This window comes from Pantoea sp. NPDC088449 (genome assembly GCF_044753225.1).
GTDB classification, from domain to species: Bacteria; Pseudomonadota; Gammaproteobacteria; order Enterobacterales; family Enterobacteriaceae; genus Pantoea; species Pantoea floridensis.
The window spans coordinates 1-57,671 of record NZ_JBIVMT010000003.1 but is presented as its reverse complement, the minus strand read 5'-3'; the positions used below and the strand labels follow the sequence as shown (position 1 = coordinate 57,671).

Below are 57,671 nucleotides of genomic sequence, written 5' to 3'. Positions count from 1 at the left end.
AGCGGCGTAACGCGGCTGCAAACGCAGCGCATCAGCCAGGCGTCGATGACGCAGCGCGCCGGTCGCGCCGGACGTCTTGAACCCGGAATCTGCCTGCATTTACTGCCGCAGGAACAGGCACTGCGTGCCGCGGCGCAGAGCGAACCGGAGATCCTTAACAGCGATCTGACGTCGCTGCAGATCGACTTGCTGCAATGGGGCTGCCTGGAGGCAGCTCAGCTCAGCTGGCTCGACGCACCACCGCCGCGTAATTTGCGCGCAGCGTGCGAACAATTAACCCGCTTAGGCGCGCTGAAAAATCACCAGCTCAACGCGCGCGGTCGCAAAATGGCTGCGCTGGGTAGCGATCCGCGTCTGAGTGCCATTCTGGTTGCTGCCGGGCAAGACAACAACGCCATTGCCAGCGCCGCGCTGCTGGTGGCGATTCTGGAAGATCCCCCGCGCAGCGGCAGCGTCGATCTGCGCGATGCGCTCAACCATCCGCAATCGCATTGGCAACGCCGTGCGCGTCAGTGGCAAAAACGCCTTAACGCCAGCGGCGGCAACATCAATCCCGATCTGTTTCCGCAACTGCTGGCTGCTGGTTTTGCCGATCGTCTGGCGCAGCGCCGTGGCGACAGCGCGCGCTATCAGCTGGCGAACGGCATTGGCGCAATGCTCAACGAGCAGGATGGGTTGAGCCGCTATGAATGGCTGATCGCGCCGGTGCTGTTGCAGGGTGCGAGCGCGGCGGATGCGCGCATGCTGCTGGCGCTGCCGGTGAACATCGACGCGCTAAGCCGCGAGTGCCCAACGCTGATTGAGCAACGCACCGACGTGGAGTGGGATGAGGAGAAAGGCACGTTACGCGCCTGGAAACGCGAACTCATCGGTGCGCTGGTGCTAAAAGCGCAGCCGCAGGCGCGTCCGGAAGCCGAAATATTGCATCCGGCGATGCTGCGCTGGATCCGTGAAAAAGGCTTAGCGGTACTGGGCTGGCAACCGGAGTCCGAACAGCTACGCTTGCGGGTGCAGTGTGCAGCGCAGTGGCTGCCGGAAGAGGCGTGGCCGCAGCTGGACGATGACAGCTTGCTCGATACGCTGGAAAGCTGGTTATTACCAGAGATGAGCACGGTGCGCGATTTGAAAGGATTGCAGGGCATCAACCTTGTCAGCGCATTATTACATTTGCTGACATGGTCACAGCGCCAGCGGCTGGATAGTGTGCTGCCAACTCATTACACTGTGCCGACCGGAAGCCGCCTGCCGATCCGCTACGATGCTGAGAAGCCACCTGCGCTGGCGGTGCGGATGCAGGAGATGTTTGGCGAAGCGCAGAATCCGGCGGTGGCGGATGGCCGCATACCGCTGGTGTTGGAGCTGCTCTCACCTGCACACCGTCCGCTACAGATCACCCGCGATCTGGCAGCCTTCTGGCGCGGTGCCTATCTGGACGTGCAGAAAGAGATGAAAGGGCGCTATCCGAAGCATCCGTGGCCGGACGATCCGGCCAACGCCTTACCCACAAGGCGGACCAAGAAATTTTCATCGTGAAACGCTTTGGATCGAATTCAGAGGGTTCTGCCATGCGCAGCACGAGAAAGCAGTTAGAGTAACGGCCGCCGCCGTAGCAATGCCTGGAGAATAAAAGCATGTCTGGGAACGATCGCGAACCTATTGGGCGTAAAGGAAAAACGCCAAAGCCTCCGCGCAGCACTGCGCGTCGGGGTCGCCGCAGGGAGCTGGATGATGATATCGATCAGGACGATTTTGACGAAGAAGATGAGGAGAGTGGACCAGTGCCACCAAAAGGTAAAGGTAAAGGAAAACGACCGCCACGCGGCAAACGTCGTTGGTTAGGCTGGTTGATTAAACTCTTCCTGGTGTTTGTTGTGGTGATGGCCGCCTGGGGCGTCTATCTCGACTCGGAAATTCGCAGTCGCATCGACGGCAAAGTGTGGCAACTGCCCGCGGCCGTTTATGGTCGCATGGTGAGCCTTGAACCGGGCATGTCCTACGACAAAAAAGAGATGATTGCGCTGCTGGAAGGCACGCAGTATCGCGAAGTGTCGCGCATCACGCGTCCGGGTGAGTTCAGCGTTAAGGGCAACACCATTGATCTGCTGCGTCGTCCGTTTGATTTCCCGGACAGCAAAGAAGGGCAGATTAACGCCCGTCTGACGTTTAGCAAAAATGAGCTGAGCGAGATTAAAAACCTCGACACCGGCCGCGATTTTGGCTTTTTCCGCCTCGATCCGCGTCTGATCACCATGCTGCAGTCGCCAAACGGTGAACAACGTCTCTTCGTGCCGCGCGCCGGTTTCCCGGACCTGTTGGTCAGCACGTTGATCGCCACCGAAGACCGTCACTTCTACGAGCACGATGGCATTAGCCCGTACTCGATTGGTCGCGCGTTCCTCGCCAACCTGACTGCCGGTAAAGCGGTGCAGGGCGGCAGTACGCTGACGCAGCAGCTGGTGAAAAACCTGTTCCTCACCAACGAGCGTTCGCTGTGGCGTAAAGCGCGTGAAGCCTACATGGCGGTGATCATGGATGCGCGCTACAGCAAAGATCGCATCCTCGAGCTCTACCTCAACGAGGTGTATCTCGGCCAGACCGGTAACGATCAGATCCGCGGCTTCCCGCTGGCGAGTTTGTACTACTTTGGTCGTCCGGTGGATGAGCTGAGCCTCGATCAGCAGGCGATGCTGGTCGGCATGGTGAAAGGCGCGTCGCTGTATAACCCGTGGCGTAACCCGAAACTGGCACTGGAGCGACGTAATCTGGTGTTGCGTCTGCTGCAGCAGCAGAACGTCATCGATCAGGAGCTTTACGACATGCTGTCGGCGCGTCCGCTTGGCGTGCAACCGAAAGGCGGTGTCATCACGCCGCAGCCGGCATTTATGCAGATGGTGCGGAATGAGCTGCAGGCTAAGCTCGGCGACAAAATGAAAGATCTCTCTGGCGTGAAAATTTTCACCACGCTGGATGCGATTTCACAGGATGCGGCCGAGAAAGCGGTGGTGGAAGGGATTCCAACGCTGAAAAAACAGCGTGGCCTGAAGGATCTGGAAACCGCGATGGTGGTGGTTGACCGCTTTAGCGGTGAAGTGCGCGCCATGGTAGGCGGTGCCGATCCGCAGTTTGCCGGTTATAACCGTGCGCTGCAGGCGCGTCGTTCAATTGGTTCGCTGGCGAAACCGGCTACCTATTTAACCGCACTGAGCCAGCCGAATAGCTATCGCCTTAACAGCTGGATTGCTGATGAGCCGATTGCGCTGAAACAGCCGAACGGCACCATCTGGAAACCGATGAATGACGATCGTCGCTTCAGCGGCAAAGTGATGCTGGTGGATGCGTTAACCAACTCGATGAACGTACCGACGGTTAACCTTGGTATGACGTTGGGTCTGGATGCGGTCGTGGATACCTGGACCAAGCTGGGCGTGCCGAAAGATCAGCTGCATCCGGTGCCGTCCATGCTGCTGGGGGCGTTGAACCTGACGCCGATTGAAGTGGCGCAGGCGTTCCAGTCGATTGCCAGTGGAGGGAACCGCGCGGAGCTTTCGGCTGTGCGCTCGGTGATTGCTGAAGATGGTACCGTGCTGTATCAGAGCTACCCGCAGGCGCAGCGCGTGGAGCCGGCGCAGGCCGCTTATCTCACGCTCTACACCATGCAGCAGGTGGCAGATCATGGTACCGCGCGTGCGCTGGGTGCGCGTTACCCGAATGCCCATCTGGCCGGCAAAACCGGTACCACCAATGACCTGATCGACAGCTGGTTCGCCGGTGTTGATGGCAAAGAGGTGGCGATTACCTGGGTAGGCCGCGACAACAACCAGACATCGAAGCTGTACGGTGCGAGCGGGGCGATGCAACTCTATCGCCGCTATCTCGATAATCAGGCGCCGATGCCGCTGGTGCTGACGCCACCGGAAGATATCACGCAGATGAACGTCGATTCTGCCGGTAACTTTATCTGTGGTAGCGGCAGCAGCACATGGCGTTCTCTGCCGGTGTGGTCGCTGGATCCGAATGCGCTGTGTCAGCAGCAGCAAGAGCAGGTGCAGCAACAGCAGCAGCAGTTGCAGCAGCAAGAACAGCAGCAGCAACAGCAGCAGCCGCAAAACGAGCAGAAAGATTCAGACGGCGTGGCTGGCTGGATTAAGGATATGTTCGGCAGCAAATAGCATGCTGAGAAAACAGAGGGCGCTACGGCGCCCTTTTTTCATGCCTGCAACTTTGTTAATCGCGATCATGGATATGCGCGATCTGGTCGCTAACCCCGCGCAATAAGCCATTACAAGTTGCGAATATTGGCGTATTTCGCCTATTATCCGTGCGTCATAATAATCATTCTCGTTTGTATTCGCCTGCATCGACTTTTTTCGAGAGATCTCACTTATGAATACGCGAAGCACTAATCCTTGTTTTTTACGCCCGAGTTCACCCCGTCGACCGCTGGCCTGGCTTATTTCATTGACTCTGGGCACGCTCAGCGCGCAGGCGCTGGCAGAAGATACTGTCGTTGTCAGCGCGGATGGCGGCAGTGCCGTTGCGCAGGAGAGCGCGTGGGGGCCGTCACCTACCATCGCCGCCAAGCGTAGCGCTACCGGTACTAAAACCGATACTCCGATTGAGAAGACCCCGCAGTCGATCTCTGTGGTCACGCAGGAAGAGATGGCGATGAAAAACGTCACCAGCGTGAAAGGGGCTTTCAACTATACGCCTGGCGTGTTGACCGGCAACCGCGGCAGTTCCAATGTCATTGATGCCCTGTCGATTCGTGGTTTCAGCGAAACGAATACCAACCAATATCTTGATGGCCTGAAACTGCAGGGTGATAACTACTCAGAGTTTGCGATCGATCCCTATTTCCTGGAACGCGCCGAACTGCTGCGCGGTCCGGTTTCGGTGCTGTATGGCAAGAGCAATCCAGGCGGCGTTGTATCGCTGGTGAGCAAACGTCCAACGCAGGAGACGCTGCGTGAAGTGCAGTTCCAAATGGGCACTGACAACCTCTTCTCCACCGGTTTCGACTTCGGCGGCTCGATTGATGATGACGGCGTGTACAGTTATCGCCTTACCGGTCTGGCGCATAGCGCTGACGCCCAGCAAGATATGAACAAAGAGAAGCGCTATACCATTGCGCCATCATTCAGCTGGCGTCCAGATGAAAATACCCGTTTCGATCTGCTGACCTATTTCCAGAACGAACCGGAAACCGGCTATTACGGTTGGCTGCCGCGTCAGGGAACCGTTGTAGGCATTAAACGTCCTGATGGTAGCGAATACAAATTGCCGACCAACTTTGATGAAGGCGAAGACAGCAACAAGATCTCGCGTAACACCAAGATGGTGGGCTACAACTTTGAGCACAGCTTCAACGATACCTGGACGGTGCGGCAGAATCTGCGCTATGCCGATCTGCGTACCGATTATCGCAGTATTTATGGGCGTACTTTTAATCCCGCAACTCTGGAAATTAATCGTCTTTCAGCTGTTTCTAAAGAAAAACTCAATCAGTTTGCGGTCGATAACCAAGCTCAAGCAAAGTTCACAACGGGAAGCATTGATCATACTTTACTGTTGGGTGTCGATTATCAGCGTACACGTAATGATATCGACGCAGCTTTTGATAGTGCTCAGCCAATTAGTGCAGTGAATCCGCAATACGGTAATGACACCCTCGGTGGAACCCCATTCCTCTATCAATACCTGAATAAACAGGAACAAACCGGTTTATACACGCAGGACCAGATGGAATGGAATAAATGGGTTCTGACTTTGGGAGGGCGTTACGATTATGCCATGACTTCAGCATTTAATCGTAATACTGGGGTGGAAGAGAAGTCTAACGATCAGGCCTTTACCTGGCGAGGTGGCTTGAATTATGTTTTCGATAACGGTATCGCGCCTTATTTCAGTTATAGCGAATCTTTCATACCAACGGCGGGAACGACATCAAGCGGAAAAACCTTTGATCCCTCTCGTGCGAAACAGTATGAAGCGGGTGTGAAATATGTACCTAAAGATCGTCCGATTGTCGTTACTGCCGCGGTTTATCAATTAACAAAAGATAAAAACTTAACTGTCGATCCGGCCAACTCCTCATTCAGTGTTCAAAGTGGAGAAATTCGTTCCCGTGGTTTAGAACTTGAAGCAAAAGCAGCTTTGAGTGCCAATATTAATCTAACGGCTGCCTATTCCTACACTGATGCAGAGTATACAGAAGACACTCTACTTAAAGGAAAAACGCCAGTTCAGGTGCCAAAACATATGGCGTCTTTGTGGAGTGATTATACCTTCCATGAAACGGCGCTATCTGGCGTAACGATAGGCGCAGGGGTTCGTTACGTTGGAGAAAGTAAAGGGCTTTATGAAGAATCAGAGCAGAACGGCAGTAATTCAAACCAAAACTTTGACGTAGCCGGTTACACCACCGTTGATGCCGCGCTGAAATACGATCTTGCCCGCTTCGGCCTGCCGGGCTCTTCGATTGGCGTGAACGTGAATAACCTGTTCGATCGTGAATACGTTGCCAGCTGCTACCGCGAATACGCCTGCTATTGGGGCGCTGAGCGGCAGATTGTCGGAACCGCGACTTTCCGCTTCTAACGCGTTTGTAGGGTGCGCATTTATGCGCACCTGAGTTTCTGGTCGCCATTAATGGCGACCTTACAATGCCCATTAACCAGGGATTATCATGCAGCATCCGCATCACGCAGAAACCACTTTCAGGCTCGATAACGTTAGTTTTCGGGTGCCTGGCCGCACGCTCCTTCATCCGCTGTCTCTCACCTTTGCGCCCGGCAAAGTCACGGCGCTGATCGGTCACAACGGCTCCGGCAAATCTACGCTGCTGAAAATGCTCGGCCGTCACCATGCGGCGAGTGAAGGGCGTGTACTGCTGAATGAAGATGCGGTGGAAAACTGGGGCAGTAAAGATTTTGCGCGCCAGGTCGCGTATCTGCCGCAGCAGCTGCCAGCGGCAGAGGGGATGACGGTGCGTGAACTGGTGGCGATTGGTCGCTATCCGTGGCACGGCGCGCTGGGGCGTTATGGTCAGGAAGATCGCGATCGGGTGGACGAAGCGATTACGCTGGTGGGATTAAAACCCTTTGCCGGACGTCTGGTGGATAGCCTTTCCGGCGGCGAGCGGCAGCGCGCGTGGCTGGCGATGCTGGTGGCGCAAAACAGCCGCTGTCTGCTGCTGGATGAACCCACGTCAGCGCTGGATATCGCCCATCAGGTTGATGTGCTGGCGCTGATCCAACGCCTCAGCCGCGAGCGCGGGCTAACGGTGATTGCGGTACTGCACGATCTCAACATGGCGGCACGCTATTGCGATCGTTTAGTGGCGCTGCGTGGCGGTGAAGTGATTGCCGCAGGCGGCCCCGAAGTGATCATGCAGGCTGATGTGCTGGGCAACATCTACGGTATTCCGATGGGGATTTTGCCTCATCCGCAGGGCGGCGCGCCCGTCAGTTTCGTGTACTGAGGCGCACTATGTTAGACATCTCTCGCCGCCGCCTACTGATGGCGCTGGCGCTCTCACCCTTCATGTCCGCGCTACCGCTGCGAGCGGCATTGCCGGATGCACAACGCATTCTGGCGCTGGAGTGGCTGCCGGTGGAGCTGCTGATGGCGCTCGGCGTGGTGCCACTCGGCGTGGCTGATATGCACAACTACAACGTGTGGGTGGGCGATCCACCACTGCCATCCCGCGTGATTGACCTGGGGTTACGCACCGAACCTAATCTTGAGCTAATGACCCAGCTCGAACCTTCACTGATTCTGCACTCCAATGGTTACGGCCCGGCGCTGGATAAGTTGCAGCGCATTGCGCCAACCATGGGTTTTGACCTCAATAGCGGCGATGGCAAACCGTTAACCACCGCGCGCCACTCGTTACATGCGCTGGGAGCAAGGATTGGGCGAGAAGCGCAGGCAGCTGTGCATCTACAGTATGTGGATGCGCAGCTGGCGGAAGCGCGTGAGCGCCTTAAGCCGTGGGCCAATCGCCCGGTGCTCTTGATGTCGCTAATGGATAGTCGCCATGCCATCACCTTCGGTAAAAACAGTCTGTTTCTCGAAGTGATGGAGATCCTCGGGTTGCGGAATGCCTGGCAGGGCGAAACCAACTTCTGGGGCAGCGCGGTCGTCGGGCTGGAGCGGTTGGCGGAGGTCGGTGATGTACAGGTGATTTGCTTCGATCACGACAACGAGCGCGATATGCAGCAAGTCATGAAAACCGCGTTGTGGCAGGCGCTGCCGTTTGTGCGCGGCGGACGTTTCCAGCGCGTTCCGGCGGTGTGGTATTACGGTGCGACCTATTCGGCGCTAAAATTTGTTAGCGTGCTGGAACACGCGCTGGAGTCGCAATGATGCGCAATCGTCTTTTTCCCGTCGCGCTGCTGAGTACGCTATGTCTGCTGGCGCTGGCGCTAACGTTTATTAACTTACGTAACGCATTGCCGATCGAACAGTGGCCGCAGGGATTTTTTGCGCCCGATATTAACAACATCCAGCAAGTGGTCTTTCATCATAGCATGTTGTCGCGTTTGGCGCTGGCGCTGCTGGTCGGTGCGGGCTTGGGATTGGCCGGCTTGCTGTTCCAGCAGGTACTGCGCAATCCGTTGGCAGAACCCACTACGCTCGGCGTATCGTCCGGTGCGCAGCTTGGTATTACCGTGGCAACGCTGTGGCAGCTGCCGGGTGGCGAGCTGACACAGCAGTTTGCAGCGATGGGTGGCGCGGTGATGGTCGGGGTTTTGGTCTTTGGGGTTGCCTGGGGCAAACGTCTTTCGCCGGTGACGCTGATTCTTGCCGGTTTGGTGCTGAGTCTGTATGCCGGTTCGGTGAACCAGATCTTTGCTATCTTCAATCACGATCAGCTGCAGAACATGTTCCTGTGGAGTACTGGTGCGCTCAATCAGCTTGATGGGCACAACGTGGCGCAGCTATGGCCGCGTCTGCTGCTGGCGTTTATGGTGGCGCTGGCGCTGCTGCGTCCGCTGACGCTAATGGGGCTGGACGATGGTGTAGCGAAAAACCTCGGTCTGGCGCTATCGGCGGCGCGAATTGCCGCATTAGCGCTGGCAATTTTGCTTAGCGCGCAGCTGGTCAATGTCGCGGGTATTATCGGCTTTATCGGCCTGTTTGCGCCGCTGCTGGCGAAGATGCTTGGCGGACGTCGCTTACTTAGCCGCATGCTGCTGGCCCCGCTGATTGGTGCGCTGCTGCTGTGGCTGGCGGATCAAGCCGTGCTGTGGCTGACCGGCCACTGGCGTGAAGTCTCTACCGGCACGGCGACCGCGCTGATTGGCGTGCCGATTCTGCTGTGGCTGCTACCGCGACTGCGCACGGGCTCGGTGCCACCTGCGCTCAATCAGGGTGACAATGTGCCTGCCGAGCGGCAGAACGTGTTGCGCTGGTGCCTGACTGGCTTACTGATTCTGGCGCTGTTGAGCTGGATTGGCATCACTTTTGGGCGTGACGCGCAAGGCTTTAGCTGGGTGAGCGGCGATATGCTGCAACAGCTGCTGCCGTGGCGCGTTCCGCGCGTACTGGCCGCGCTGGTGGTCGGGATGATGCTTGGTGTAGCGGGCGCGCTGATTCAGCGGCTGACCGGTAACCCCATGGCAAGCCCGGAAGTGCTGGGCATCAGCTCGGGGGCCGCATGCGGCGTCGTGGTGATGATGTTCTTCGTTCCGGGCGATGCCGTGGCATGGCTGCTGCCCGCCGGCGCGCTCGGTGCGGCCCTGACGCTGCTGGTGATTATGCTGGTGGCGAGTCGCGGCGGGTTTTCGCCAGAACGCATGTTGCTGGCGGGCATGGCGCTCAACAGCGCCTTCGTGACGTTATTGATGGTGCTGTTGGCGAGTGGCGATCCGCGCATGGGCGGCTTACTGAGCTGGATTTCTGGCTCGACCTACAACATCAACATGCAGCAGGCCGTTCAAAGCGCAGTGGTTGGCATAGTGCTGATTGCCCTGGCGCCGCTGGCGAGCCGCTGGCTGACATTGCTACCACTTGGCAGCGCCACTGCGCGTTCGGCAGGCATGGCGCTGACCACATCACGCCTCTGTTTGCTGCTGCTGGCGGCAGCGCTAACCGCCACAGCAACCTTAACCATTGGGCCGCTGAGTTTTGTCGGCCTGATGGCACCCCACATTGTCAGAATGCTCGGCTTCCGCCGCGCGTTACCGCAGGTGCTGATGGCAGGTTTACTGGGTGGCGGATTGATGATCTTCGCCGACTGGTGCGGCAGGATGCTGGCGTTCCCGGATCAGATTCCAGCAGGGCTGATGGCCACCTTCTTCGGCGCACCATATTTTATCTGGCTGCTGAGAAGGGCATAGCAGAAGGGCGCCATGTGGCGCCCTTGTCATTTACAGCTGCGCGAAGCTGCGGCGCGCCGCATCGATGGTGCGCTGAATATCTTCCTTACTGTGCGCCAGCGACATAAAGCCCGCTTCGAACGCTGATGGTGCGAGGTAGACGCCTTCTTCCAGCATCAGGTGGAAGAAGCGCTTAAAGCGCTCAACATCGCATTGCGTTACGTCTTGATAGCACGTCACTTCTTGCGCATCGGTGAAGAAAATACCAAACATGCCGCCAACGTGATTGATCACCAGCGGGATGTTTTCGGCTTTCGCCGCTGCCAGCAGACCTTCTGCTAACTGCGTGGTCAGATCGGTCAGCGTGCTGTGCGTGCCCGGTTGTGCAATCTGCGTCAGGCAGGCAAAGCCCGCCGCCATCGCAATCGGGTTACCGGACAATGTACCGGCCTGATAAACCGGACCGGTGGGTGCCAGCGCATCCATGACATCACGACGACCGCCAAACGCGCCTACTGGCATACCGCCGCCGATGATTTTGCCCAGGCAGGTGAGATCGGGCGTGACGTCGTAATAAGCCTGAGCACCGCCCAATGCCACGCGGAAGCCGGTCATCACTTCGTCAATGATCAGCAGCGCACCAAATTCGTCGCATAACGCACGCAGGCCCGGCAGGAAGTCTGGCTGCGGTGGAATGCAGTTCATGTTGCCTGCCACCGGTTCCACGATGATACAGGCGATATCCTCAGGATATTGCTCGAACGCGGCACGTACGGTGCTGAGATCGTTATAGGTGCAGGTCAGCGTGTGTTTGGCGAAATCGGCCGGTACACCCGGCGAGTTTGGCTGGCCAAGGGTCAGCGCGCCAGAACCGGCTTTCACCAGCAGGCAATCGGCGTGACCGTGGTAGCAGCCTTCGAATTTGATGATTTTGTCGCGATGGGTGAAGCCGCGCGCCAGGCGAATGGCGCTCATGGTGGCTTCGGTGCCGGAGTTCACCATACGTACCATGTCCATGCTTGGCACCAGTTCGCACACCAGCTCGGCCATTTTGACTTCCATCTCGGTCGGTGCGCCGAAGCTCAAACCGCGCGCGGCTGCTTCAATCACCGCATTGCGGATGTTGGCGTTGTTATGCCCCAGCACCATCGGGCCCCAGGAACCGACATAATCGATATAGCCTTTGCCGTCGGCATCATAAAGATAGGCACCGTCAGCGCGTTCGATGAACAGCGGCACACCGCCCACACCGGTAAAGGCACGTACCGGGGAGTTCACACCGCCAGGGATCAGGCGTTGCGCTGCGGCATACAGGTTTTCTGACTTACTCATGGTTCTGCTCCTGCTGTTCGGGAAAAAATCTGGCGCCATTCTACGGGAAGAACGGCTTGCGCTAAAGTTTAGGGTATATACTTTCATGCGCATGCTGCGGCACACAGTGCCAAGCTTGAGACTTGATTGCACTGGACGGCTGGCAGATAATAGCGAAATTAAGGTCGTTTTCTGACCTGGACGTTTACCCGGAGTAAAAGATGAGTGACGACGTAGCAGCGCTGCCTTTGCAATTCACTGATGCAGCAGCTAAAAAAGTAAAAAACCTGATTGCTGATGAAGAGAATCCTGAGCTGAAATTGCGCGTTTACATCACCGGCGGCGGTTGCAGCGGTTTCCAGTACGGCTTCACCTTTGACGATCAAATGAACGACGGCGACATGACCATCGAGAAACAAGGTGTGGCGCTGGTGGTTGACCCGATGAGCCTGCAATATCTGGTTGGCGGCTCGGTGGATTACACCGAAGGCCTGGAAGGTTCACGTTTTATCGTCACTAACCCTAACGCCAAAACCACCTGCGGCTGCGGTTCTTCCTTCAGCATCTAATGCTGCTTCTGGCTGCCGTCCCGGTAGCCAGATCTTTACCACTCAATAGTGACTAAGCGTGCCGATTCACGGCGTTTGGCGTCGCGTTTTAATACGCGTTCGGTGATACGCGGCTGCGCGCTAAAGTGACGACCACAATCAATAGTCGGCAGCGTGTGTTCATTCTGGCGCGAGATGTCGCAACGCGAGAATAGCGTCAACGCGACGGCAATAGAGCCGGTGGACGTTGCTGCACTCAGTGGCGCAGCAATCATAAGCCCTATGGCCAGCAGCAGAGCTCTGGTCATGGTTAGTTCCTGGTGAAGACAAAATTGCGCTACGCGCTAAAGGGGCACAGAGCATACGTGGCTGCAGTGCCTTGTATTCTGATTTTCGACAATTTTTGCCGAATCTTTACTCTTTTTCGGTATTTTTTTTCGTCGGATGTAAAGCTGTACACAGCTGTTTTGCTGCCAGCAGCATACGTGGACCGGGGCGACTTAACCAATCATCATTGATGGCGATCACCGGCACATTGAGCTGGGGCTGCCAGAATCTGGCAATGCTGACGGCGTGTGCAGCGTCTCCCCCCATCACAATCACCTGCGGATGGCGCATCAGCACCTGTTCACGGCTCACCTGCGGCCAGCTCACGCTGCTATCGGCAAAAATGTTCTTCCCACCACACAGCTCAATGACCTGATTTTGCAGAGTATTACGTGAAGCCGTAAACAGCGGCTGCTGGCCAAACTGCAGAAACAGCGGAACTGGCGTGCTTTGCTGATACTGCTGTCGTAATTCCGCTTCCTGTTTCCGCAACGCTTGCGCCGCATCAATGGCCTGCTGCGGCCGCGGACTCCACTGCTGTAACGCCGCCAGCGCATCAATCATTTGATCGATGGTCTGCGGATCGATCCACTCAACTTTAATGCCGAAACGTTGCAGCTGTTCGATTTGCCGCTGTGGATTGCCACCGCGCCACGCCAGCACCACGTCCGGCTTGAGTTGCAGAATGCGCTCCACCTTGATGCCTTGCCAGTTCGCCACCTGCTCCAGCCCGTTGGCCTGGGCGGGATAATCAGAGTAGGTGCTGACCGCTACCGGCGTAATGCCAGCGGCGAAGGCCAACTCGGTAAGATGCGGTGAAAGGGTGACAACCCGCGGCGCAGCGGCAAGCAGGCTATTGCACAGCAGCAATAGCCCCAGCAGCACATATTTAGCCACGCGCCAGTTGAACCAGCAGGTTTTCTACCATCAGGGAGGATTGTTTCGCCGCAACGCTGAGAAACTCGTCGAAGCTCAGGTGTGATTCCTGATCGGCAACGTCAGAAATGGCTCGCACTACCACAAATGGTACCTTGAACTGATGGCAAACGTGGCCAATCGCGGTCGCTTCCATTTCCACGGCAATTGCCTGCGGGAAGGTAGTACGAATGCGCGCCAGTGGTTCAGCCCCGTTGATAAACGCATCACCGCTCACCACCAAGCCACGCACCGCGTTGAGGTCGAGTTGCTTTATTACTTGCTCAGCGGCGGTAATCAGTTTGCTATCCGCGACGAACGCTGCCGGACAGCCGGCCATCTGGCCAGGCTCGTAACCGAAGGCGGTAACATCAGCATCGTGGTAGCGCACTTCATCTGAAACCACGATATCGCCTACTTTCAGCGTTGGCGCTAATCCGCCCGCGGAACCGGTATTGATCACGACATTCGGCTTGCACAGTTCAAGCAGCAGGGTGGTACCTAGCGCGGCAGCGACTTTACCAATGCCTGATTTCAGCAGTGCCACTTCAACACCGTTCAGCGTGCCGGTGTAAATTTCGCAGCCAGCCAGCGTCAGCGTCTGACGGTTTTCAATTTTGTCACGCAGCAGGGTAACTTCCTGCTCCATCGCGCCAATAATGCCTACTTTCATAACAATCTCGCTAATTTAATGGATGTAGCCCGCAAAAGTGAGGCATAGTCTAACATGGCTGATTGAGGAAGAATTCACGAAAAAATAAGGGGTAATTATGGCGACGATCAATTTCAGGAAGAAGATCAGTTTCACCCGCCCTTATACCAGCCGCAAAGATCCCGAAGGGGAATACTTTATTACGCGCCACTTTGAAAGCGATCGCGGGCGCATTATTAACTCCGCTGCGATTCGGCGTCTGCAACAGAAAACCCAGGTTTTCCCGCTTGAAAGGAATGCCGCGGTACGTTCGCGTCTGACACACTCGTTGGAAGTGCAGCAAACCGGACGCTATATCACCAAAGAGATTCTGCAAGCGCTGAAAACGCAGGGCGGCGGGCTGGCCAATTATGGGTTGGATGAGTTTGAAGGGGCATTTGAAAGCCTGATTGAGATGGCTTGTCTGCTGCACGATGTCGGCAATCCGCCATTTGGACATTTTGGTGAAGCAGCGATCAATGACTGGTTCGACGATAATTTGTCTGCCGAGCTCGTCGACCCGCTGGTAGCGGGCGTTGCCGATGAGGCCGAACGCTCAGCGTTTGACCAATTAAATGCCATGATTCGTCAGGATTTGTGCCATTTTGAAGGCAATGCGCAAGCCATTCGTCTGGTGCATACGCTGCTGCAGCTTAATCTTAGCTATGCACAGGTCGCCTGTATTCTGAAATACACCGCGCCTGCCTGGTGGCAGGGAGATAAACCTGAGGCATTCAGCGTTCTAATGAAAAAGCCGGGTTTCTACTTATCAGAGCGGGAATATGTAGCTGAGCTGCGTGAGGCGACGAATATTAAAGAACATCACCGTTTTCCGCTGACCTGGATAATGGAAGCCGCTGATGACATCTCTTATTGTATTGCCGACCTGGATGACGCCGTAGAAAAAGATATTTTCCATGTTGAAACATTGTATAAGCATCTCATTGAGGCGTGGGGGCCGGTAAAAAATGGCGATGTATTCAGCCGCACCATTGGTGATGCCTGGAAAGAAGCTAATCAGAAAAAGCGTCGCAGCATTAGCGATCAATTCTTTATGTCGCTACGGGTTAATGTGCAAAACGTATTAGTGAGCCATGCGGTACGTCGTTTTATCGATAACCTTCCTGCGATTTATGAAGGGGATTTTAATCACGCATTGCTGGAAGATGATGGTGAAGAAGGGCGTTTGCTTAAATTATTTAAGACCGTCGCGCGCCAGCACGTATTTAATCATCCGGAAGTTGAGCAGTTAGAATTACAGGGTTATCGCGTAATTAAAGGATTGCTTGAGATATATCAATCTTTGCTGCTACTGGATTATGAACAATTCACCACCCTGATGAACGAAGATTTTCTGGCAAAGCATCCTATTGAAACGCGGTTGTTTCATAAGCTCTCTGGAAAACATCGCAAAGCGTATCAACAGCACATGCGTGCATTAATTGTTGAGCATAAATATGAGCGTTTGTTGTGGGAACGTTATTATCGTGCACGCCTGATTCAGGATTACATTAGTGGAATGACGGACAATTATGCATGGGATGAATATCGCCGTTTAATGGCGGTTGAATAAGCGGGGTTTTGTAAAGATGAAGAACAATTTTTTACCTTTCCCTAAAACTTTATTAGGAACTTCGCGCTACAAACTTAATCTCATCATCACGGCCACAGCAATGGTCTGCCCTAAATCTTAGAGAGACAGAGAAAAATGAAAAAAAGCACCTTAATGTTAAGTGCGCTGGCGCTGAGTCTTGGCATGGCATTGAGCCCTGTGAGTGCGTTCGCGGCGGAGACGGCGTCTTCCTCGAGCCAACAGTTGCCAAGCCTGGCACCGATGCTGGAAAAAGTCATGCCTTCCGTAGTGAGTATCAGCGTTGAAGGCAGCACCACGGTGAAAACGCCGCGCATGCCGCAGCAGTTCCAGCAATTCTTTGGTGATAATTCACCCTTCTGCCAGGACGGCTCACCTTTCCAGAGTTCGCCCATGTGCCAGAACGGCGGGGGTGACGGTGGCGCCGATGGCGGGGCTAACGCGCAGAAACAGCAATTCCGCGCGCTGGGTTCTGGCGTCGTGATCAACGCCGACAAAGGCTATGTGGTGACTAACAACCACGTTGTGGATAACGCCACCAAAATTCAGGTTCAGCTGAGCGATGGTCGTCGCTACGACGCCAAAGTGATCGGCAAAGATCCGCAGTCTGATATCGCACTGATTCAGCTGGAGGACGCCAAAAATCTTACGGCGATTAAGATTGCCAATTCTGACGATCTGCGTGTCGGAGATTACACCGTCGCGATTGGTAACCCTTACGGCCTCGGCGAAACCGTCACGTCGGGGATTGTTTCAGCGCTGGGCCGTAGCGGCCTGAACGTTGAGAATTATGAGAACTTTATCCAGACCGATGCGGCCATTAACCGCGGCAACTCCGGTGGCGCACTGGTTAACCTTAATGGTGAACTGATCGGTATTAACACTGCGATTCTGGCGCCGGACGGTGGCAACATCGGCATCGGCTTTGCTATCCCAAGCTCAATGGTGAAAAACCTGACGGCGCAGATGGTGGAATATGGCCAGGTGAAACGTGGCGAGCTGGGCATTATGGGTACCGAGCTGAATTCCGAACTGGCGAAAGCGATGAAAGTCGACGCACAGCGCGGTGCCTTCGTTAGTCAGGTGCTGCCAAACTCAGCCGCCGCTAAAGCGGGTGTGAAAGCCGGCGACGTCGTGGTGTCAATGAATGGCAAAGCATTGACCAGCTTCGCCGCGCTGCGTGCGGAAGTTGGTTCGCTGCCGGTAGGCACCAAGTTGCAATTGGGCCTGCTGCGTGAGGGGAAACCTGTGAGCGTTACGGTTGAACTGCAGCAGAGCTCGCAGGACAAAGTACAGTCCGCCACCATTTACACCGGCATTGAAGGTGCCGATCTCAGCAACATCGACAGCAACGGCCAGAAAGGCGTGCGCGTTGATAACGTGAAGGCGGGAAGTGCAGCGGCGCGTATTGGTCTGAAAAAAGGTGACGTGATTTTAGGCGTGAACCAGCAAGCGGTGGCCAATCTTGGCGAGCTGCGCAAAGTTCTCGACACTAAACCTTCCGTACTGGCACTGAATGTACAGCGTGGTGATAGTAGCCTGTATCTGCTGATGCAGTAAGTTTCAGGCAGTAAATGAGAGGCGAGCTTAGGCTCGCCTTTTTAATGCCTGTGCAAATGCCCGGTACTGAATGTGACGGCCGCCGCATATTCGGCATTCTCCCTTCGGCTATGGGCAGTTGCACAATGTCAGCGCGATTACGGATGCGTATTCTGTCCGTTCGTCCTTATCTTCGGAGTGATTGATGGCCACCTATCATCTCGATGCGCGACTGGCTCAGGATATTGTTGCGCGCACGATGCAAATTATTGATAGCAACGTCAACGTGATGGATGCGCGTGGTCGTATTATCGGCAGTGGCGATCGTGAGCGTATTGGCGAATTGCACGAAGGGGCACTGCTGGTGCTGTCACAAGGCCGCGTGGTGGACATCGACGAAGCCGTAGCAAAACACCTGCACGGGGTACGTCCCGGTATTAATTTACCGCTGCGGATTGATGGCGAAATCGTTGGCGTTATCGGTTTAACCGGGCAGCCAGCAACGCTGCGTCACTACGGTGAATTGGTGTGCATGACCGCTGAAATGATGCTCGAGCAGGCTCGCTTACTGCATATGCTGGCGCAAGACAGTCGACTACGTGAAGAGCTGGTCCTGAATCTGGTGCGCAGTGAAACCCTTTCACCGGCACTGAGTGAATGGGCACAGCGGCTTGGCATCGATCTCAATCAGCCGCGTGTGGTGGCGGTGGTTGAGGTTGATAGCGGCCAGCTTGGCGTAGATAGCGCCATGTCAGAATTGCAGCAACTGCAAACCTTGCTGACGACGCCTGAGCGCGACAATCTGATTGCCATTGTCTCACTCACCGAAATGGTGGTGCTGAAACCGGCGCTCAATGCGCATGGTCGCTACGATCAGGACGACCATCGACGTCGCGTTGATCAACTGCTGCAACGTATGAAAGAGAGTGGCCAGGTGCGCATGCGTATTGCGCTCGGTAACTATTTCACCGGTCCTGGCAGTATTGCGCGTTCGTATCGCACGGCGCGTACCACCATGATGGTGGGGAAGCAGCGTATGCCGGAGCAGCGCAGTTATTTTTATCAGGATCTGGTGCTGCCGGTACTGCTCGACAGTTTGCGCGGCGGCTGGCAAGCCAACGAACTGGCGCGCCCGCTGGCTAAACTAAAAAGCATGGATAACAATGGTTTGCTGCGACGTACGCTGGTGGCATGGTTCAGTCATAATGTACAGCCCAGCGCGACGGCGCGCGCGCTATTTATTCACCGCAATACGCTGGAGTATCGCCTCAATCGTATCTCTGAACTGACCGGACTCGATCTGGGCAACTTTGACGATCGTTTGCTGCTGTACGTGGCGTTACAACTGGATGAGCAAAGTTGATGAAGAACGCCTGGGTTCTGCTGTTGTGGGTTTGTAGTGCACTAAGTTTTGCCAACGATCCGGCTTTCCTCTCCTTATCCGATCTTCAGCGGGTGAAGCAGCAGCTCGCACAACACCAGGCTGCGCCGCCCACGCTCGATAGCTGGCAGCAACTGCAACAGCAGGCGGATAAGGCGCTGAAGCACCCTAATCCCAGCGTCACCGATAAGGGCATGCTGCCACCCAGCGGTTCAAAGCAGGATTATTTAAGTTTAAGCGCCTACTGGTGGCCAGACGCCAGCAAGGCGGATGGCCTACCTTGGCAGCGCCGCGATGGTGAAGTCAATCCCGCCAGTAAAAACGCGCAAAGCGATGGCGTGCGCCTGGCGCGTTTTACCGCTGACTTTCAGGCGTTGACGCTGGCCTGGTACTTCTCCGGCGAGCGACGCTATGCAGATAAAGCGCTGGCGATGATGCGCCACTGGTTTATCGAGCCCGCTAGCCGGATGAATCCCAATCTTAATTTTGCGCAAGGCATACCAGGCCGGTCCGCTGGTCGTCATGATGGCGTACTGGATGGGCGCTATTTTGCCACGCGTGTGGTGGATGCATTGACGCTGTTGCGCGCCGCGCCGGGCTGGCAGCCAGCAGATGAAAAGGTGATGCGGCAGTGGTTTACTGATTATCTGCATTGGCTACAGCGCAGCCCGCTGGCGCTTGAGGAAGCGGCGGCGGAAAATAACCATGGCAGCTGGTATTGCGCTCAGGTGGCTGGGATCGCATGGTATCTGGACGATCGTGCAACGGTAACCGCGATGGTACAGCTGGCGCGCAGCAAAATGGCCATGCAAATTCGTGCTGATGGTAGCCAGCCAGCCGAGCTGGCACGTACGCGATCGTTCCATTACAGCTATTTTAATCTGCAGGCGTTGACCGCAATGGCGCAGTTGGCCAGCAAAGCGGGGCTGGGTGATTTATGGCATAGCCGCCAGCAAAGCGGATCGTTGCTGGATGCGCTGGATGCTATAGCGCCGTATAGCGATGAGCAAAAAGCCTGGCCGTGGAAAAACCGCGATCGGGTGAGCCAGCGGCTGATCCCATTACTGTCTATCGCCGACAACAGTTTGCAGCAGCCCCGTTATCAGCAGTGGATCGCGCAGGCGCACTGGTCGACAGATAAAAAGAGCAGGGGAGCGGTGATGCAGGCGCAGCGCGATACCTGGCTGCTTTCGCTGCCTTTTCAGCAGCCATAAAAAAGGCCAGCATCGGCTGGCCTCTTATCAAACACGCTAAAATCAACGACCGTTGCGAGTCAGCTGGTCGAGGTCAGATTCGATCTCCGCGATCTTATTTGACACGACGCTTTCCAGATGACGCAGATCCGCCAGAATTTTACGTTTCAGATCCACTTCAACCTGATCGCGCTGGCAAATCTGGTCCAGCTCATCAATCACATAACGCAGGTTCGGGCTGATTTCCTGCACTTCTTTGTAACCCTGGCTGGTGTGATCGGCGACGACGGTTTTGCGCTGACGCGGATATTTGAATTTCACGCTTTTCGCGAAGAATTCACCTTTGTCTTTGCGGAAGTAGATTTTAAGAATGTCGTTGTTAGCTTCCTGACGCAGGCTGTAACGGTCGATGTCGTCAGGGTTGCTGATACCTAAGCTTTTCAGGTTGTCGTACATAGCGTTTATATTCCATCTAAGAGTGGGTGAGCGCGCAGGACTATCATCATCATTCGGGATGCTGCAGAAACGCGGCAACCGGAACGCTTACGGCATACTTAATCAACTGTAGACACAAAAACCGGGATGAACAGTGCGCGACCGGAGTTAACTTGGCGCGGATTATGAACTGTTTGAAAAATAAACGCACGGGTTAATTCGCGGCGCGAAACAGGTAATTCAGGTGGAAGTGTAAACAAATGATTACGGGCCTGAATACAGGCCCGTTAGGAAGATTTTAAGGCAGGATAAACTTAATCGATGCTGCGCAGCAGTTCGTTAATGCCTGTTTTGCTGAGGGTTTTAGCATCCACTTTCTTCACAATGACTGCGCAGTACAGGCTATAGCTACCATCTTTCGATGGCAGATTGCCGGAAACCACCACCGAACCCGCCGGTACGCGGCCGTAATGCACTTCGCCGGTTTCGCGGTCAAAGATTTTGGTACTCTGGCCGATGTAAACACCCATTGAAATCACTGAACCTTCTTCAACGATCACGCCTTCAACGATTTCTGAGCGTGCGCCAATGAAGCAGTTATCTTCGATGATGGTTGGATTTGCCTGCAACGGCTCCAGTACGCCACCGATGCCTACGCCGCCAGACAGGTGGACGTTTTTACCGATCTGCGCACATGAACCCACGGTTGCCCAGGTATCTACCATGGTGCCTTCATCGACGTACGCACCGATGTTGACGTAAGACGGCATCAGCACGGTGTTACGTGCGATGAATGCGCCCTGACGCACGGCAGCCGGTGGCACAACGCGGAAACCGGCGTTTTTGAAGCGCGCTTCGTCCCAGCCGGCAAATTTCATCGGCACTTTGTCGTAGAAACGGGTTTCAGAACCTTCCATCACCTGGTTATCGTTAATGCGGAACGACAACAGCACTGCTTTCTTCAGCCACTGATGCGTTACCCACTCACCGTTGATCTTTTCAGACACGCGCAGTTCACCGCTATCCAGCAGGCCGATAACCTGGTTGATAGCATCACGGGTTGCACCGTCTACGCTAGATGGCGTGATGTCGGCGCGGCGCTCAAAGGCAGATTCGATAACGCTCTGTAACTGTTGCATATTTATTTCCTGATTCTGTCATAGCGGATGTCCGTAAATGCGGACATGATTAAAATATCTACCCTAAATCATTCAAGCTGCAGGTCAAGCGAGGAAAGCCAACGCACCTGCAACGTGAATGATATTTGCCAGGTCAGAGTTTATCGTTTGGATTAAGGGCTTCTGTCAACCTCTGTTGCAACACATCGCGCATTTCGACCCCCAGCGCACGCCGCTCGCTATCGGCCAGGATGAAAAGATCCTCAACCCGCTCACCAATTGTACTGATGCGCGCACCGTGCAGCGATACACCCAAATCGGCGAACACTTCTCCCACGCGCGCCAGCAAGCCAGGCTGATCGAGTGCGACTAACTCCAGATAGCTGCGGCGATCGGTATGCGTCGGCAGAAAATTCACCTCGGTATCCACGCTGAAATGCTTGAGACGCGCTGACTGACGGCGCGTACGCGGCGGCACCCACTCAGTTTGCGTAATGGCTTGCTCCAGCGCGTGAATGATCATTGGATGACGGTCAGCGGCCAGCGGGCTGCCATCGGGCTCCAGCACGATAAAGGTATCCATCGCCATGCCGTCGCGGCTGGTAAAGATTTGCGCATCATGCACGCTGAGGTTGCGACGATCTAATTCGCCAGCCACCGCCGCAAACAGGTGCGGGCGATCCGGGCTCCAGATAAAGATTTCGGTGCCGCCGCGCGTGGCCTGCGGACTCACCAACACCAGCGGTTTGTTGAGATCGTGATGAATTAAATGACGCGCGTGCCAGGCGAGCTGATTCGGCGTGTGGCGCAGGAAATAGTCGGCGCGGCAGCGGCTCCAGATATGGTGCAGGCGCTCTTCGTCGAGGTTTTCCATGCGCAGTAGCGCCAGCGCTTGCAGCCGATGGTGACGTACCCGCTCGCGCAGATCCGGGCTATTTTCCATACCGCGACGCAGCTGTTTTTCGGTGGCAAAGAACAGCTCGCGCAACAGGCTCTGTTTCCAGCTGTTCCACAAGCTTTCATTGGTGGCGCAGATATCAGACACCGTCAGGCACGCCAGATAACGCAGACGGTTTTCGTTTTGCATCACTTCGGCGAACTGCTGAATTACGGTCGGATCCTGAATGTCGCGACGCTGCGCGGTGACCGACATCAACAGATGATGGCGTACCAGCCAGGCAACCAGCTGCGTTTCACGGGAGTTCAGGCCATGTAATTCGGCGAAATCCAGCGCATCCTGCGCGCCGAGAATCGAGTGATCGCCATTGCGGCCTTTGGCAATATCATGCAGCAGCGCGGCCATCAGCAGCAGTTCCGGCTGTGGCAGACGCGGCCAGAGTTCTACGCACAGCGGATGCATCGGTCGCGTGGCTTCATCGGCAAAGCTCTCCAGCTTCTGCAGCACGCGAATGGTGTGTTCATCAACGGTGTAAGCGTGGAACAGATCGAACTGCATCTGGCCGACGATATTGCCCCACAGCGGCGTATAGGCCCACAGTACGCTATGACGATGCATCGGCACCAGGGCGCGCTTGACTGCGCCGGGATGACGCAGTATCGCCATAAAGGTTTCACGCGCTTCAGGAATATGGCACAGCGGCTGTTTCAGATGGCGACGCGCATAGCGCAGCTGGCGCAGGGTGGTGGAGTAAATGCCTTTGATGTTTTCGTTACGCACCATCACGTAAAACATGCGCAGGATGGCTTGCGGTTCGCGCTCAAACAGCGAGGGATCGCGCAGATCGATTAAGTCACCGCGAATCTGGAAGTCATCATCAAGGTTGCGTGGTTTCTCGGTGGTCGATAGCGCCAAAATGGCCTCATCAAACAGCTGCAGCAGCATTTGATTGAGTTCGCCAATGCGGCGCGTAACGCGGTAAAAGTCCTTCATCATGCGCTCAACCGGCTCGTTGACTTCGCCCAGGTAGTTGAGACGTTGAGCTACGGTTAGCTGACGATCGAACAGCAGGCGATTGTCATAGCGCGGCAGCGTTAAGTGCAGCGCAAAACGAATGCGCCACAGGAACTCCTGACACTCATTGATTTCATTGCGTTCCGCTTCGGTGATAAAGCCGAAACCAACCATCTCATCCATGGTGGTGGCACCAAAGTGACGACGCGCCACCCATTGCAGCGTGTGAATGTCGCGCAGGCCGCCCGGGCTGCTTTTGATGTCGGGTTCGAGGTTATAGCTGGTGCCGTGATAGCGCTGGTGGCGTTCCTGCTGCTCTTCAATTTTGGCAGCGAAAAAGCGCGACGATGGCCAGAAACCATCGCTAAAGATATTCTTTTGCAGCTCGAGAAACAGCGCCACGTCGCCCGTCAGCATGCGCGATTCGATCAGATTAGTGGCGACGGTGAGATCGGATAATCCTTCCAGCAAGCACTCTTCTAACGTGCGCACACTGTGGCCGACTTCCAGCTTCAGATCCCACATCAGCGTTAACAGTTCACTGGTGCGCTGTGCCGCAGCGTCGTCCAGCGGTTGACGACTGAGGATCAGCACATCAATGTCAGAGAGCGGATGCAGTTCACCGCGGCCATAACCGCCTACGGCAACCAGCGCGATCTCTTTCAGCCGATCAAAACCAAAGAAGCGCCATAGGCGACGGAGTAAGCGGTCAATAAACAGGGTGCGCGCATCGATCAGGGATTCGATATCGGTGCCCGCATCAAACGCGCTACCGAGATGCTGGTGGAATTGCTCAAGATACTGTTTGAGCTTGTCGCGCGTCAGGGCTTCATCGGGCCAGCTGGCGGGGGAATCGGTCAGGCCTTTGTGTACTGCTTCGGTCACGCTACCACTCATCAACATGCCTCTTCATTACGCGTCAAACATAAAAAAGGCCGGCTATGAGCCGGCCTGGTACTGTCAGGGAGATGATTACGCGACGTTTTCGAGCACCGCTGGAATGGTGTCGTCTTCACGCAGCGTCAGAATCTCACAGCCGTTTTCTGTGACCACAATAGTATGCTCATACTGCGCGGACAAGCTGCGATCTTTGGTTTTCACGGTCCAGCCATCCTTCATGGTGCGGATGCGGTAATCACCGGCATTGACCATCGGTTCGATGGTGAAGGTCATACCTGCTTGCAGCACCACGCCGCTGTCGTCCGCATCGTAATGCAGCACCTGCGGTTCTTCATGGAAGCCTTTGCCGATACCGTGACCGCAATATTCGCGCACCACCGAGAAATCCTGCGCTTCCACATACTGCTGAATGGCACGACCGAGCTCGCGCAGGCGAATCCCCGGTTTTACCAAACGCAGCGCGATATACAGACTTTCCTGCGTGACGCGACACAGGCGCTCGCCCTGAATGGTCGGTTTACCGACGATAAACATCTTTGAGGTGTCGCCGTGATATTCATCTTTGATCACCGTGACATCGACGTTCACGACATCGCCATCTTTCAGCACGCGATCGTCACTCGGAATACCGTGACAGACCACTTCATTCACGGAGATACAGACTGATTTCGGGAAGCCGTGATAACCCAGGCAAGCGGAAATGGCCTGTTGCTTCTGCGTGATATGTTCGTGACAGAGGCGGTCAAGTTCACCGGTGGTAACACCAGGCACCACGTGCGGCGCAATCATCTCAAGCACTTCAGCGGCAAGACGGCCCGCGACGCGCATTTTTTCGATTTCTTCAGGGGTTTTAATTGAAATAGCCATTAAATTAATCCGCAATCGTCGAAATTTTCGACAATAATGAGTTCTGTGGCAAACATGTTAGCAGCCAGCAAATGGGCTGCCAAATGGGGATTGTCTGCGCCTCTCGCCGCTAACTACTATTGGCGTATTACTGCGCATTGTGGTATAAAGCGCGCCGACGATTCTCTGTCGCCAGGTTATTGGCTGGCAGGAAACGCATAAAACTCATTATGTGTACTAAAACACACATGTATCGACACATACGCCGGGGTGCCTTGAAAGAGGTCGGTCGTATGGGATACATGGAGGCCCAACCCCAAATCAAACTTTAGAGGTAATCATGGCAACTGTTTCAATGCGCGACATGCTCAAGGCTGGTGTTCACTTTGGTCACCAGACCCGTTACTGGAACCCGAAAATGAAGCCATTCATCTTCGGCGCACGTAACAAGGTTCACATCATCAACCTCGAGCAGACTGTGCCAATGTTCAACGACGCTCTGGCTGAGTTGAAAAAGATCTCTTCCCGTAAAGGTAAGATCCTGATCGTTGGTACTAAGCGCGCTGCTGCCGAAGCGGTAAAAGAGTCAGCTCTGAGCTGCGACCAGTTCTTCGTAAACCATCGCTGGTTGGGTGGTATGCTGACTAACTGGAAAACCGTTCGTCAGTCAATCAAACGCCTGAAAGATCTTGAGTCTCAGTCTCAGGACGGTACTTTCGACAAACTGACCAAGAAAGAAGCGCTGATGCGCACTCGCGAACTGGCCAAGCTGGAAAACAGCCTGGGCGGTATCAAAGACATGGGCGGTCTGCCGGATGCACTGTTCGTTGTTGACGCTGATCACGAGCATATCGCTATCAAAGAAGCAAACAACCTGGGTATCCCAGTATTTGCTATCGTTGATACCAACTCTGATCCAGACGGCGTTGACTTCGTTATCCCAGGTAACGACGATGCGATCCGTGCTGTAAGCCTGTACCTGACTGCCGTTGCCACTACCGTGCGCGAAGGCCGTTCACAGGATCTGGCTGAGCAGGCTGAAGAAGCTGCTGAAGCTTAATAAGGTTCGCTCTTTCTAAGAGCCCTTAGACATCAGATGTTATCTGTTAAGGGGGCCGTTCAGGCCCCTTTATTTTATCTAAGTCTGTCACGCTCACATTTGAGAGCGGGGCAGAGTAAATTTCCGCAACAAGTTTCTGACAGTGTGTGAACACACAGAGACGAATCGAGGATTCTGGAATGGCTGATATTACCGCTGCATTGGTAAAAGAACTGCGTGAGCGTACTGGCGCAGGCATGATGGACTGCAAAAAAGCGCTGACTGAAGCGAACGGCGACATCGAGCTGGCAATTGAGAACATGCGCAAATCTGGCGCAATCAAAGCTGCTAAGAAAGCAGGCAACGTAGCTGCTGATGGCGTGATCAAAACTAAAATCGCTGACGGCTACGCGGTAATTCTGGAAGTAAACTGCCAGACTGACTTCGTTGCTAAAGATGGCGGTTTCCAGGCATTTGCTGACAAAGTTCTGGATGCAGCAACTGCTGGCAAAGTTACCGATGTGGAAGCTCTGAAAGCGCAGTTCGAAGAAGAACGCGTAGCGCTGGTTGCGAAAATCGGTGAGAACATCAACATCCGTCGTGTTGCTATCCTTGAAGGTGCTGAGCTGAACAGCTATCAGCACGGCGCACGCATCGGTGTCGTTGTTTCTACTACCGGCGCTAACGAAGAGTTGAGCAAGCAAGTCGCAATGCACATCGCTGCAAGTAAGCCAGAATTCGTTAAGCCAGAAGACGTGTCTGCTGATGTGGTTGAGAAAGAGTACCAGGTTCAGCTGGACATCGCCATGCAGTCTGGCAAGCCAAAAGAGATCGCAGAGAAAATGGTTGAAGGCCGCATGAAGAAATTCACCGGCGAAGTTTCTCTGACCGGTCAGGCTTTCGTTATCGACCCAAGCAAAACTGTTGGCCAGGCGTTGAAAGAGAAAAACGCTGACGTCATCAACTTCATCCGCTTCGAAGTGGGCGAAGGCATTGAGAAAGTTGAATCTGACTTCGCAGCAGAAGTTGCTGCAATGTCCAAACAGTCTTAATGGTCTGAAAGAACCGCCAAAAGGCGGTTCTTTTTTGCCTGCAATTTAGTACAGCACTTTCAGTCTCATCCCAATAGCTTTTCTCGCGTGCTTTACGGATGATCGACCAGATTTTATTTCTCCTTTTCATCATATCTTCCAGGAAGAATCGACCATGGCGACCAACGCAAAACCTGTATATCAACGTATCCTGCTAAAACTGAGTGGCGAAGCACTGCAAGGTGCCGAAGGTTTTGGTATCGACGCGAGCGTGCTTGACCGCATGGCGCAAGAGGTGAAAGAGCTGGTTGAACTGGGCATCCAGGTGGGTGTGGTTATTGGTGGCGGTAACCTGTTCCGTGGCGCAGGTCTGGCACAGGCCGGAATGAACCGTGTGGTCGGCGACCATATGGGCATGCTGGCAACGGTAATGAATGGCCTGGCAATGCGTGATGCGCTGCACCGTGCGTATGTCAATGCGCGTTTGATGTCGGCGATTCCACTGAATGGCGTGTGCGACAACTACAGCTGGGCAGAAGCGATCAGCCTGCTGCGTAATAACCGCGTCGTTATCTTTGCGGCCGGTACCGGCAACCCGTTCTTTACCACTGACTCTGCAGCCTGCCTGCGCGGTATCGAAATCGAAGCCGACGTGGTACTGAAAGCCACCAAAGTAGACGGCGTCTACTCTGAAGATCCGGTAAAAAATCCGGATGCAACGCTGTACGATCAGCTGAGCTATGCAGAAGTGTTGGATAAAGAGCTTAAAGTGATGGATCTCGCGGCGTTTACGCTGGCGCGTGACCATAAACTGCCTATCCGCGTCTTCAACATGAACAAGCCTGGTGCGCTGCGCCGCGTAGTGATGGGTGAAAAAGAAGGCACCCTGATTACGCATTAATACCCGACGCAGGTTAAAATAAGGTATATTCTTTTGCCGCGATGCTCTGTCATCGCGCAGCAATTAGGATGATCGATGTTTATCGATACCGCTTCCGGTTAGCCCGGAAATGGCCAGGTCAAACCGAATCCAAGGGTTTCAACGTGATTAACGACATTAAAAAAGATGCAGACACGCGCATGGAAAAGTGTGTGGATGCATTCAAAAACACCATCAGCAAAGTGCGCACCGGTCGTGCTTCGCCTTCACTGCTCGACGGCATTATGGTGCCTTACTACGGTACACCTACGCCGCTGCGTCAGGTGGCTAGCGTCACGGTAGAGGATTCACGTACGTTGAAAATCAACGTATTTGATCGCTCGCTGAGCGCCGCGGTAGAGAAAGCCATCATGTCTTCTGATCTGGGCCTGAATCCAAGCTCGGCCGGTAGCGACATTCGTGTGCCGCTGCCAGCGCTGACGGAAGAGCGTCGTAAAGATATGATCAAGATCGTCCGTGGCGAAGCTGAGCAGGGTCGTGTATCTGTCCGTAACGTCCGCCGCGACGCGAACGATAAGATCAAAGCGCTGCTGAAAGACAAAGAGATCAGCGAAGACGACGAACGTCGTTCGCAGGACGAGATCCAGAAAATGACCGATGCGCACATCAAAAGTGTGGATGCGGCATTGGCCGAAAAAGAAAAGGAACTGATGGATTTCTAACGCCATCATCTTCTTTTTAAAAACGCCGTTCAGAGACGAGATGTATTCGACTCTGGCGGCGTTTTACATTGTGTCCGGCGCTGTTGCGGTCACAGTCCACGACTTCACAGGGATAGCATGATGAAGCGATTAACTTTGCTGGGATCGACCGGCTCAATTGGCACCAGCACGCTGGCAGTGGTTGCCGCGAATCCTGAGCTGTATCAGGTGACTGCGCTGGTAGCCGGCCAAAATGTGGCATTGATGGCTGAACAGTGCCAGCAATTCCAGCCACGCTATGCCGCGATGTCTGATGAGGCGTCCGCACAGGCGCTGCGTGAGCGACTGAAAGCACTCAACGTGAATACCGAAGTGCTCTCCGGCGTTCAGGCCGCGTGCGAACTGGCTGCGCTAGATGAGGTGGATCAGGTGATGGCAGCGATTGTTGGCGCCTCGGGTCTGCAACCTACCCTGGCGGCGATTCGCGCCGGTAAAACCGTGCTGCTCGCCAATAAAGAATCGCTTGTCACATGCGGCCGCCTGTTTATGGAGGCAGTGCGCCAACATCAGGCACAATTGCTGCCGGTGGATAGCGAGCACAATGCCATTTTTCAGAGTTTACCCGCTTCCATACAGCATCAGTTGGGGTACGCTGATCTGCGGGGGAATGGCATCGAGTCGATTCTCCTTACGGGATCGGGTGGTCCTTTTCGTGACACGCCATTAGCGGATTTAGCCGCGATGTCGCCAGATCAGGCATGTGCGCATCCGAACTGGTCAATGGGACGAAAAATCTCCGTTGATTCGGCCACCATGATGAATAAAGGTCTTGAATACATTGAAGCCCGCTGGCTATTTAATGCAACTGACGCGCAGATGGAGGTCATCCTGCATCCGCAGTCCGTTATCCATTCGATGGTGCGTTATTGCGACGGCAGTGTACTGGCGCAACTCGGTTCACCGGATATGCGAACGCCAATAGCGCACAGCATGGCTTGGCCAGCACGTATCTCTGCGGGCGTAACGCCGCTCGACTTCACTCGAATGAAGTCGCTGACGTTTGCCGAACCGGACTACGAGCGCTATCCCTGCCTGAAGCTCGCGATTGATGCCTGTGCCACAGGTCAGGCCGCTACGACGACGCTGAATGCAGCGAATGAAGTGGCGGTTGCGGCTTTTCTGCAGCACCAGATTCGCTTTACCGACATTGCCGCCATCAACAGCGAAGTGCTGGCATCTCTGACGTGTCAGGAGCCTGGCAGCATTGACGAGGTGATGGAGATTGATCGGTTAGCGCGCGCGCGTGCCAATGAATTGTTACCGCGCTTTCGTTTAGCAGGTTGATAGTTCCCGCTATTTGTTCGCTCTGGGTGAAAATGGTATAGTCGCTCGCTCGCGTTTCACAGCCCGACATTGTTTCGATGTCATCCGGTGTGTTTACCGGAGTTTGCTGCAGGCGCAATGTATTCAGAAACCACAGCATTTCTGATGAAAGGAATTATTACGCGTTATGTCGTCCAACAATCACAATACAATCGATGACGAGTCGTACTGCACGCCACGTCACGTGGCCATCATTATGGATGGTAATGGTCGCTGGGCAAAAAATCAGGGCAAACTGCGTATTTCAGGCCATAAAGCCGGGGTAAAATCAGTACGTCGGGCTGTTAGCTTCGCGGTCAGTCATAAACTGGAAGCGCTTACGCTGTATGCGTTCAGCAGTGAAAACTGGAGCCGTCCGGTTCAGGAAGTGACAGCGTTAATGGAGCTGTTTGTTTGGGCGCTCGACAGCGAAGTCAAAAGCCTGCACAAACACAATGTGCGTCTACGCATTATTGGTGATATCAGCCGTTTCAATAACCGTATTCAGGAACGCATTCGCCGCGCCGAGGAACTGACTCAGCAAAATAATGGACTAACTCTTAACATTGCTGCCAATTATGGCGGCCGTTGGGATATTATCCAAGGTGCCAGAAAACTGGCTGAACAGGTGCAGGAAGGTTTGCTGCGGCCTGACCAGATTACCGAAGAAAGCCTGGCTCCGTATCTATGCATGCAGGAGCTGGCGCCAGTGGATTTAGTGATAAGGACCGGGGGAGAGCATCGGATTAGCAACTTCCTGCTGTGGCAAATCGCCTATGCTGAGTTTTGGTTTACCGATGTTCTTTGGCCTGATTTTGATGAACACGTTTTTGAAGGTGCACTGAATGCATTCTCTACGCGGGAGCGACGCTATGGCGGTACTGCACCAGGCGGCGCCTAAGCAATTTGGGGGTAACCTTTGCTGAAGTCTCGTCTGATCACCGCGTTAATTTTGATTCCGCTGGTGATCGCTGCACTGTTCTGGTTACCGCTGTACGGTTTTGCGATCACCACCATCATCATCTGTATGCTTGCTGCCTGGGAATGGGGGCAGCTGGCGGGTATGAAGACGCGCCAGCAGCGTATCTGGCTGGCCGTGCTATGCGGCCTGTTGTTGTCCGCAATGCTCTTTAGCCTGCAACCCTATCAACGCAATCTGCACCAATTCCAGTTGGAAGGCTCGCTTTGGGCCGCGCTGGGATGGTGGATTGTCGCGCTATTTTTAGTGCTGTTCTATCCCGCCTCTGCGGCGCTGTGGCGCTCATCGCGTCCGCTGCGTCTGCTATTTGGTCTCCTCACCGTGATCCCCTTCTTCTGGGGAATGATGGCGCTGCGTCAGTATCATTACGATACCGATCACTTCGCCGGTGCATGGTGGCTGCTGTTCGTTATGTTCATTGTCTGGGGCGCCGACTCCGGTGCTTATATGTTCGGTCGTTTGTTTGGCAAACATAAACTGGCACCTAAAGTCTCACCGGGTAAAACCTGGGAAGGTTTCTTTGGTGGCCTCCTGTCGTCTGCCCTTATTGCCTGGCTGTTTGCGCTATTAGCGCCACTGTCGATCGCGCCAGGCACGCTGATTATCTGCGCCGTGATTGCCACGCTGGCTTCGGTACTGGGCGACCTTACGGAAAGCATGTTCAAACGTGAAGCGGGCATTAAAGACAGCGGTAACTTGATCCCGGGGCACGGTGGTATCCTCGATCGTATTGATAGCCTGACTGCTGCGGTGCCGGTATTTGCCTGCCTGCTGCTGTTGGTGTTTCGCACCCTCTGAGGATAACAGGCGATGTTGAGTATACTTTGGAGTTTTGCCGCCTTTATCGTGGCGCTGGGCGTGCTAATTACGGTGCACGAATTTGGCCATTTTTGGGTCGCGCGCCGTTGCGGCGTCAAGGTTGAACGTTTCTCGATTGGCTTTGGTAAGGCGCTGTGGCGTCGCACCGATCGTCAGGGCACTGAATATGTTATCGCGCTGATCCCCCTTGGCGGCTACGTCAAAATGCTGGATGAACGCGTTGAGAGCGTCCCCGCTGAACTTCGTCATCAAGCCTTCAACAACAAAACGGTGCTGCAGCGCGCTTCTATCATCGCAGCCGGTCCTATCGCTAACTTCATTTTTGCCATTTTCGCTTATTGGGTCGTTTTCATCCACGGCGTGCCGGGTGTACGCCCAGTGGTAGGTGAAATTCTGAACGGTTCCGTTGCCGCTGAAGCGCAAATTACCTCTGGCATGGAACTTAAAGCGGTAGATGGTATCGAAACGCCTGATTGGGATGCTGTGCGTATGGCGCTGATCGGCAAAATCGGTGACAGCGACGCCACGCTTACGGTCTCGCAATTTGGTGAAGAAGCTACGCAGCAAAAGCAATTAGATTTACGCGAATGGCAGTTTGAACCAGATAAACAGGATCCGGTGGTTGCTTTAGGTATTCGTCCACGTGGGCCGCAGATCGAAACGACCTTAGCTGAAGTTCAGGCAAACTCACCGGCAAGCAACGCTGGTTTGCAAGCGGGCGATAGGATCGTTAAAGTCGATGGTCAGCCATTGTCACAGTGGCAGGCTTTTGCGGCACAGGTGCGGGATAACCCGGGCAAAAACATGGCGCTAGATATTGAGCGCAACGGTGAACCTGTGGCGTTGACGCTGACGCCGGAAGCGAAACCGGGCAAAGAAGCGGAAGGATTTGCGGGAGTTATACCGCGCGTGATTCCGCTGCCCGATGAGTACAAAACGGTAAGGCAGTATGGACCTTTTGCGGCGATCGGCGAAGCCAGTGTAAAAACCTGGCAGCTGATGAAGCTGACAGTTTCCATGCTGGGCAAGTTGATAATCGGGGATGTGAAGCTGAATAATCTGAGCGGGCCAATTTCGATTGCGCAAGGTGCCGGGTTATCAGCAGAGTACGGGGTGATTTATTACCTGATGTTCCTGGCGCTCATCAGCGTCAATCTGGGCATCATTAACCTGTTCCCTCTGCCGGTTTTAGATGGTGGTCATCTGCTCTTTCTGGCGATCGAAAAGATCAAAGGTGGACCGGTGTCCGAGCGAGTTCAGGACTTTAGTTATCGCATTGGCTCAATTTTGCTGGTGCTGTTAATGGGGCTTGCACTTTTCAATGATTTCTCTCGTTTGTAATAGCTGGAACGCATACAGGCGCGGGATGTGTTAGGAAAACGCATAACAACGATGGCGATGAAAAAGTTGCTCATAGCGTCGCTGCTGTTTAGCAGCGCCACCGTTTACGGTGCAGACGATTTCGTAGTGAAGGACATTCATTTCGAAGGTCTACAACGAGTCGCCGTCGGCGCGGCTCTGCTCAGCATGCCGGTACGCGTCGGTGATACGGTGAATGACGATGATGTCAGAAATACCATTCGCTCACTGTTCGCCACCGGTAACTTTGAAGATGTGCAGGTTCTGCGTGATGGTACAACCCTGATTGTTCAGGTGAAAGAACGTCCAACCATTGCCAACATCACTTTCTCCGGCAACAAAGCGGTGAAAGAAGATCAGCTGAAACAGAATCTTGAGGCTTCTGGCGTTCGCGTCGGCGAAGCGCTGGACCGCACCACGCTCTCTTCTATCGAGAAGGGGCTGGAAGATTTCTATTACAGCGTCGGTAAATACACCGCCAGCGTCAAAGCGATTGCCACGCCGCTGCCGCGTAACCGCGTTGATCTGAAATTCGTCTTCCAGGAAGGCGTTTCAGCGCAGATCCAGCAGATCAACATCGTGGGTAATAAAGCGTTTAGCTCTGACGAACTGATTTCGCGCTTCTCACTGCGCGATGAAGTGCCATGGTGGAACGTGGTGGGCGATCGTAAATACCAGAAGCAGAAGTTAGCAGGCGATCTCGAAACCCTGCGCAGCTTCTATCTGGATCGCGGTTATGCGCGTTTCAACATCGATTCTACCCAAGTGAGCCTGACGCCAGATAAAAAAGGCATCTACATCACCGTCAACATTAACGAAGGCGATCAGTACAAAATTGCCGGCGTGATCGTGAACGGCAGCATGGCAGGGCACTCGGCGGAAATCGAACAAATGACCAAAATTCCATCGGGCGAGCTGTATAACGGCACTAAAGTCACCCAGATGGAAGATGACATTAAGAAATTGCTGGGTCGCTACGGTTACGCCTACCCGCGTGTCGTGACGCAGCCAGAAATTAACGATGCTGATAAAACCGTCAAGCTGCATATTAACGTGGATGCGGGCAACCGTTACTACGTGCGTAAAGTGCGCTTCGAAGGTAACGACACCTCAAAAGATTCCGTACTGCGCCGTGAAATGCGTCAAATGGAAGGTGCCTGGTTGGGCAGCGACCTCGTTGATCAGGGTAAAGAGCGTCTGAACCGTACGGGTTACTTCGAAACCGTCGATGTGGATACGCAACGCGTGCCGGGTGCGCCCGATCAGGTTGACGTGGTCTACAAGGTGAAAGAGCGTAATACCGGTACCTTTAACTTTGGTGTCGGTTACGGTACTGAAAGCGGGGTGAGCTTCCAGGTAGGTGTGACCCAGGAAAACTGGCTCGGCACCGGTAACACCGTGGGCATCAGCGGTACTAAGAACGATTACCAGACCTATGCTGAATTCTCGCTGACCGATCCGTACTTTACGGTCGATGGCGTGAGTCTTGGCGGTCGCCTGTTCTATAACGACTTCAAAGCGGATGACGCCGATCTTTCTGACTATACCAATAAAAGTTATGGCCTTGACGGGACGCTGGGCTTCCCGGTCAACGAAAACAATACGCTGCGCGTGGGTTTAGGCTATGTACATAACGACCTGTCCAATATGCGTCCTCAGATCGCAATGTGGCGTTATCTTGATTCAGTAGGTCGTCATCAGGGCTTGAATGATGACGGTGATTTCTCTGCAGATGACTTCACCTTCAACTACGGTTGGACGTACAACACCTTAGACCGCGGCTTCTTCCCTACGCGCGGTAACCGCACCAACCTGAACGGTAAAGTGACCATTCCAGGCTCCGATAACGCGTTCTACAAAGCGACATTGGACAGCCAGCAATATGTGCCGCTTAACCGCGATGGCACATGGGTGGTGTTAGGCCGTGGTCGTGTTGGATATGGTGACGGACTCGGTGGAAAAGAGATGCCGTTCTATGAGAACTTCTACGGCGGTGGTTCGAGCACGGTTCGTGGCTTCCAGTCCAATACCATTGGTCCTAAAGCAGCGTACCTGAACGATCATTCTTCTACCTGTAATCTGACTGACCCGAACGGCGTTTGTAAGTCGGATGATGCGGTAGGGGGTAACGCGATGGCGATTGCCAGCCTTGAGCTGATTACGCCAACGCCATTCCTGAGCGAGAAGTACGCGAACTCTGTACGTACCTCGGTGTTTATGGATGCCGGTACCGTTTGGGATACCAAATGGCAGAATACCGCAGAAACACGTGCTGCGGGTGTGCCAGACTACAGCGATCCAAACAACATTCGCGTCTCTGCCGGTGTGGCACTGCAGTGGATGTCGCCGTTGGGACCGCTGGTCTTCTCGTACGCCCAGCCAATGAAGAAAGTCGAGGGAGACAAGTCAGAGCAGTTCCAGTTTAACATTGGTAAAACCTGGTAAAGCTCTGAGCAGGGAAGTGAAAATACCGTCTTGCAGGCGTGTCGCTTAATAAGATGACACGCTGCAAACACACACGTTGAGGTAAGGAGTTTATAGTGAAAAAGTTGTTCTGTGCCGCTGCTCTGGGTGTTGCATTAGCTGCTTCTGCGGGTGCCCAAGCGGCTGATAAAGTTGCTGTTGTTAACCTGAGCCAGGTCTTCCAGCAGTCTCCACAGCGTGCCGCTGTTGCTAAGCAACTTGAGGGTGAATTCCAGAGCCGCGCCTCTGACCTCCAGTCTCAGCAGCAAAAGATCCAGCAAGAGATTCAGGATCTGCAGCGTAACGCATCGACCATGAAAGCAAGCGATCGTACGAAGAAAGAGAAGCAAATTTCTTCTGAGCGTGCTGCCTTTGAACAAAAAGCGCAGGCTTTTGACAAAGACAACCAGACTCGTCAGATGCAAGAACGTAACAAGCTGCTGGCTAAAATCCAGACAGCCGTTCAGTCTGTAGCGAAAAGCGGAGGATACGATCTGGTGCTGGACTCTCAGGCCGTTCTGTACTCTTCATCTGATGCTAAAGACATCACTGCTGACGTTGTTAAACAGGTTAAATAATTGATGTCATCAATTCGACTGGCTGATTTAGCCCAGCAGTTGGATGCAGAATTGCACGGAGATGGCGATATCGTCATCTCCGGCATTGCTTCTATGCAATCCGCCACAACTGGCCAAATCACTTTTCTTGCAAACAGCCGCTACCGCGAGCAGCTCGCTACTATTCAGGCTTCAGCCGTGGTGCTGACGGAAGCGGATCTGGAGTGGTGTAAAACGGCCGCCCTGGTGGTAAAAAATCCTTACTTAACTTATGCCCGCATGGCACAACTGCTGGACACAACGCCGCAGCCCGCGCAGAATATCGCGCCCAGTGCGGTGATCGATGCAACTGCTAAGCTGGGTAGGAATGTTTCGGTGGGTGCGAATGCGGTGATCGAGTCCGGCGTTGAGCTGGGTGACGACGTCGTTATTGGCGCAGGATGTTTTGTGGGTAAGCAGACGCGTATCGGTCGTGGTTCACGCTTGTGGGCTAACGTCACCCTTTATCACGAAATCCAGATTGGTCAGGATTGTCTGATTCAGTCCGGCACGGTCATCGGTGCCGATGGTTTCGGGTATGCTAACGATCGCGGTAACTGGGTGAAAATTCCGCAGCTGGGTACCGTAGTGATTGGTGATCGGGTGGAAATTGGCGCCTGTACCACCATTGATCGCGGCGCACTGGATAACACTCTGATCGGCAATGGTGTTATCATAGACAACCAGTGTCAGATTGCGCACAACGTTGTGATTGGTGATAACACCGCGGTTGCTGGTGGTGTGATCATGGCGGGTAGTCTGAAGATTGGACGTTACTGTATGATTGGCGGCGCCAGCGTCATTAACGGCCATATGGAAATCTGTGACAAAGTGACCGTAACGGGCATGGGCATGGTAATGCGCCCCATCACAGAACCAGGGGTATACTCGTCGGGTATTCCACTGCAACCCAACAAAAGCTGGCGTAAAACAGCAGCGCTGGTGATGAATATCGATGACATAAGCAAACGCTTAAAAGCCATCGAACGTAAGGTCGGCAAAGACGACTAAACGCATCCCACGCTATTCGCTTTCATAATAAAAAGCGTACTTTCTTTCCGCTCAGGGCAACCCGAACGCGGCAGCAGGTATCTTAGGTAAGCGAAACGCCCCCGAACTGATTTGCGGCCTGCGGAAGATCATTTTGATCGGTGCAGGCCGTGTTATTGTTGCCATCAGATTTTTTAGGACAGGAAGAGTATTTTGACTACTGAAACGCATACTCTGAAAATTGAAGAGATTTTAGAACTGCTGCCACACCGCTATCCTTTCTTGCTGGTTGATCGCGTGCTGGATTTTGAAGAGCATAAATATCTGCGCGCGGTGAAGAACGTTTCTGTTAACGAACCGTTTTTCCAGGGACATTTCCCTGGTAAGCCGATTTTCCCAGGCGTTCTGATCCTGGAAGCGATGGCGCAAGCGACCGGTATTCTGGCGTTCAAAAGCGTTGGCAAACTGGAACCCGGCGAACTCTATTACTTCGCCGGTATCGATGAAGCCCGTTTCAAACGTCCGGTTGTCCCGGGCGATCAGATGATCATGGAAGTGACATTCGAGAAAACCCGTCGTGGCCTGACGCGCTTTAAAGGCGTGGCAACCGTTGATGGCAAAATTGTCTGTGAAGCGACCATGATGTGTGCCCGTAGCCGGGAGGCATAATAAGTGATTGATTCAACCGCCAATATCCATCCCAGTTCTGTCATTGAAGAAGGTGCCGTCATCGGTGCCAATGTTCATATCGGCCCGTTTTGTTTTATCGGCGCTCATGTGGAAATTGGTGAAGGGACAGTACTTAAATCGCACGTAGTCGTAAACGGCCATACGCGAATCGGTAAAGACAATCAGATCTACCAGTTTGCTTCCATTGGTGAAGTGAATCAGGATCTGAAATATGCCGGTGAACCCACGCGCGTTGAAATTGGCGACCGCAACCGCATCCGCGAAAGCGTCACGGTTCATCGTGGCACGACTCAGGGCGGTAATGTGACGAAGATTGGCAGCGATAATCTGCTGATGGTGAATGCTCACATCGCGCATGATTGCGTGATTGGCAACCGCTGCATCTTTGCTAACAATGCTACGCTGGGTGGGCACGTTACCGTTGATGATTTCGCTATTATTGGCGGCATGACAGCGGTTCACCAGTGGTGCACCATTGGTGCTCACGTGATGGTTGGCGGTTGTTCAGGCGTCGCGCAGGATGTACCACCGTACGTCATTGCGCAGGGCAATCACGCAACGCCGTTTGGGATCAATATCGAAGGTCTGAAGCGTCGCGGCTTTAGCAAAGAAGCGCTGCATGCCATTCGCAATGCTTACAAGCTGCTGTACCGCAGCGGCAAAACGTTGGATGAAGTGAAGCCAGAGATTGAAGAGCTGGCGAAACAACACAGCGAAGTGCAACCTTTCTATGACTTCTTTGCTCGTTCAACGCGTGGATTGATTCGTTAATCCATGTCATCGCGTCCTCTAACGATTGCCTTGGTCGCCGGAGAAACCTCCGGCGATATTCTTGGTGCAGGCCTCATCCGTGCGTTAAAAGCACGCCATCCTGATGCTCGCTTTGTTGGCGTGGCCGGCCCGCTGATGCAAGCCGAAGGCTGCGAAGCCTGGTATGAGATGGAAGAGCTGGCGGTGATGGGCATTGTCGAAGTTTTGGGGCGCCTGCGCCGCTTGCTAAAAATTCGCCGCGATCTAACGCAGCGCTTTAGTGAACTCAAGCCCGATGTTTTCGTCGGCATTGATGCGCCGGATTTCAATATTACGCTGGAAGGCAATCTCAAGCGCGCGGGCATTCGCACGATTCATTACGTCAGTCCTTCCGTATGGGCGTGGCGTCAAAAGCGCGTGTTTAAAATTGGCCGCAACACCAATCTGGTGCTGGCCTTTTTGCCGTTTGAAAAAGCTTTCTATGACCGCTTTAACGTACCGTGCCGCTTTATTGGTCACACCATGGCCGATGCGATGCCGTTGCAGCCTGATAAGCTGGCGGCACGCCGCGAATTAGGCATCGCGGATGACGCGATTTGCCTTGGTTTGCTGCCGGGCAGCCGCGGTGCTGAAGTTGAAATGCTCAGCGCCGATTTTCTGCGCGCCGCACAGCTGCTTCGCCAGCGTTATCCGACGCTGGAAATCGTCGTGCCGCTGGTGAACGTCAAGCGCCGCGAACAGTTCGAGCAGATTAAAGCGGAGGTTGCACCGGAACTGCCGATGCATCTGCTGGATGGTAAAGGTCGTCAGGCGATGCTGGCCAGTGATGCCGCTATTCTTGCCTCCGGGACTGCCGCGCTAGAGTGCATGCTGGCAAAATGCCCAATGGTGGTCGGCTATCGCATGAAACCGTTTACCTTTTGGCTGGCAAAACGCCTGGTGAAAACACCGTATGTTTCGCTGCCTAATTTGCTGGCGGGCCGCGAACTGGTGAAAGAGCTGCTGCAAGATGAATGCCAGCCTGAAGCCCTGGCTGCAGCGCTGGAGCCGTTGTTGCATGCCGGACCTGAACGCGAAGCGCTGCTGAACACGTTCACCGAACTGCATCAACAGATTCGCTGGAATGCCGACGAGCAGGCGGCGGATGCGGTGCTGGAGATCATCAATGGCTGAATTTATCTATCCCAACGCCCAGCTCATTGCAGGCGTTGATGAAGTCGGGCGCGGCCCACTGGTGGGTGCCGTCGTAACGGCTGCGGTGATTCTCGATCCCGCCAACCCAATTGTAGGGCTGGCGGACTCAAAAAAGCTCTCCGAGAAGCGCCGTTTAGCGCTGTATGACGAGATCAAAGAGAAGGCGCTGGCATGGAGTCTTGGCCGTGCTGAACCTGAAGAGATCGATCGGCTCAATATTTTGCACGCTACCATGTTAGCGATGCAGCGCGCGGTGGCGGGTTTACCCATCGTGCCGGATTTTGTGCTGATTGATGGCAACCGCTGTCCGGCATTATCCATGCCATCGCAGGCGGTGGTGAAGGGCGATAGTCTGGTGCAAGAGATTAGCGCGGCTTCGATTATCGCCAAAGTCACGCGCGATCGGGAAATGGCCGAGCTGGATCTGCTGTTCCCTCAATATGGTTTTGCGCAGCACAAAGGTTATCCTACTGCGCTGCACATGGAAAAGCTGACGCAGCATGGCGCCACACCTCACCATCGTCGCAGCTTTGCGCCGGTGCGTAATGCCCTGATTGATGCCGACGTGCTGGCCGCGCGCCAGCCAACTACGCTTTAATAGCCTGACGCTGTTTTAACCGGAAACTGATATGGCTGAACCTCGTTTTATACATCTGCGCGTCCATAGCGATTACTCCATGGTTGATGGTCTGGCGAAAACCGGACCTTTGGTCAAGAAGGCGGCTGCGCTGGGTATGCCGGCAATCGCGATTACCGATTACATCAACCTCTGTGGGCTGGTGCGTTTTTACGGCAGCGCGCACGGCGCGGGGATCAAGCCGATTGTCGGTGCTGACTTCCACGTCGCCAGTGAATTAATGGGCGACGAGCTGACGCAGCTAACCGTGCTGGCAGCGAATAATACCGGTTATCAAAATCTCACCCTGCTGATTTCGCGCGCTTATCAGCGCGGTTATGGTATTGCAGGGCCGATTATTGATCGTGACTGGCTGATTGAGTTAGGCGAAGGTTTGATCCTCCTGTCCGGCGGACGCCGTGGTGATGTCGGTCGTAGCTTGCTGCGCGGCAACAGTGCCATGGTGGCGCAGTGCCTGAGCTTCTATCAGGAACACTTCCCCAATCGCTATTACCTTGAGCTGATACGCACCGGCCGCGCCGATGAAGAAGCCTATCTGCACGCTGCCGTGGAGCTGGCGATTGCCGAAGGCGTGCCGGTCGTTGCCACCAATGAAGTCTGTTTCCTGAATGAAGACGATTTTGATGCGCATGAAATCCGCGTAGCGATTCATGACGGCTATACGTTGGACGATCCGAAACGTCCGCGTCATTACAGTCCTCAGCAATATATGCGCAGTGAAGAGGAGATGTGCGAGCTGTTTTCGGACATCCCGGAAGCGCTGGAAAATAGCGTAGAGATTGCTAAGCGCTGTAACGTGACGGTGCGCCTCGGTGAATATTTCCTGCCGCAGTTCCCCACCGGAGAGATGAGCACCGAAGATTTCCTTGTGGCGAAATCGCGTGAAGGGTTGGAAGAGCGACTGGAATTTCTCTTCCCCGATGCCGCAGTACGCGCCGAGAAACGCGTGGAATATGACGAACGTCTGGAAATTGAACTTACCGTTATCAACCAGATGGGGTTCCCCGGTTACTTCTTGATCGTGATGGAGTTTATCCAGTGGTCGAAGGACAACGGCATTCCCGTTGGCCCAGGCCGCGGCTCGGGTGCGGGTTCGTTAGTGGCGTATGCGCTGAAGATTACCGATATCGATCCGCTGGAGTTCGACCTGCTGTTCGAACGCTTCCTTAACCCGGAACGTGTGTCGATGCCCGACTTCGACGTCGACTTCTGCATGGAGAAGCGCGATCAGGTTATCGATCACGTTGCCGAGATGTACGGGCGTGAAGCGGTATCGCAGATCATCACCTTTGGTACCATGGCGGCGAAAGCGGTAATCCGCGATGTTGGACGCGTGCTGGGTCATCCGTATGGTTTCGTCGATCGTATCTCCAAGTTGATCCCGCCGGATCCGGGCATGACGCTGGAAAAAGCCTTCCTGGCTGAACCGCAGCTGCCGGAGATCTATGAGGCAGACGAAGAGGTTAAAGCGCTGATTGACATGGCGCGCAAACTGGAAGGTGTCACGCGTAACGCCGGTAAACATGCCGGTGGTGTGGTGATTTCGCCGACTAAGATTACCGATTTTGCGCCGCTATACTGCGATGAGAACGGACAGTTCCCGGTTACCCAGTTTGATAAGAATGACGTGGAGTACGCCGGGCTGGTGAAGTTTGACTTCCTCGGCCTGCGTACGCTCACCATCATCGACTGGGCGCTGAAGATGATTAACCCGCGCCGTGAAAAGCAGGGGCTGCCGCCAATTGATATCGCCGCCATCCCGCTGGATGACAAGAAAAGCTTCGACATGCTGCAACGCTCGGAAACCACTGCGGTGTTCCAGCTTGAATCGCGCGGCATGAAAGATCTGATCAAACGTCTGAAGCCTGACTGCTTCGAAGACATGATCGCACTGGTGGCGCTGTTCCGTCCGGGTCCGCTGCAATCCGGCATGGTCGATAACTTCATCGACCGTAAGCACGGCCGCGAAGAGATCTCTTATCCAGATATTCAGTGGCAGCACGAAACCCTGAAGCCGGTGCTGGAGCCGACCTACGGCATCATTCTGTACCAGGAACAGGTGATGCAGATCGCGCAGGTGTTGTCCGGCTATACGCTGGGTGGCGCAGATATGTTGCGTCGTGCGATGGGTAAAAAGAAACCGGAAGAGATGGCGAAGCAGCGTTCGGTGTTCCAGGACGGGGCGGAGAAGATGGGCGTCGACGGCGAACTGTCGATGAAAATCTTCGATCTGGTAGAGAAGTTTGCAGGTTATGGCTTCAACAAGTCACACTCCGCGGCTTACGCATTGGTGTCCTACCAAACGCTGTGGCTGAAAGCGCACTATCCGGCAGAGTTTATGGCGGCGGTAATGACCGCCGATATGGATAACACCGAGAAAGTGGTCGGTTTGGTGGATGAGTGCTGGCGCATGGGCCTTAAAGTGCTGCCACCTGACATCAACTCAGGCCTCTATCCGTTCCACGTTAATGATGAAGGTGAGATCGTTTACGGCATCGGCGCGATCAAAGGCGTGGGCGAAGGCCCGATTGAAGCGATCATTGATGCGCGTAACGAAGGCGGCTACTTCAAAGAGCTGTTCGATCTCTGTGCGCGTACTGACACCAAGAAGATCAACCGTCGCGTGATGGAAAAACTGATCATGTCGGGGGCGTTTGATCGTCTGGGGCCGCATCGTGCGGCGTTGATGAGTGCACTTGGCGATGCGTTAAAAGCCGCCGATCAGCACGCCAAAGCCGAAGCCATCGGCCAGGCCGATATGTTTGGTGTGCTGGCAGAAGAGCCGGAGCAGGTGGAGAAATCCTACGCCAGCATTACGCCCTGGCCAGAGCAGGTTCAGTTGGATGGCGAACGTGAGACGCTCGGTTTGTATCTTACCGGCCATCCGATTAATCAGTATTTGAAAGAAATTGAGCGTTACGTCGGCGGCATGCGGCTGAAAGACATGCATCCGACAGATCGTGGTAAAGTAACCGTCGCAGCGGGGCTGGTGATTGCCGCCCGGGTGATGGTGACTAAGCGCGGCAACCGAATTGGTATTTGTACGATTGACGATCGTTCTGGTCGTCTTGAAGTGATGTTATTTACCGATGCGTTAGATAAATACCAGCAGTTGCTGGAGAAGGACCGTATCCTGATCGTCAGCGGACAGGTCAGCTTTGATGACTTTAGCGGTGGCCTTAAAATGACCGCCAGAGAAGTTATGGACATCGACGAAGCGCGGGAAAAATACGCGCGCGGACTTGCTATCTCGCTGACGGACAGGCAAATTGATGACCAGCTTTTAAACCGTCTCCGCCAGTCTCTGGAGCCTCATCGCTCCGGGACCATTCCGGTGCATCTCTACTATCAGAGAGCCGATGCGCGGGCGAAGCTGCGCTTTGGTGCAGCGTGGCGAATTTCGCCCAGCGATCGTTTACTCAACGATTTGCGGTCGTTAGTAGGATCGGAGCAGGTGGAACTGGAGTTTGACTAAAACAGGAACATTATGAGTCTTAATTACCTGGATTTTGAACAGCCAATCGCAGAGCTTGAAGCGAAAATCGACTCGTTAACATCGATTGGTCGTTCGGATGAAAAACACGATATTAATTTGGATGAAGAAGTGCAGCGTCTGCGCGAAAAAAGCGTCGAGCTGACCCGTAAAATCTTCTCTGATTTAGGCGCCTGGCAAGTGGCGCAGCTTGCGCGTCATCCGCTGCGTCCTTATACACTGGACTATATCCGCAACGCGTTTGATGATTTCGACGAACTGGCTGGCGATCGTGCTTACGCCGATGATAAAGCGATTGTCGGCGGTATTGCGCGCTTAGACGGTCGTCCAGTAATGGTCATTGGTCACCAGAAAGGTCGCGAAACTAAAGAGAAAATCCGCCGTAATTTCGGTATGCCAGCACCAGAAGGTTACCGTAAAGCGCTGCGTCTGATGGAAATGGCTGAACGCTTCAAGATGCCGCTGATCACCTTCATCGACACGCCGGGTGCGTATCCGGGCGTGGGCGCAGAAGAGCGCGGCCAGTCTGAAGCGATTGCCCGTAACCTGCGCGAAATGTCTGGCCTGAAAATTCCGGTGATTTGCACCGTCATTGGTGAAGGCGGTTCCGGTGGGGCATTGGCCATCGGCGTGGGTGACAAGGTGAACATGCTGCAGTACAGCACTTATTCGGTGATTTCACCGGAAGGCTGTGCGTCAATTCTGTGGAAAAGCGCCGATAAAGCGCCGTTAGCTGCAGAAGCGATGGGCATCACCGCTGAACGCTTAAAAGAGCTCAAACTGATCGATTCCATCATTCCAGAACCGCTGGGTGGGGCGCATCGTCATCCGCTGGACATCGCTGCCAGCCTCAAGCAGCAGCTGTTGGCGGATCTGGCCGATCTTGATGTGCTGAGCACCGAAGAGTTGCTCAACCGTCGTTATCAGCGCCTGATGAATTACGGCTACGCTTGATACATTAGGCTTAGCAAGAAGCGGACCTCGGTCCGCTTTTTTTATGCCTGTAGGTTAGCCATTTATGGCTACCTGGTTCGACAATTTTGCTGTGACTTCGGAGCCAGGTCCAGTAAAGCTCAGCCCGATCGCAAAGAATACCTGCATCCATGCAGATCGGCCTCGCCGTACCTGGCTCGGACGCTTCGCTCTTCGGGCTGGTCTTTCCTGTACCCTCTAGCTTTATCATGGCTTTAGCATCGGATCTGCACACATTGTAGCGGCGCGATTTATCGCGCTTTATTTGCATCGAAACTCAACAGCAGAGCATTCCAGGTCCATCCTTGTCCGCTTTTCGCTATCCTTATTCAGTGCCACAACACCACAGGAGGTGAGCAGTGAATATTATTGCGATCATGGGACCGCACGGCGCTTTCTACAAAGATGAGCCTATTCGCGAACTGGATGCCGCACTGAAACAGCAGGGCTTCCAAACCGTTTATCCCAATAATGCCAGCGACCTGGTGAAACTGATCGAACACAATCCGCGCATCTGCGGCGTGATTTTCGACTGGGACGAATACAGTCTGGCGCTATGTAGCGACATCAATCAGCTCAACGAATATCTGCCGCTGTACGCCTTCATCAACACCCATTCACAAATGGATGTCAGCATCAACGAGATGCGTATGGCGCTGCACTTCTTTGAGTACGCCTTAAGCGCAGCCGACGACATCGCATTGCATATCCGTCAGTACACCGATGAGTACATCGATAACATTACGCCGCCGCTGACGAAAGCCCTCTTCACCTACGTCAAAGAGGGCAAATACACTTTCTGCACGCCTGGTCATATGGGCGGTAGTGCCTTCCAGAAAAGTCCGGTCGGCAGCCTGTTCTATGATTTCTTTGGCTCGAACACCTTAAAAGCCGATGTTTCGATTTCGGTAACAGAATTGGGTTCGTTACTCGACCACACCGGTCCGCATCTGGAAGCGGAAGAGTATGTCGCGCGCACCTTTGGTGCTGAGCAAAGCTACATGGTGACCAACGGCACCTCGACCTCAAACAAAATCGTCGGCATGTACGCGGCTCCCGCCGGCAGCACGGTATTGATTGACCGTAACTGCCATAAATCGCTGACCCATTTACTGATGATGAGCGATATTATCCCGATCTGGCTCAAGCCGACGCGTAACGCGCTAGGCATTCTTGGTGGTATCCCGCAGCGTGAATTTACGCGCGACAGCATTCAGCAAAAGGTCAACGCCACGCCGCGCGCCAGTTGGCCTGTGCATGCGGTGATCACCAACTCAACTTACGATGGCCTGCTGTATAACACGCAGTTCATCAAGCAAACGTTGGATGTGCCGTCGATTCATTTCGATTCAGCATGGGTGCCGTACACCAATTTCCATCCGATCTATGCGGGAAAAAGCGGTATGAGCGGCGATCGTATTCCCGGCAAAGTGATCTATGAAACGCAATCGACGCACAAACTGTTGGCGGCGTTCTCGCAAGCTTCGCTGATTCACATCAAAGGCGATTACGACGAGCACACTTTCAACGAAGCCTACATGATGCACACCACCACATCGCCGAGCTACGCGATCGTGTCATCGATTGAAACGGCGGCCGCGATGCTGCGCGGCAATCCGGGCAAGCGGCTGATCAATCGGTCTGTTGAGCGCGCGCTGCATTTTCGCCGTGAGATTCAGCGCTTACGCGAAGAATCCGATGGCTGGTTCTTTGATATCTGGCAGCCCGAGCGGGTCGATCAAGCTGAATGCTGGCCGATCCAGCCGGGCGAAGAAGACTGGCACGGCTTCACCAACGCCGACCGCGATCACATGTATCTCGATCCGATCAAAGTCACCATCCTGACGCCGGGCATGAGTGAGCTCGGAAAGATGGCGGAAGAGGGCATTCCCGCCGCGCTGGTGGCGAAATTCCTCGACCAGCGCGGCATCGTGGTGGAGAAAACCGGACCCTACAATTTGCTGTTCCTGTTCAGCATCGGTATCGATAAAACCAAGGCGATGAGCGTGCTGCGTGGTCTTACCGAATTTAAGCGCGCCTACGATCTCAATCTGCGGGTAAAAAACATGCTGCCGGATCTCTACGCTGAAGATCCCGATTTCTATCGCAATATGCGTATTCAAACGCTGGCGCAGGGGATTCATCAGCTGATTCTGCAACACGATCTGCCGCGTCTGATGCTGAAGGCATTTGACGTGCTGCCTGAGATGAAAATGACACCGCATCAGGCCTTTCAGCGTCAGGTAAAAGGCCAGGTTGAAACCGTTGATATTGGTGAGCTGGTGGGACGTATCTCGGCCAACATGATTTTGCCATACCCACCAGGCGTGCCGGTCGTGATGCCGGGCGAGATGATCACTGAAGAGAGCCGTTCAGTGCTCGATTTTCTGCTGATGCTCTGTACCATCGGGCGCCATTATCCCGGCTTCGAAACCGATATCCATGGCGCGACGCTGACCGAAGATGGCCGCTATCTGGTGCGCGTGTTGCGTGAAGAAGACGATCGCTAACTTAGGATAATCCCCTCTTTCCATTGCCGCTTTTGCCACGTAGGGTAAGCGGCTGATGTGACAACCGGAGCCGCTATGCTACAGATTAAACAGATCCACCACATTGCCATTATTGCCACCGATTACCAGCGCAGTAAGGCGTTTTACTGTGACGTGCTGGGCTTTGAACTTTTGGGTGAATATTATCGCGCCGAGCGCGACTCCTGGAAAGGCGACCTCGGCCTGAATGGGGTGTACACCATTGAGCTTTTCTCATTCCCATCACCACCTCCGCGCGTCAGCGGGCCGGAAGCCTGCGGCCTGCGCCATTTAGCATTTTGCGTGGATGATGTTGAGCAGTCGATTGCCGCGCTGGCGGAAAAAGGCGTGATGTGCGAACCGATTCGTATCGATGCGCTAACTGGCAAAGCCTGCACCTTTTTCCCCGATCCGGACGGTTTGCCGCTGGAGCTGTATCAGGCGTAAACTAGCGTCCGCCGCGAGCCGCAATTCGGTGGCTCGCTTGGACGGAACGCACTCATGTCTTTATCTCATCTTGCTTCGCTGCTGACACCCGACGCCCGCTGTGTGCTGGCGTTCAGTGGCGGACTCGATTCAACCGTGCTGCTGCATCAGTTGGTCTGCTGGCAAGGTCAGCAGCCGCAGCTGCGCGTGCGTGCGTTACATGTTCATCATGGCTTAAGCCCCAATGCTGATAGCTGGGCGCAACATTGCCAGCAGATTTGCCAGCAGTGGCAGATTCCTTGTGAGATTCTGCGTGTACAGGTTGATGGCCGCCACAATGGCATTGAAGCGGCAGCACGCGAGGCGCGCTACCAGGCGCTGTTTCAGCAGCTACAACCCGGTGAGCACTTACTTACTGCACAGCACCTCGACGATCAGGCTGAAACGCTGCTACTGGCGTTAAAACGCGGCAGTGGACCGGCCGGTTTGGCGGCGATGCCGTCGCAGCGCAGCGTTGGCGATCGCGTGCACCTGCGCCCGTTGCTCGATATCCCTCGGCAGCAGCTGGAAGCCTACGCCGCGGAACATCATCTGCGTTGGATTGAAGATGAAAGTAACGCTGATAGCCGCTATGATCGCAACTTCCTGCGCCAGCAGGTTTTGCCGCTGTTACAGGCGCGTTGGCCACATTTCAGTGCCGCCAGCGCACGCAGTGCCGCACTCTGTGGCGAGCAGGAGCAGCTGTTGGATGAGCTGCTGGCGGAACAGTTGGTGCAGCTTACCGATGGGCGCGGTGCCCTGCATTTTCCGCCGTTGGTCACCATGAGTGAAGCGCGGCGCCATGCGCTGTTACGCCGCTGGATTGCCCAGCAGGGCGGCGCAATGCCCTCGCGCGAAGCGCTCAAACGTATCACCGATGAAGTCATTAACAGTCGGGATGATGCGAAACCTTGTCTGCGTTTTGGCGCATTTGAGCTGCGCCGCTATCGCCAGCAGCTCTATTGGCTCAGGCCGCAGCCATCGCTAAGTCAGCACTCGCTAACCTGGCTGGACCGCACGCAGCCGCTGGTTTTACCGGCAGATTTAGGCGCGCTACAGGCGAACGGAGACGTTGCCGCGTTACGACAGCCTGATGCGGATGAAGAGATCACTATTCGCTTCAAGGCACAAGGCTATTATCACCTGCTGGGTCGCGCGGGTGGCCGCGAGATCAAAAAGCTGTGGCAAGAGTTGGGCGTTGCGCCCTGGCAACGCGAACGTATCCCCTTGATTTACTACAACCAGACGCTCATTTGCGCGCCGGGACTGTTTATCACGCGCGAAGGCGCAGCCAGTAATAAGCAAGGCTGGCAGGCGATCTGGTTACCACAACAATAAAATGGAGAGCAATGATGAAGTATTTGATTGCTGCGCTTTTATGCGCTGCAACGCTGCCGGCGTTTGCCGAGGGCGATGTCAATGCTGGTGCGCAAAAAGCGGCAAGCTGTATGGCATGTCACGGCGCGGAGGGCAAAAGTGCAGTGCCGCTTTATCCGAACCTGGCGGGGCAACATGCGCCTTATCTGCTGCACTCGCTGCAGGCCTACAAAAAAGGCGAACGCAGCGGCGGCCAGGCGGAAGTAATGAAAGCCTTTGTAGCGGGATTGAGCGATCAGGATATGGAAGATTTGTCGGCGTATTACAGTTCGTTAAAGCCTTAAGCGAGGTGGGCGGGATAGGATTCCCGCCCTGAGAGAGGTTTACTCTTCGCTAACGACGACGGTGCCCAGCTCCGGATGGGTGAAGCTGGCGATGTGGTCGAGCCGCACTTCGCGGGTCTCGCCGGAGAGATCGACGGCAAGGTACTCGACGTTTTTACGTGAGACCATGTCCACGGCTTTCGCCTTGATCTGATCGCCGTTTTTTAACTCCAGCGACAGCGTCCAGTTTTTTTGGCAGGCGAGTTCGAGGTTGTCGTAGTCATCGCAGTTGATGGGTTTGTAGGCTTCATTCGTCAACATAGTCGCTCACCAATAAGTTTGCAGCGGCATACGCTGCTTGTTCCCTGAGAGAAGAGTTTAGCGCAGAATCAGCGGCAATATCATTGAGAGCCTTTAACGCACAACCTATCGCGTCTGGCACATACCCAAGGTCGCCGCTACCAATTTCGGCATACTTCTGGCGAACTAACTCACAATACTTTTGCACATACACCTCCTCAGCAGAGCTTGATACTCTGGATGATAGGCGACTATATCACAGGGAATTCATGGAAATCAGCCCGGTCGTCACGGGAATGATGCAAACAGCAGGACAAAAGTGACACATTGCGCTGGTCTTACGCGCTCTGCATGCGCACAAAAGGTTAAGTTGATGAACAGGTTATTACGCGTCATAGCGTCGAAACAAACGGTAGGTGACAGATGATTGTGCTGTCTCGTTCGGTTTCACTGGCCGATAATGAAGTGGAACTCAGTGCCATCCGGGCACAAGGTGCCGGCGGGCAGCATGTGAATAAAACCTCAACGGCTATTCACTTGCGGTTTGATATTAATGCGTCGTCGCTGCCGCCATTTTACAAAGAGCGGCTGCTGGCGGCGAGTCACCATTTGATCACGGCGGAAGGTGTGGTGATCATCAAAGCGCAGGAGCACCGCAGTCAGGAAATGAATCGCGAAGCGGCCGTGCAGCGGCTGATCAACCTGATTCAGGAGTTAACCACGGTAGAAAAAGTCCGGCGCGCCACGAAACCAACGCACGGCTCTAAAGTGAGGCGACTGGAAGGCAAAACGCGGCGCAGTAACGTAAAGGCGATGCGCGGAAAAGTGCAATAAAAAACGCCTCCGTTTGGAGGCGTTTCAGTGTTACTTGTTGAGCGCTTGCACCAGGAAGTCGACGATGTCGTGCTGCTTAATCATCTGCTTCTCGCTGGCGGTACGCGCCTTGTACTCAATTTCCTGGTTATCGAGATTACGATCGCCAATCACGATAGTGTGCGGTACGCCGATCAGCTCCATATCCGCAAACATCACGCCTGGACGCTCTTTACGGTCATCCAGAATCACGTCGATGCCTTTCGCACGCAGCGTGTTGTACAGCTCTTCTGCCAGCTGTTGCACGCGGAAAGATTTGTGCATGTTCATCGGCAAAATGGCGACTTCGAACGGTGCCAGCGCTGCAGGCCAGATGATGCCGCGCTCATCGTTGTTCTGCTCAATTGCCGCTGCCACCACGCGCGTGATACCGATGCCGTAGCAACCCATGGTCATCACCTGGTTACGGCCATCTTCGCCCTGTACCGCCGCTTTCATCGCTTCCGAGTACTTGGTTCCCAGCTGGAAGATGTGGCCCACCTCAATACCGCGTTTAATCTGCAGCGTGCCTTTACCGTCCGGGCTTGGGTCACCTTCAACCACGTTACGGATATCTTCCACGCGGGGTTCTGGCAGATCGCGACCCCAGTTGATGCCGCTCAAATGCTTGCCATCGATGTTCGCACCGGCGCAGAAGTCGCTGGTTTTCGCCACGGTACGATCGGCAATCACTGGCATGGTCAAACCAACCGGACCGAGTGAACCTGGGCCTGCGCCTAATAATGCGCGGATCTCTTCTTCGCTGGCCATTTCCAGCGGTGCTGCCACGATATCCAGCTTTTCAGCTTTGATTTCGTTTAGCTGATGATCGCCGCGCAGCAGCAGGGCAACCAGCGTGTGGCCGCTCTCTTCGGTCGCTTTTACGAACAGCGTTTTAACGGTTTTTTCAATCGGCAGCTGATGTTGCTCAACCAGCTCGGCGATAGTCTTGGCATTTGGCGTATCGAACTGCGTCATCGCCTGTGTTGCCTGCGGACGCTCGCCAGCCGGCGCTAAGGCTTCAGCCTTCTCAATGTTGGCCGCGTAATCAGACTCACTCGAGAAGATCACATCGTCTTCACCGCTCAGCGCCAGGACCTGGAACTCGTGCGATGCGCTACCGCCGATCGAACCGGTATCCGCCTGTACCGCGCGGAAATCCAGACCCATACGGCTAAAGCTCTGGCTATAGGCGCGGTACATCGCGTCGTAAGTTTCCTGCAGCGATTCCTGCGTAGTGTGGAACGAGTAAGCATCTTTCATGATGAACTCACGTGAACGCATCACACCAAAACGCGGGCGCACTTCATCACGGAATTTGGTCTGGATCTGATACAGGTTAAGCGGTAACTGCTTATAAGAGCTCAGCTCGTTGCGGATCAGATCGGTTACGACTTCTTCATGGGTTGGACCCAATACGAAAGGACGCTCATGGCGATCTTTAATGCGCAGCAGTTCCGGGCCGTACTGCTCCCAGCGGCCACTCTCTTCCCACAAATCGGCAGGCTGAACCACCGGCATGGAGATCTCAATCGCACCGGCGTTATTCATCTCTTCACGCACGATATTTTCAACTTTTCGCAATACGCGAATACCGGTTGGCAGCCAGGTATAGAGACCGGAAGCCAGTTTGCGGATCATGCCGGCGCGCAGCATCAGCTGGTGGCTGATCACTTCTGCATCGGAAGGTGTCTCCTTCAGAGTGGAGAGCAGATATTGAGTAGTACGCATTGATTACGATTCCAGTTATACGGAAGGAAACTGACAAAATTTTTCTGGCGGCTAGTGTACCAGTGAGATCAATCACTCAAAAGCGCGTTTTAGCGTGGATCGAGGGCGATCACCTCGGTTCCTGCCTCATCAATGCGCCAGCGCACGTTAAAGTCGAGTAGCCATGCGGCATATTCACGATCCTGCGTTTCACCTTTACGGTAGGCGGGACGTGGATCCTGCGCCAGTACGTCGGTGATAAAACGTGCCAGCTGCGGGTATGTTTTCAGGTGCTGCTCAAGCTGGCTCTGCGCCAGCGGCGAAAAGCGTACCGGCATAGTGGCATCCGGAGCGGCCTGGGCAAAACCGGCGCGCGCATCAGGTAGCGCTTCGGCAAAGGGCAGGTAGGGTTTGATGTCCACCACCGGCGTGCCATCGACTAAGTCGAGGCTGCCAAGCTGTAAAATGACCTGCTGCTTCTCACAGCGAATGCCTTTTAGCTCAACCAGCGACATGCCAATAGGATTGGGGCGGAAGGTCGAGCGGGTGGCGAACACGCCCATGCGCGCATTGCCGCCGAGACGCGGTGGGCGCACCGTCGGACGCCAGCCACCTTCCATGGTTTGATGAAAGATAAACAGAATCCACAGATGGCTGAAATCTTCCAGCCCGCGTAACGCTTCCGGCTGATTGTAAGGCGGTAAGAGATGCAACTCGCCGCCGCCATCCTGCACCAGACCGGGCTGGCGCGGGACGGCAAACTTCTCTTTCCACGGTGAACGAATCACGCCGATTTGCGCGCAGGCAAACTCACTCATTGATTCGAGACTTTCAGTGCGGAACCCTGGCAAATGGCCTGGCGATAACAGCCGGGCGTACTCGAGACAATTTCACATTTATGCAGCAGCACGGCGTTAGCTTTCATGCCAGCCGCTTTGATCTGCAGACGCTTACGTGCGGTGTTAATGTTCGGGGGGGAATCCTGGTTGCTGCTTTGGCAATCTTCGCCAGAAACTTCACCTAAATCGCGGAACGGGTTGCTAACCAGGTCGGTCGCATCGGTGTAGATCTTCACCGGTGCGGGACGTGCCGCAGGCTTGCGTTCTGGTTGGTTGGATGCCTGTTGCGGTCGAGATGGAGCACTGCTTATCGGGTGGTATTCACGCACACACCCAGTTAGCATCAATGCCAACAAGCAGAGCGGTAAAAAACGCATGGCAACATCCTCAAGTAATAAAAAGTGGCGTTATTGAAACAAGGACGACAATAAATAACAAGTCAGGTGCAATTTATGGCAAAAGAAAGGGCGGCCGAAGCCGCCCTGCAAGGCATGAAAGGTGAAAATTACCAGCCTTTCACGGCACCACCGTTGAAGATCTTGTTGGCCGCTTCAGACACTTCGTCTGACTGGTAGGCCTGAACAAACTTCTTCACATTCTCAGCGTCTTTGTTGTCTTCACGGCTCACAATCAGGTTCACATACGGTGAATCTTTGTCTTCCACGAAGATGCCATCTTTGGCTGGCGTCAGGCCAATCTGGCTGGCGTAAGTGGTGTTGATCACCGCCAGGGCAATCTGCTGATCGTCCAGTGAACGTGGCAACTGCGGCGCTTCCAGCTCAACAATCTTCAGGTTTTTCGGGTTTTCTGTGATATCCAGAGAGGTTGGCAGCAGACCAACGCCATCTTTCAATTTAATCAGGCCTACTTTCTGCAGCAGCAGCAGGGAGCGGCCAAGGTTAGTCGGATCGTTCGGGATAGCGACCTGAGAACCATTCTGCAACTCATCCAGCGATTTGATTTTCTTGGAATAACCTGCAATTGGGTAAACGAAGGTGTTGGCAACAACGGCCAGCTTGTAGCCACGGTCTTTGATCTGTTGATCCAGATACGGCTTATGCTGGAAGGCGTTCACGTCGATATCACCCTTGCTCAGCGCTTCATTCGGCAGCACGTAATCGTTAAAGGTCACCAGCTCAACATCGAGGCCATATTTCTCTTTAGCGACTTTCACTGCAGTTTCAGCAACCTGCTGCTCAGCACCGACGATTACACCCACTTTGATATGGTTTGGATCTTTTGCTTTCTGATCGCATCCTGCCAGCGCAATCACGCCAATCAGAGCACCCACAGCGGCAATCTTTTTAAATGTAAAAGACATATCCCTTCCTTAATAGAGGACTATTGATGTTGCTTGCTTACTTATGGGACACAGCACGCACGATGCGGTCGCCACAGAATTGGATTAAATACACCAGAACGACCAGTAGGATCAGTACGGTGTTCATGACGGTGGCGTTATAGCCGATGTAACCATATTGATAGCCAATCTGGCCCAGACCGCCAGCACCCACTGCGCCACCCATTGCAGAGTAGCCGACCAGCGTAATCAGCGTAATTGTAGCGGCATTCACCAGACCCGGCAGGGCTTCTGGCAGCAGGACTTTACGCACAATCTGCAGCGGCGTTGCGCCCATGGCGCGCGAGGCTTCAATCAAACCGGTTGGCAGCTCCAGCAGTGCGTTCTCGACCATACGTGCAATAAATGGCGCGGCCCCCACGGTCAGCGGCACGATGGCGGCTTGCAAACCAATGGACGTGCCGACGATGGCGCGCGTGAAGGGAATCATCCACACCAATAAGATAATGAACGGGATCGAACGGAAGATATTCACCAGCGCTGACAACACGCGATAAAGCGCATTGTTAGCCAGAATCTGACCCGGACGCGTCACATACAGCAGCACGCCAACCGGAAGACCGAGCACAAAACCAAAGAAACCGGAGACAAAGGTCATCATCAGCGTTTCCCAGACGCCGCGCGTCAGTAACCACATCATCGCTTCAGACATAACCCAACACCTCTACTTTCACATGATTTTCTTTCAGCCAGGCAATTGCGGCTTGTGTATCTGTTTCACTGCCATCCATTTCGGCCAACATGATGCCGAACTTCACGCCACCGGCGTAATCCATCTGCGCACTGATAATGTTGTTATTAACGTTAAAGCGGCGTGCCGCTTCGGAGAGCAGCGGGGCATCAACCGATTTACCGGTGAATTCCAGACGCAGCAACGGCACACTCTCGGCTGTTGCCTGTGGCACCATGCGTTGCTGGTAGTCGTCGGGAATATCAAGATGCAAAGTAGATTGAATAAATTGCTGCGCCAGCGGTGTTTTTGGATGTGAGAACACTTCGCTAACGCTGTCTTTCTCGATCAGCTCACCATTGCTGATTACCGCAACCTGATCGCAGATACGCTTCACCACATCCATTTCGTGAGTGATCAATAGAATGGTAATACCGAGACGGCGATTAATGTCTTTCAGCAGCTCCAGAATGGAACGTGTCGTAGCGGGATCCAATGCGCTGGTGGCTTCATCGCACAGTAAAACCTTGGGATTACTTGCCAGCGCTCGGGCAATAGCCACACGCTGTTTTTGTCCGCCAGAGAGATTTGCCGGCCAGCTATCGTGCTTGTCGGATAAGCCCACCAGTTCGAGCAGCTCGGTGACGCGCTTTTTAATTTGCTCGCGCGAAAGATTACCTAGCTCCAGTGGCAGTGCCACATTGCCGGAAACGGTACGTGAGTTCATCAGATTAAAGTGCTGGAAGATCATGCCAATCTGACGGCGCGCCAGTGTCAACTGACCTGATGAAAGTGTGGTTAGCTCCTGATCATCAACCAGAACACGACCAGAGGTTGGACGCTCCAGCAGATTGACGCAGCGAATAAGGGTACTTTTACCGGCACCGGATGAACCGATGACGCCGTAAATCTGCCCAGCAGGCACGTGCAGGCTGACATTTGACAGCGCCTGAATAGTGCGTGAGCCCTGCTGGAACACTTTGGTTATATTCTCAAGTTTAATCATTAGGTTATTTATTATCGTGTTGCATGGTCCGTGGTGTGTCAGGATTCACTCAGCCGGGCTGAACGAAATTTGGATGGATGTTAAGGCATCCAGACGGCTAAATCAATCGTAGTCATTCAATCTGCCATTCTCTCGCTGCACGCAATCATGCGATACTTAGCAGCTCTATTTGCAGCAGGAGTTTCTACGTGGCGAACAAAGTCCCGGCTATTTTCCTTGATCGTGATGGCACCTTGAATGTCGATCACGGCTATGTCCATGAAATCGATAATTTTGAATTTATTGATGGCACCATCGAAGCGCTGCAGGCGCTGAAGAAGATGGGCTATGCGCTGGTGTTGGTGACGAATCAGTCGGGCATTGCGCGTGGCATGTTTACTGAAGATCAGTTTATGCAGCTTACCGAATGGATGGATTGGTCGCTGGCCGATCGTGATGTTGATTTGGATGGCATCTATTTCTGCCCGCATTTACCTGATGCTCCGGTAGAAGCCTATCGCCAAAACTGTGATTGCCGTAAACCGCAGCCGGGTATGTTGCTCTCCGCACAGCAGCATCTGGATATCGATATGGCTGCTTCTTATATGGTAGGCGACAAAATAGAAGATATGCAGGCGGCGCAAGCGGCAGGCGTGGGTACTAAAGTGCTGGTGCGTAGCGGTAAGCCGGTAACGGCAGAAGGCGAAGCTGCAGCAGATTGGGTTATTAATAGCCTGGCAGAGCTGCCTGCGCGCATCAAAAAGGCCTAAAAGCGGGCTCTTTGTGCAAATTTCAAGCGAACGGCAAAAAAGTTGAAATTTGCACTTGTCAGCTCCGAATAACTCCCTATAATGCGCCACCACTGAGACGGCAAAGCGGCAACGCAGGCGGCTCAGCAGGGAGTGAAGAAATTCATCCCGCCGGATGAAAGCGCTGAAAAAAGTGTTTGACTCTGAAGGAGGAAAGCGTAATATACGCCACCTCGCGACAGGCGGTTAACCCGCTGCTCGCAACGCTCTTTAACAATTTATCAGACAATCTGTGTGGGCACTCGCAGGATTGATATCAGCGTCTCCGGACGCAAAAAAATATCAAGTCTCACGAGTGAACACATAATGAAATTCATTATGACGTTTTACAGATGAGCATCGCTGCACTTGTTGCAGCAAATCAAACTTAAATTGAAGAGTTTGATCATGGCTCAGATTGAACGCTGGCGGCAGGCCTAACACATGCAAGTCGAACGGTAGCACAGAGAGCTTGCTCTCGGGTGACGAGTGGCGGACGGGTGAGTAATGTCTGGGAAACTGCCCGATGGAGGGGGATAACTACTGGAAA

At 54.2% G+C, this 57,671-nt stretch carries 50 protein-coding genes and 1 rRNA gene (1 of these 51 running past the window's edge); 35 read left to right on the top strand and 16 right to left on the bottom strand.

What is annotated here, in order from left to right; translation table 11 throughout:
- From hrpB to fhuB, 6 genes are all read left to right on the top strand, one after another.
- Positions 1 to 1,533, top strand: the 3' portion of a protein-coding gene (gene hrpB, locus ACIP6T_RS14810; RefSeq protein WP_400457973.1) for an ATP-dependent helicase HrpB. It extends 942 nt beyond the left edge of the window; 1,533 of the gene's 2,475 nt are visible here — the last part of the coding sequence; its start codon lies beyond the left edge, outside the window; it ends in the stop codon at positions 1,531 to 1,533.
- A 98-nt stretch (positions 1,534 to 1,631) separates the two neighbouring features.
- Positions 1,632 to 4,169 carry a bifunctional glycosyl transferase/transpeptidase gene (gene mrcB, locus ACIP6T_RS14805; RefSeq protein WP_400457972.1) on the top strand — a complete coding sequence of 846 codons (2,538 nt, stop codon included), beginning with the start codon at positions 1,632 to 1,634 and terminating at the stop codon, positions 4,167 to 4,169.
- A gap of 214 nt (positions 4,170 to 4,383) precedes the next feature.
- Positions 4,384 to 6,597 (top strand): ferrichrome porin FhuA, encoded by a 2,214-nt coding sequence (gene fhuA / locus ACIP6T_RS14800; RefSeq protein WP_400457971.1) that lies wholly within the window; start codon positions 4,384 to 4,386, stop codon positions 6,595 to 6,597.
- 88 nt (positions 6,598 to 6,685) lie between these two features.
- Positions 6,686 to 7,480 (top strand): Fe3+-hydroxamate ABC transporter ATP-binding protein FhuC, encoded by a 795-nt coding sequence (gene fhuC / locus ACIP6T_RS14795; RefSeq protein WP_097094888.1) that lies wholly within the window; start codon positions 6,686 to 6,688, stop codon positions 7,478 to 7,480.
- An 8-nt stretch (positions 7,481 to 7,488) separates the two neighbouring features.
- On the top strand, positions 7,489 to 8,367 hold the full coding sequence (gene fhuD / locus ACIP6T_RS14790; protein WP_400457970.1) for a Fe(3+)-hydroxamate ABC transporter substrate-binding protein FhuD: 879 nt from the start codon (positions 7,489 to 7,491) through the stop codon (positions 8,365 to 8,367).
- Complete coding sequence (gene fhuB / locus ACIP6T_RS14785) at positions 8,367 to 10,343, top strand: Fe(3+)-hydroxamate ABC transporter permease FhuB (RefSeq protein ID WP_400458194.1); 1,977 nt, start codon at positions 8,367 to 8,369, stop codon at positions 10,341 to 10,343. The genes fhuD and fhuB overlap by 1 nt, the downstream gene beginning before the upstream one ends.
- Positions 10,344 to 10,373: 30 nt before the next feature.
- Here fhuB and hemL read toward each other — a convergent pair whose 3' ends face one another.
- Positions 10,374 to 11,654 (bottom strand): glutamate-1-semialdehyde 2,1-aminomutase, encoded by a 1,281-nt coding sequence (gene hemL, locus ACIP6T_RS14780; protein ID WP_345827246.1) that lies wholly within the window; start codon positions 11,652 to 11,654, stop codon positions 10,374 to 10,376.
- A 200-nt stretch (positions 11,655 to 11,854) separates the two neighbouring features.
- Between hemL and erpA the strand changes: the two genes are divergently transcribed.
- On the top strand, positions 11,855 to 12,202 hold the full coding sequence (gene erpA, locus ACIP6T_RS14775; RefSeq protein ID WP_013507930.1) for an iron-sulfur cluster insertion protein ErpA: 348 nt from the start codon (positions 11,855 to 11,857) through the stop codon (positions 12,200 to 12,202).
- A gap of 35 nt (positions 12,203 to 12,237) precedes the next feature.
- Here erpA and ACIP6T_RS14770 read toward each other — a convergent pair whose 3' ends face one another.
- From ACIP6T_RS14770 to mtnN, 3 genes are all read right to left on the bottom strand, one after another.
- Positions 12,238 to 12,489: a hypothetical protein gene (locus ACIP6T_RS14770; protein ID WP_345827244.1), complete on the bottom strand. Its 252-nt coding sequence runs from the start codon at positions 12,487 to 12,489 to the stop codon at positions 12,238 to 12,240.
- 106 nt (positions 12,490 to 12,595) lie between these two features.
- Positions 12,596 to 13,405, bottom strand: coding sequence for a vitamin B12 ABC transporter substrate-binding protein BtuF (gene btuF, locus ACIP6T_RS14765; RefSeq protein WP_345827243.1), 810 nt, complete (start codon positions 13,403 to 13,405; stop codon positions 12,596 to 12,598).
- Entirely contained in the window at positions 13,398 to 14,096 is a 699-nt protein-coding gene (gene mtnN / locus ACIP6T_RS14760; RefSeq protein WP_345827242.1) for a 5'-methylthioadenosine/S-adenosylhomocysteine nucleosidase, read from the bottom strand. The genes btuF and mtnN overlap by 8 nt, the downstream gene beginning before the upstream one ends.
- A 97-nt stretch (positions 14,097 to 14,193) precedes the next feature.
- Between mtnN and dgt the strand changes: the two genes are divergently transcribed.
- The 4 genes from dgt to ACIP6T_RS14740 all read left to right on the top strand — a co-directional run bounded on the left by dgt (position 14,194) and on the right by ACIP6T_RS14740 (position 19,839).
- Positions 14,194 to 15,687, top strand: a complete 1,494-nt coding sequence (dgt, locus tag ACIP6T_RS14755; RefSeq protein ID WP_345827241.1) for a dGTPase — start codon at positions 14,194 to 14,196, stop codon at positions 15,685 to 15,687.
- A gap of 135 nt (positions 15,688 to 15,822) precedes the next feature.
- Positions 15,823 to 17,265 (top strand): serine endoprotease DegP, encoded by a 1,443-nt coding sequence (degP, locus tag ACIP6T_RS14750; protein WP_400457969.1) that lies wholly within the window; start codon positions 15,823 to 15,825, stop codon positions 17,263 to 17,265.
- Between the two features lie 184 nt (positions 17,266 to 17,449).
- Positions 17,450 to 18,607, top strand: a complete 1,158-nt coding sequence (locus ACIP6T_RS14745; protein ID WP_097094880.1) for a CdaR family transcriptional regulator — start codon at positions 17,450 to 17,452, stop codon at positions 18,605 to 18,607.
- Positions 18,607 to 19,839 (top strand): alginate lyase family protein, encoded by a 1,233-nt coding sequence (locus ACIP6T_RS14740; protein ID WP_345827239.1) that lies wholly within the window; start codon positions 18,607 to 18,609, stop codon positions 19,837 to 19,839. The genes ACIP6T_RS14745 and ACIP6T_RS14740 overlap by 1 nt, the downstream gene beginning before the upstream one ends.
- 42 nt (positions 19,840 to 19,881) lie before the next feature.
- Here the strand turns inward: ACIP6T_RS14740 and ACIP6T_RS14735 are convergent, their stop codons facing one another.
- The 4 genes from ACIP6T_RS14735 to map all read right to left on the bottom strand — a co-directional run bounded on the left by ACIP6T_RS14735 (position 19,882) and on the right by map (position 25,050).
- A complete protein-coding gene (locus ACIP6T_RS14735) occupies positions 19,882 to 20,274 on the bottom strand; it encodes a DUF3461 family protein (RefSeq protein ID WP_097094878.1) in 393 nt (130 codons plus the stop codon).
- Positions 20,275 to 20,567: 293 nt separating this feature from the next.
- Positions 20,568 to 21,392 carry a 2,3,4,5-tetrahydropyridine-2,6-dicarboxylate N-succinyltransferase gene (gene dapD, locus ACIP6T_RS14730; RefSeq protein WP_049851491.1) on the bottom strand — a complete coding sequence of 275 codons (825 nt, stop codon included), beginning with the start codon at positions 21,390 to 21,392 and terminating at the stop codon, positions 20,568 to 20,570.
- A gap of 133 nt (positions 21,393 to 21,525) precedes the next feature.
- Positions 21,526 to 24,180, bottom strand: coding sequence for a bifunctional uridylyltransferase/uridylyl-removing protein GlnD (gene glnD / locus ACIP6T_RS14725; RefSeq protein ID WP_097097593.1), 2,655 nt, complete (start codon positions 24,178 to 24,180; stop codon positions 21,526 to 21,528).
- Positions 24,181 to 24,255: 75 nt separating this feature from the next.
- The gene (gene map, locus ACIP6T_RS14720) at positions 24,256 to 25,050 is read right to left on the bottom strand and encodes a type I methionyl aminopeptidase (protein WP_097094877.1); all 795 of its coding nucleotides are present in this window, start codon (positions 25,048 to 25,050) and stop codon (positions 24,256 to 24,258) included.
- A gap of 319 nt (positions 25,051 to 25,369) precedes the next feature.
- Here map and rpsB point away from each other — a divergent pair, with 319 nt between their 5' ends.
- From rpsB to ACIP6T_RS14615, 21 genes are all read left to right on the top strand, one after another.
- Positions 25,370 to 26,089: a 30S ribosomal protein S2 gene (gene rpsB, locus ACIP6T_RS14715; RefSeq protein ID WP_007893898.1), complete on the top strand. Its 720-nt coding sequence runs from the start codon at positions 25,370 to 25,372 to the stop codon at positions 26,087 to 26,089.
- A 179-nt stretch (positions 26,090 to 26,268) separates the two neighbouring features.
- A complete protein-coding gene (gene tsf, locus ACIP6T_RS14710; protein WP_097094876.1) occupies positions 26,269 to 27,120 on the top strand; it encodes a translation elongation factor Ts in 852 nt (283 codons plus the stop codon).
- Positions 27,121 to 27,274: 154 nt separating this feature from the next.
- Entirely contained in the window at positions 27,275 to 28,000 is a 726-nt protein-coding gene (gene pyrH / locus ACIP6T_RS14705; protein ID WP_007893903.1) for a UMP kinase, read from the top strand.
- Between the two features lie 143 nt (positions 28,001 to 28,143).
- Positions 28,144 to 28,701, top strand: coding sequence for a ribosome recycling factor (gene frr, locus ACIP6T_RS14700; RefSeq protein WP_097097592.1), 558 nt, complete (start codon positions 28,144 to 28,146; stop codon positions 28,699 to 28,701).
- A gap of 120 nt (positions 28,702 to 28,821) precedes the next feature.
- Positions 28,822 to 30,024, top strand: coding sequence for a 1-deoxy-D-xylulose-5-phosphate reductoisomerase (ispC, locus tag ACIP6T_RS14695; RefSeq protein WP_176519198.1), 1,203 nt, complete (start codon positions 28,822 to 28,824; stop codon positions 30,022 to 30,024).
- 166 nt (positions 30,025 to 30,190) lie between these two features.
- Complete coding sequence (gene ispU / locus ACIP6T_RS14690; protein ID WP_097094874.1) at positions 30,191 to 30,943, top strand: (2E,6E)-farnesyl-diphosphate-specific ditrans,polycis-undecaprenyl-diphosphate synthase; 753 nt, start codon at positions 30,191 to 30,193, stop codon at positions 30,941 to 30,943.
- 18 nt (positions 30,944 to 30,961) lie between these two features.
- Positions 30,962 to 31,819: a phosphatidate cytidylyltransferase gene (gene cdsA / locus ACIP6T_RS14685; protein WP_400457968.1), complete on the top strand. Its 858-nt coding sequence runs from the start codon at positions 30,962 to 30,964 to the stop codon at positions 31,817 to 31,819.
- 12 nt (positions 31,820 to 31,831) lie between these two features.
- Positions 31,832 to 33,181: a sigma E protease regulator RseP gene (gene rseP, locus ACIP6T_RS14680; RefSeq protein ID WP_345827236.1), complete on the top strand. Its 1,350-nt coding sequence runs from the start codon at positions 31,832 to 31,834 to the stop codon at positions 33,179 to 33,181.
- Between the two features lie 51 nt (positions 33,182 to 33,232).
- Positions 33,233 to 35,644, top strand: coding sequence for an outer membrane protein assembly factor BamA (gene bamA, locus ACIP6T_RS14675; RefSeq protein WP_345829928.1), 2,412 nt, complete (start codon positions 33,233 to 33,235; stop codon positions 35,642 to 35,644).
- A 95-nt stretch (positions 35,645 to 35,739) separates the two neighbouring features.
- Positions 35,740 to 36,240, top strand: a complete 501-nt coding sequence (locus tag ACIP6T_RS14670; protein WP_097094870.1) for an OmpH family outer membrane protein — start codon at positions 35,740 to 35,742, stop codon at positions 36,238 to 36,240.
- A gap of 3 nt (positions 36,241 to 36,243) precedes the next feature.
- Positions 36,244 to 37,269 (top strand): UDP-3-O-(3-hydroxymyristoyl)glucosamine N-acyltransferase, encoded by a 1,026-nt coding sequence (gene lpxD / locus ACIP6T_RS14665; protein ID WP_097094869.1) that lies wholly within the window; start codon positions 36,244 to 36,246, stop codon positions 37,267 to 37,269.
- A 192-nt stretch (positions 37,270 to 37,461) separates the two neighbouring features.
- The gene (gene fabZ, locus ACIP6T_RS14660; RefSeq protein WP_007893924.1) at positions 37,462 to 37,917 is read left to right on the top strand and encodes a 3-hydroxyacyl-ACP dehydratase FabZ; all 456 of its coding nucleotides are present in this window, start codon (positions 37,462 to 37,464) and stop codon (positions 37,915 to 37,917) included.
- Positions 37,918 to 37,920: 3 nt separating this feature from the next.
- On the top strand, positions 37,921 to 38,709 hold the full coding sequence (gene lpxA / locus ACIP6T_RS14655) for an acyl-ACP--UDP-N-acetylglucosamine O-acyltransferase (protein ID WP_097094868.1): 789 nt from the start codon (positions 37,921 to 37,923) through the stop codon (positions 38,707 to 38,709).
- Between the two features lie 3 nt (positions 38,710 to 38,712).
- The gene (gene lpxB / locus ACIP6T_RS14650; RefSeq protein ID WP_097094867.1) at positions 38,713 to 39,861 is read left to right on the top strand and encodes a lipid-A-disaccharide synthase; all 1,149 of its coding nucleotides are present in this window, start codon (positions 38,713 to 38,715) and stop codon (positions 39,859 to 39,861) included.
- Entirely contained in the window at positions 39,854 to 40,480 is a 627-nt protein-coding gene (gene rnhB / locus ACIP6T_RS14645; protein ID WP_097094866.1) for a ribonuclease HII, read from the top strand. Before lpxB ends, rnhB begins: the two co-directional genes overlap by 8 nt.
- A 31-nt stretch (positions 40,481 to 40,511) precedes the next feature.
- Positions 40,512 to 43,994, top strand: a complete 3,483-nt coding sequence (dnaE, locus tag ACIP6T_RS14640) for a DNA polymerase III subunit alpha (RefSeq protein WP_400457966.1) — start codon at positions 40,512 to 40,514, stop codon at positions 43,992 to 43,994.
- A gap of 12 nt (positions 43,995 to 44,006) precedes the next feature.
- Positions 44,007 to 44,966 carry an acetyl-CoA carboxylase carboxyl transferase subunit alpha gene (gene accA / locus ACIP6T_RS14635; protein ID WP_097094864.1) on the top strand — a complete coding sequence of 320 codons (960 nt, stop codon included), beginning with the start codon at positions 44,007 to 44,009 and terminating at the stop codon, positions 44,964 to 44,966.
- Positions 44,967 to 45,343: 377 nt separating this feature from the next.
- Complete coding sequence (locus tag ACIP6T_RS14630) at positions 45,344 to 47,494, top strand: lysine decarboxylase LdcC (RefSeq protein ID WP_400457965.1); 2,151 nt, start codon at positions 45,344 to 45,346, stop codon at positions 47,492 to 47,494.
- Between the two features lie 75 nt (positions 47,495 to 47,569).
- Entirely contained in the window at positions 47,570 to 47,959 is a 390-nt protein-coding gene (locus tag ACIP6T_RS14625; protein WP_097094862.1) for a VOC family protein, read from the top strand.
- Positions 47,960 to 48,013: 54 nt separating this feature from the next.
- Positions 48,014 to 49,315, top strand: coding sequence for a tRNA lysidine(34) synthetase TilS (tilS, locus tag ACIP6T_RS14620; protein ID WP_400457964.1), 1,302 nt, complete (start codon positions 48,014 to 48,016; stop codon positions 49,313 to 49,315).
- Positions 49,316 to 49,329: 14 nt separating this feature from the next.
- Positions 49,330 to 49,638, top strand: a complete 309-nt coding sequence (locus tag ACIP6T_RS14615) for a cytochrome c (protein ID WP_345829926.1) — start codon at positions 49,330 to 49,332, stop codon at positions 49,636 to 49,638.
- Positions 49,639 to 49,677: 39 nt separating this feature from the next.
- On the opposite strand, the gene rof is transcribed toward ACIP6T_RS14615, so the two are convergent.
- Complete coding sequence (gene rof, locus ACIP6T_RS14610; protein ID WP_097094859.1) at positions 49,678 to 49,938, bottom strand: Rho-binding antiterminator; 261 nt, start codon at positions 49,936 to 49,938, stop codon at positions 49,678 to 49,680.
- Positions 49,925 to 50,125: a YaeP family protein gene (locus tag ACIP6T_RS14605; protein ID WP_036622231.1), complete on the bottom strand. Its 201-nt coding sequence runs from the start codon at positions 50,123 to 50,125 to the stop codon at positions 49,925 to 49,927. Before ACIP6T_RS14605 ends, rof begins: the two co-directional genes overlap by 14 nt.
- A 215-nt stretch (positions 50,126 to 50,340) precedes the next feature.
- Here ACIP6T_RS14605 and arfB point away from each other — a divergent pair, with 215 nt between their 5' ends.
- Positions 50,341 to 50,751, top strand: coding sequence for an alternative ribosome rescue aminoacyl-tRNA hydrolase ArfB (arfB, locus tag ACIP6T_RS14600; protein WP_007893949.1), 411 nt, complete (start codon positions 50,341 to 50,343; stop codon positions 50,749 to 50,751).
- Positions 50,752 to 50,781: 30 nt separating this feature from the next.
- Here the strand turns inward: arfB and proS are convergent, their stop codons facing one another.
- The 6 genes from proS to metN all read right to left on the bottom strand — a co-directional run bounded on the left by proS (position 50,782) and on the right by metN (position 56,354).
- Positions 50,782 to 52,500: a proline--tRNA ligase gene (gene proS / locus ACIP6T_RS14595; protein WP_097094858.1), complete on the bottom strand. Its 1,719-nt coding sequence runs from the start codon at positions 52,498 to 52,500 to the stop codon at positions 50,782 to 50,784.
- An 89-nt stretch (positions 52,501 to 52,589) separates the two neighbouring features.
- Complete coding sequence (gene tsaA / locus ACIP6T_RS14590; protein WP_400457962.1) at positions 52,590 to 53,297, bottom strand: tRNA (N6-threonylcarbamoyladenosine(37)-N6)-methyltransferase TrmO; 708 nt, start codon at positions 53,295 to 53,297, stop codon at positions 52,590 to 52,592.
- Positions 53,294 to 53,695 (bottom strand): Rcs stress response system protein RcsF, encoded by a 402-nt coding sequence (gene rcsF, locus ACIP6T_RS14585; protein ID WP_097094856.1) that lies wholly within the window; start codon positions 53,693 to 53,695, stop codon positions 53,294 to 53,296. Before rcsF ends, tsaA begins: the two co-directional genes overlap by 4 nt.
- Positions 53,696 to 53,823: 128 nt before the next feature.
- Positions 53,824 to 54,639 (bottom strand): MetQ/NlpA family lipoprotein, encoded by an 816-nt coding sequence (locus tag ACIP6T_RS14580; protein WP_097094855.1) that lies wholly within the window; start codon positions 54,637 to 54,639, stop codon positions 53,824 to 53,826.
- Positions 54,640 to 54,676: 37 nt separating this feature from the next.
- Complete coding sequence (locus ACIP6T_RS14575) at positions 54,677 to 55,330, bottom strand: methionine ABC transporter permease MetI (protein ID WP_007893963.1); 654 nt, start codon at positions 55,328 to 55,330, stop codon at positions 54,677 to 54,679.
- Positions 55,323 to 56,354, bottom strand: a complete 1,032-nt coding sequence (gene metN, locus ACIP6T_RS14570) for a methionine ABC transporter ATP-binding protein MetN (protein WP_097094854.1) — start codon at positions 56,352 to 56,354, stop codon at positions 55,323 to 55,325. Before metN ends, ACIP6T_RS14575 begins: the two co-directional genes overlap by 8 nt.
- 188 nt (positions 56,355 to 56,542) lie before the next feature.
- Here metN and gmhB point away from each other — a divergent pair, with 188 nt between their 5' ends.
- Both gmhB and ACIP6T_RS14560 read left to right on the top strand, forming a co-directional pair.
- A complete protein-coding gene (gene gmhB, locus ACIP6T_RS14565; RefSeq protein WP_097094853.1) occupies positions 56,543 to 57,103 on the top strand; it encodes a D-glycero-beta-D-manno-heptose 1,7-bisphosphate 7-phosphatase in 561 nt (186 codons plus the stop codon).
- A 408-nt stretch (positions 57,104 to 57,511) separates the two neighbouring features.
- Positions 57,512 to 57,671: ribosomal RNA gene (locus ACIP6T_RS14560) — 16S ribosomal RNA — on the top strand; the annotation flags it as partial.

Coding starts and splice junctions, on each gene's coding strand:
- mrcB (WP_400457972.1), top strand. CDS start 1,632: ATGTCTGGGAACGATCGCGAACCTATTGGGCGTAAAGGAAAAACGCCA.
- fhuA (WP_400457971.1), top strand. CDS start 4,384: ATGAATACGCGAAGCACTAATCCTTGTTTTTTACGCCCGAGTTCACCC.
- fhuC (WP_097094888.1), top strand. CDS start 6,686: ATGCAGCATCCGCATCACGCAGAAACCACTTTCAGGCTCGATAACGTT.
- fhuD (WP_400457970.1), top strand. CDS start 7,489: ATGTTAGACATCTCTCGCCGCCGCCTACTGATGGCGCTGGCGCTCTCA.
- fhuB (WP_400458194.1), top strand. CDS start 8,367: ATGCGCAATCGTCTTTTTCCCGTCGCGCTGCTGAGTACGCTATGTCTG.
- hemL (WP_345827246.1), bottom strand. CDS start 11,654: ATGAGTAAGTCAGAAAACCTGTATGCCGCAGCGCAACGCCTGATCCCT.
- erpA (WP_013507930.1), top strand. CDS start 11,855: ATGAGTGACGACGTAGCAGCGCTGCCTTTGCAATTCACTGATGCAGCA.
- ACIP6T_RS14770 (WP_345827244.1), bottom strand. CDS start 12,489: ATGACCAGAGCTCTGCTGCTGGCCATAGGGCTTATGATTGCTGCGCCA.
- mtnN (WP_345827242.1), bottom strand. CDS start 14,096: ATGAAAGTAGGCATTATTGGCGCGATGGAGCAGGAAGTTACCCTGCTG.
- dgt (WP_345827241.1), top strand. CDS start 14,194: ATGGCGACGATCAATTTCAGGAAGAAGATCAGTTTCACCCGCCCTTAT.
- degP (WP_400457969.1), top strand. CDS start 15,823: ATGAAAAAAAGCACCTTAATGTTAAGTGCGCTGGCGCTGAGTCTTGGC.
- ACIP6T_RS14745 (WP_097094880.1), top strand. CDS start 17,450: ATGGCCACCTATCATCTCGATGCGCGACTGGCTCAGGATATTGTTGCG.
- ACIP6T_RS14740 (WP_345827239.1), top strand. CDS start 18,607: ATGAAGAACGCCTGGGTTCTGCTGTTGTGGGTTTGTAGTGCACTAAGT.
- ACIP6T_RS14735 (WP_097094878.1), bottom strand. CDS start 20,274: ATGTACGACAACCTGAAAAGCTTAGGTATCAGCAACCCTGACGACATC.
- dapD (WP_049851491.1), bottom strand. CDS start 21,392: ATGCAACAGTTACAGAGCGTTATCGAATCTGCCTTTGAGCGCCGCGCC.
- glnD (WP_097097593.1), bottom strand. CDS start 24,180: ATGAGTGGTAGCGTGACCGAAGCAGTACACAAAGGCCTGACCGATTCC.
- map (WP_097094877.1), bottom strand. CDS start 25,050: ATGGCTATTTCAATTAAAACCCCTGAAGAAATCGAAAAAATGCGCGTC.
- rpsB (WP_007893898.1), top strand. CDS start 25,370: ATGGCAACTGTTTCAATGCGCGACATGCTCAAGGCTGGTGTTCACTTT.
- tsf (WP_097094876.1), top strand. CDS start 26,269: ATGGCTGATATTACCGCTGCATTGGTAAAAGAACTGCGTGAGCGTACT.
- pyrH (WP_007893903.1), top strand. CDS start 27,275: ATGGCGACCAACGCAAAACCTGTATATCAACGTATCCTGCTAAAACTG.
- ispC (WP_176519198.1), top strand. CDS start 28,822: ATGAAGCGATTAACTTTGCTGGGATCGACCGGCTCAATTGGCACCAGC.
- ispU (WP_097094874.1), top strand. CDS start 30,191: ATGTCGTCCAACAATCACAATACAATCGATGACGAGTCGTACTGCACG.
- rseP (WP_345827236.1), top strand. CDS start 31,832: ATGTTGAGTATACTTTGGAGTTTTGCCGCCTTTATCGTGGCGCTGGGC.
- bamA (WP_345829928.1), top strand. CDS start 33,233: ATGGCGATGAAAAAGTTGCTCATAGCGTCGCTGCTGTTTAGCAGCGCC.
- lpxD (WP_097094869.1), top strand. CDS start 36,244: ATGTCATCAATTCGACTGGCTGATTTAGCCCAGCAGTTGGATGCAGAA.
- lpxB (WP_097094867.1), top strand. CDS start 38,713: ATGTCATCGCGTCCTCTAACGATTGCCTTGGTCGCCGGAGAAACCTCC.
- rnhB (WP_097094866.1), top strand. CDS start 39,854: ATGGCTGAATTTATCTATCCCAACGCCCAGCTCATTGCAGGCGTTGAT.
- dnaE (WP_400457966.1), top strand. CDS start 40,512: ATGGCTGAACCTCGTTTTATACATCTGCGCGTCCATAGCGATTACTCC.
- accA (WP_097094864.1), top strand. CDS start 44,007: ATGAGTCTTAATTACCTGGATTTTGAACAGCCAATCGCAGAGCTTGAA.
- ACIP6T_RS14625 (WP_097094862.1), top strand. CDS start 47,570: ATGCTACAGATTAAACAGATCCACCACATTGCCATTATTGCCACCGAT.
- tilS (WP_400457964.1), top strand. CDS start 48,014: ATGTCTTTATCTCATCTTGCTTCGCTGCTGACACCCGACGCCCGCTGT.
- ACIP6T_RS14615 (WP_345829926.1), top strand. CDS start 49,330: ATGAAGTATTTGATTGCTGCGCTTTTATGCGCTGCAACGCTGCCGGCG.
- rof (WP_097094859.1), bottom strand. CDS start 49,938: ATGTTGACGAATGAAGCCTACAAACCCATCAACTGCGATGACTACGAC.
- arfB (WP_007893949.1), top strand. CDS start 50,341: ATGATTGTGCTGTCTCGTTCGGTTTCACTGGCCGATAATGAAGTGGAA.
- proS (WP_097094858.1), bottom strand. CDS start 52,500: ATGCGTACTACTCAATATCTGCTCTCCACTCTGAAGGAGACACCTTCC.
- tsaA (WP_400457962.1), bottom strand. CDS start 53,297: ATGAGTGAGTTTGCCTGCGCGCAAATCGGCGTGATTCGTTCACCGTGG.
- rcsF (WP_097094856.1), bottom strand. CDS start 53,695: ATGCGTTTTTTACCGCTCTGCTTGTTGGCATTGATGCTAACTGGGTGT.
- ACIP6T_RS14580 (WP_097094855.1), bottom strand. CDS start 54,639: ATGTCTTTTACATTTAAAAAGATTGCCGCTGTGGGTGCTCTGATTGGC.
- ACIP6T_RS14575 (WP_007893963.1), bottom strand. CDS start 55,330: ATGTCTGAAGCGATGATGTGGTTACTGACGCGCGGCGTCTGGGAAACG.
- metN (WP_097094854.1), bottom strand. CDS start 56,354: ATGATTAAACTTGAGAATATAACCAAAGTGTTCCAGCAGGGCTCACGC.